The 55782-nt window shown below is 53.8% G+C and carries 60 protein-coding genes, 1 tRNA gene and 1 pseudogene (1 of these 62 only partly in view); 33 read left to right on the top strand and 29 right to left on the bottom strand.

Annotation, left to right across the window (positions count from 1 at the left end; genetic code table 11):
• Positions 1-150: the 3' end of a hypothetical protein gene (locus ACR0L3_RS15915; RefSeq protein ID WP_480746752.1), read on the top strand. Its footprint begins 621 nt before the window's first position; only the last 150 of its 771 coding nucleotides appear in the window; its start codon lies off the left edge, out of view; its stop codon occupies positions 148-150.
• Between the two features lie 414 nt (positions 151-564).
• Here ACR0L3_RS15915 and ACR0L3_RS15910 read toward each other — a convergent pair whose 3' ends face one another.
• From ACR0L3_RS15910 to ACR0L3_RS15900, 3 genes are all read right to left on the bottom strand, one after another.
• The gene (locus tag ACR0L3_RS15910; protein ID WP_480746751.1) at positions 565-978 is read right to left on the bottom strand and encodes a transposase; all 414 of its coding nucleotides are present in this window, start codon (positions 976-978) and stop codon (positions 565-567) included.
• Between the two features lie 201 nt (positions 979-1179).
• The gene (locus ACR0L3_RS15905; protein WP_480746750.1) at positions 1180-2919 is read right to left on the bottom strand and encodes an adenylate/guanylate cyclase domain-containing protein; all 1740 of its coding nucleotides are present in this window, start codon (positions 2917-2919) and stop codon (positions 1180-1182) included.
• A 173-nt stretch (positions 2920-3092) separates the two neighbouring features.
• A complete protein-coding gene (locus tag ACR0L3_RS15900; protein ID WP_480746749.1) occupies positions 3093-3452 on the bottom strand; it encodes a group I truncated hemoglobin in 360 nt (119 codons plus the stop codon).
• Positions 3453-3806: 354 nt separating this feature from the next.
• Between ACR0L3_RS15900 and ACR0L3_RS15895 the strand changes: the two genes are divergently transcribed.
• Both ACR0L3_RS15895 and ACR0L3_RS15890 read left to right on the top strand, forming a co-directional pair.
• Positions 3807-4787: a nuclear transport factor 2 family protein gene (locus tag ACR0L3_RS15895; protein ID WP_480746748.1), complete on the top strand. Its 981-nt coding sequence runs from the start codon at positions 3807-3809 to the stop codon at positions 4785-4787.
• 142 nt (positions 4788-4929) lie between these two features.
• Positions 4930-5883, top strand: coding sequence for an ornithine cyclodeaminase family protein (locus tag ACR0L3_RS15890; protein ID WP_480746747.1), 954 nt, complete (start codon positions 4930-4932; stop codon positions 5881-5883).
• A gap of 323 nt (positions 5884-6206) precedes the next feature.
• Here the strand turns inward: ACR0L3_RS15890 and ACR0L3_RS15885 are convergent, their stop codons facing one another.
• Positions 6207-6695 (bottom strand): RidA family protein, encoded by a 489-nt coding sequence (locus tag ACR0L3_RS15885; RefSeq protein ID WP_480746746.1) that lies wholly within the window; start codon positions 6693-6695, stop codon positions 6207-6209.
• 140 nt (positions 6696-6835) lie between these two features.
• Positions 6836-7252 carry a MerR family transcriptional regulator gene (locus ACR0L3_RS15880; protein ID WP_170520077.1) on the bottom strand — a complete coding sequence of 139 codons (417 nt, stop codon included), beginning with the start codon at positions 7250-7252 and terminating at the stop codon, positions 6836-6838.
• Positions 7253-7326: 74 nt separating this feature from the next.
• On the opposite strand from ACR0L3_RS15880, the gene ACR0L3_RS15875 reads away from it, so the two are divergent.
• Positions 7327-7971: a cation efflux transmembrane domain-containing protein gene (locus ACR0L3_RS15875; protein WP_170734126.1), complete on the top strand. Its 645-nt coding sequence runs from the start codon at positions 7327-7329 to the stop codon at positions 7969-7971.
• A gap of 237 nt (positions 7972-8208) precedes the next feature.
• Here ACR0L3_RS15875 and ACR0L3_RS15870 read toward each other — a convergent pair whose 3' ends face one another.
• Both ACR0L3_RS15870 and ACR0L3_RS15865 read right to left on the bottom strand, forming a co-directional pair.
• On the bottom strand, positions 8209-8868 hold the full coding sequence (locus ACR0L3_RS15870) for a 2-keto-4-pentenoate hydratase (protein ID WP_480746745.1): 660 nt from the start codon (positions 8866-8868) through the stop codon (positions 8209-8211).
• A 147-nt stretch (positions 8869-9015) separates the two neighbouring features.
• The gene (locus ACR0L3_RS15865) at positions 9016-9900 is read right to left on the bottom strand and encodes a LysR family transcriptional regulator (protein ID WP_480746744.1); all 885 of its coding nucleotides are present in this window, start codon (positions 9898-9900) and stop codon (positions 9016-9018) included.
• A 149-nt stretch (positions 9901-10049) separates the two neighbouring features.
• Between ACR0L3_RS15865 and ACR0L3_RS15860 the strand changes: the two genes are divergently transcribed.
• From ACR0L3_RS15860 to ACR0L3_RS15850, 3 genes are all read left to right on the top strand, one after another.
• Positions 10050-10619 carry a carboxymuconolactone decarboxylase family protein gene (locus ACR0L3_RS15860; RefSeq protein ID WP_480746743.1) on the top strand — a complete coding sequence of 190 codons (570 nt, stop codon included), beginning with the start codon at positions 10050-10052 and terminating at the stop codon, positions 10617-10619.
• 263 nt (positions 10620-10882) lie between these two features.
• Positions 10883-11545, top strand: a complete 663-nt coding sequence (locus tag ACR0L3_RS15855) for a peroxiredoxin-like family protein (RefSeq protein ID WP_480746742.1) — start codon at positions 10883-10885, stop codon at positions 11543-11545.
• 119 nt (positions 11546-11664) lie between these two features.
• Positions 11665-12543, top strand: coding sequence for a peroxiredoxin family protein (locus ACR0L3_RS15850; RefSeq protein ID WP_480746741.1), 879 nt, complete (start codon positions 11665-11667; stop codon positions 12541-12543).
• A gap of 404 nt (positions 12544-12947) precedes the next feature.
• Here the strand turns inward: ACR0L3_RS15850 and ACR0L3_RS15845 are convergent.
• A pseudogene (locus ACR0L3_RS15845) lies at positions 12948-13708 on the bottom strand (IS5 family transposase); the annotation flags it as partial.
• 285 nt (positions 13709-13993) lie between these two features.
• Between ACR0L3_RS15845 and ACR0L3_RS15840 the strand changes: the two are divergent.
• The gene (locus tag ACR0L3_RS15840; protein WP_480746740.1) at positions 13994-15883 is read left to right on the top strand and encodes an SLC13 family permease; all 1890 of its coding nucleotides are present in this window, start codon (positions 13994-13996) and stop codon (positions 15881-15883) included.
• Positions 15884-16136: 253 nt separating this feature from the next.
• Here ACR0L3_RS15840 and ACR0L3_RS15835 read toward each other — a convergent pair whose 3' ends face one another.
• Positions 16137-17024: a LysR family transcriptional regulator gene (locus ACR0L3_RS15835; RefSeq protein WP_480746739.1), complete on the bottom strand. Its 888-nt coding sequence runs from the start codon at positions 17022-17024 to the stop codon at positions 16137-16139.
• A 104-nt stretch (positions 17025-17128) separates the two neighbouring features.
• Here ACR0L3_RS15835 and ACR0L3_RS15830 point away from each other — a divergent pair, with 104 nt between their 5' ends.
• From ACR0L3_RS15830 to ACR0L3_RS15800, 7 genes are all read left to right on the top strand, one after another.
• Complete coding sequence (locus tag ACR0L3_RS15830; protein WP_480746738.1) at positions 17129-17419, top strand: putative quinol monooxygenase; 291 nt, start codon at positions 17129-17131, stop codon at positions 17417-17419.
• A gap of 26 nt (positions 17420-17445) precedes the next feature.
• Positions 17446-18459: a zinc-binding alcohol dehydrogenase family protein gene (locus ACR0L3_RS15825; protein WP_480746737.1), complete on the top strand. Its 1014-nt coding sequence runs from the start codon at positions 17446-17448 to the stop codon at positions 18457-18459.
• Positions 18460-18840 carry a VOC family protein gene (locus ACR0L3_RS15820; RefSeq protein WP_480746736.1) on the top strand — a complete coding sequence of 127 codons (381 nt, stop codon included), beginning with the start codon at positions 18460-18462 and terminating at the stop codon, positions 18838-18840. It abuts the gene before it with no gap.
• 144 nt (positions 18841-18984) lie between these two features.
• The gene (locus ACR0L3_RS15815) at positions 18985-19368 is read left to right on the top strand and encodes a nuclear transport factor 2 family protein (RefSeq protein ID WP_480746735.1); all 384 of its coding nucleotides are present in this window, start codon (positions 18985-18987) and stop codon (positions 19366-19368) included.
• A gap of 136 nt (positions 19369-19504) precedes the next feature.
• On the top strand, positions 19505-20008 hold the full coding sequence (locus tag ACR0L3_RS15810) for an aggregation factor core (protein ID WP_480746734.1): 504 nt from the start codon (positions 19505-19507) through the stop codon (positions 20006-20008).
• Between the two features lie 13 nt (positions 20009-20021).
• A complete protein-coding gene (locus ACR0L3_RS15805) occupies positions 20022-20474 on the top strand; it encodes a TspO/MBR family protein (protein WP_480746733.1) in 453 nt (150 codons plus the stop codon).
• Between the two features lie 11 nt (positions 20475-20485).
• On the top strand, positions 20486-21040 hold the full coding sequence (locus ACR0L3_RS15800) for a CIA30 family protein (RefSeq protein WP_480746732.1): 555 nt from the start codon (positions 20486-20488) through the stop codon (positions 21038-21040).
• 231 nt (positions 21041-21271) lie between these two features.
• Here ACR0L3_RS15800 and ACR0L3_RS15795 read toward each other — a convergent pair whose 3' ends face one another.
• The 4 genes from ACR0L3_RS15795 to ACR0L3_RS15780 form a co-directional block, all read right to left on the bottom strand.
• The gene (locus ACR0L3_RS15795; protein ID WP_480746731.1) at positions 21272-21739 is read right to left on the bottom strand and encodes a transglycosylase SLT domain-containing protein; all 468 of its coding nucleotides are present in this window, start codon (positions 21737-21739) and stop codon (positions 21272-21274) included.
• Positions 21740-21847: 108 nt separating this feature from the next.
• Positions 21848-22834: a DMT family transporter gene (locus ACR0L3_RS15790; RefSeq protein ID WP_480746730.1), complete on the bottom strand. Its 987-nt coding sequence runs from the start codon at positions 22832-22834 to the stop codon at positions 21848-21850.
• Between the two features lie 177 nt (positions 22835-23011).
• On the bottom strand, positions 23012-23572 hold the full coding sequence (locus ACR0L3_RS15785) for a CHAP domain-containing protein (protein ID WP_480746729.1): 561 nt from the start codon (positions 23570-23572) through the stop codon (positions 23012-23014).
• Between the two features lie 127 nt (positions 23573-23699).
• Positions 23700-24242, bottom strand: a complete 543-nt coding sequence (locus tag ACR0L3_RS15780) for a hypothetical protein (RefSeq protein WP_480746728.1) — start codon at positions 24240-24242, stop codon at positions 23700-23702.
• A 931-nt stretch (positions 24243-25173) separates the two neighbouring features.
• Between ACR0L3_RS15780 and ACR0L3_RS15775 the strand changes: the two genes are divergently transcribed.
• Entirely contained in the window at positions 25174-25863 is a 690-nt protein-coding gene (locus tag ACR0L3_RS15775) for a serine hydrolase domain-containing protein (protein ID WP_480746866.1), read from the top strand.
• Positions 25864-25903: 40 nt separating this feature from the next.
• On the opposite strand, the gene ACR0L3_RS15770 is transcribed toward ACR0L3_RS15775, so the two are convergent.
• Entirely contained in the window at positions 25904-26398 is a 495-nt protein-coding gene (locus ACR0L3_RS15770; protein WP_480746727.1) for a P-loop nucleotide/nucleoside kinase family protein, read from the bottom strand.
• Between the two features lie 121 nt (positions 26399-26519).
• Entirely contained in the window at positions 26520-26960 is a 441-nt protein-coding gene (locus ACR0L3_RS15765; protein ID WP_480746725.1) for a hypothetical protein, read from the bottom strand.
• Between the two features lie 263 nt (positions 26961-27223).
• Here ACR0L3_RS15765 and htpX point away from each other — a divergent pair, with 263 nt between their 5' ends.
• Positions 27224-28126, top strand: a complete 903-nt coding sequence (gene htpX, locus ACR0L3_RS15760; RefSeq protein WP_480746724.1) for a zinc metalloprotease HtpX — start codon at positions 27224-27226, stop codon at positions 28124-28126.
• Positions 28127-28188: 62 nt separating this feature from the next.
• Here htpX and ACR0L3_RS15755 read toward each other — a convergent pair whose 3' ends face one another.
• Both ACR0L3_RS15755 and ACR0L3_RS15750 read right to left on the bottom strand, forming a co-directional pair.
• Positions 28189-28554, bottom strand: a complete 366-nt coding sequence (locus ACR0L3_RS15755; RefSeq protein WP_480746723.1) for a cupin domain-containing protein — start codon at positions 28552-28554, stop codon at positions 28189-28191.
• Between the two features lie 21 nt (positions 28555-28575).
• Positions 28576-30108, bottom strand: a complete 1533-nt coding sequence (locus tag ACR0L3_RS15750) for a phospholipase D family protein (RefSeq protein ID WP_480746722.1) — start codon at positions 30106-30108, stop codon at positions 28576-28578.
• Positions 30109-30300: 192 nt separating this feature from the next.
• Between ACR0L3_RS15750 and ACR0L3_RS15745 the strand changes: the two genes are divergently transcribed.
• Both ACR0L3_RS15745 and ACR0L3_RS15740 read left to right on the top strand, forming a co-directional pair.
• Positions 30301-31482 (top strand): adenylate/guanylate cyclase domain-containing protein, encoded by a 1182-nt coding sequence (locus ACR0L3_RS15745; protein WP_480746721.1) that lies wholly within the window; start codon positions 30301-30303, stop codon positions 31480-31482.
• A 92-nt stretch (positions 31483-31574) separates the two neighbouring features.
• A complete protein-coding gene (locus tag ACR0L3_RS15740; RefSeq protein ID WP_480746720.1) occupies positions 31575-32342 on the top strand; it encodes an SdiA-regulated/phytase-like domain-containing protein in 768 nt (255 codons plus the stop codon).
• A 68-nt stretch (positions 32343-32410) separates the two neighbouring features.
• On the opposite strand, the gene ACR0L3_RS15735 is transcribed toward ACR0L3_RS15740, so the two are convergent.
• Positions 32411-33295, bottom strand: coding sequence for a LysR family transcriptional regulator (locus ACR0L3_RS15735; protein WP_480746719.1), 885 nt, complete (start codon positions 33293-33295; stop codon positions 32411-32413).
• Positions 33296-33403: 108 nt separating this feature from the next.
• Between ACR0L3_RS15735 and ACR0L3_RS15730 the strand changes: the two genes are divergently transcribed.
• The 7 genes from ACR0L3_RS15730 (at position 33404) to nadC (ending at position 40159) form a co-directional block, all read left to right on the top strand.
• Positions 33404-34408: a zinc-binding alcohol dehydrogenase family protein gene (locus ACR0L3_RS15730; protein ID WP_480746718.1), complete on the top strand. Its 1005-nt coding sequence runs from the start codon at positions 33404-33406 to the stop codon at positions 34406-34408.
• Positions 34409-34431: 23 nt separating this feature from the next.
• Positions 34432-34734 (top strand): DUF1330 domain-containing protein, encoded by a 303-nt coding sequence (locus ACR0L3_RS15725; RefSeq protein ID WP_480746717.1) that lies wholly within the window; start codon positions 34432-34434, stop codon positions 34732-34734.
• A gap of 49 nt (positions 34735-34783) precedes the next feature.
• Positions 34784-35746: an LLM class oxidoreductase gene (locus tag ACR0L3_RS15720; protein ID WP_480746716.1), complete on the top strand. Its 963-nt coding sequence runs from the start codon at positions 34784-34786 to the stop codon at positions 35744-35746.
• 10 nt (positions 35747-35756) lie between these two features.
• Positions 35757-36563 carry an SDR family NAD(P)-dependent oxidoreductase gene (locus tag ACR0L3_RS15715; protein WP_480746715.1) on the top strand — a complete coding sequence of 269 codons (807 nt, stop codon included), beginning with the start codon at positions 35757-35759 and terminating at the stop codon, positions 36561-36563.
• A 127-nt stretch (positions 36564-36690) separates the two neighbouring features.
• A complete protein-coding gene (gene nadA / locus ACR0L3_RS15710) occupies positions 36691-37743 on the top strand; it encodes a quinolinate synthase NadA (protein ID WP_480746714.1) in 1053 nt (350 codons plus the stop codon).
• An 8-nt stretch (positions 37744-37751) separates the two neighbouring features.
• Complete coding sequence (locus ACR0L3_RS15705) at positions 37752-39314, top strand: L-aspartate oxidase (RefSeq protein WP_480746713.1); 1563 nt, start codon at positions 37752-37754, stop codon at positions 39312-39314.
• Positions 39311-40159 (top strand): carboxylating nicotinate-nucleotide diphosphorylase, encoded by an 849-nt coding sequence (nadC, locus tag ACR0L3_RS15700; RefSeq protein ID WP_480746712.1) that lies wholly within the window; start codon positions 39311-39313, stop codon positions 40157-40159. Before ACR0L3_RS15705 ends, nadC begins: the two co-directional genes overlap by 4 nt.
• Positions 40160-40201: 42 nt before the next feature.
• Here the strand turns inward: nadC and ACR0L3_RS15695 are convergent, their stop codons facing one another.
• The 8 genes from ACR0L3_RS15695 to ACR0L3_RS15660 form a co-directional block, all read right to left on the bottom strand.
• The gene (locus ACR0L3_RS15695) at positions 40202-40708 is read right to left on the bottom strand and encodes an N-acetyltransferase family protein (RefSeq protein WP_480746711.1); all 507 of its coding nucleotides are present in this window, start codon (positions 40706-40708) and stop codon (positions 40202-40204) included.
• A gap of 8 nt (positions 40709-40716) precedes the next feature.
• Complete coding sequence (locus ACR0L3_RS15690) at positions 40717-41271, bottom strand: helix-turn-helix domain-containing protein (RefSeq protein ID WP_480746710.1); 555 nt, start codon at positions 41269-41271, stop codon at positions 40717-40719.
• Positions 41272-41389: 118 nt separating this feature from the next.
• Complete coding sequence (locus ACR0L3_RS15685) at positions 41390-42406, bottom strand: Fe(3+) ABC transporter substrate-binding protein (protein WP_480746708.1); 1017 nt, start codon at positions 42404-42406, stop codon at positions 41390-41392.
• Between the two features lie 164 nt (positions 42407-42570).
• Positions 42571-43128 (bottom strand): hypothetical protein, encoded by a 558-nt coding sequence (locus ACR0L3_RS15680; protein ID WP_480746707.1) that lies wholly within the window; start codon positions 43126-43128, stop codon positions 42571-42573.
• Positions 43129-43148: 20 nt separating this feature from the next.
• Entirely contained in the window at positions 43149-43670 is a 522-nt protein-coding gene (locus ACR0L3_RS15675; protein ID WP_480746706.1) for a hypothetical protein, read from the bottom strand.
• Positions 43651-44046 carry a hypothetical protein gene (locus tag ACR0L3_RS15670; protein ID WP_480746705.1) on the bottom strand — a complete coding sequence of 132 codons (396 nt, stop codon included), beginning with the start codon at positions 44044-44046 and terminating at the stop codon, positions 43651-43653. Before ACR0L3_RS15670 ends, ACR0L3_RS15675 begins: the two co-directional genes overlap by 20 nt.
• A 185-nt stretch (positions 44047-44231) precedes the next feature.
• On the bottom strand, positions 44232-44357 hold the full coding sequence (gene ykgO / locus ACR0L3_RS15665; protein WP_005648635.1) for a type B 50S ribosomal protein L36: 126 nt from the start codon (positions 44355-44357) through the stop codon (positions 44232-44234).
• Between the two features lie 90 nt (positions 44358-44447).
• Positions 44448-44522: transfer RNA gene (locus ACR0L3_RS15660), tRNA-Val, on the bottom strand.
• 149 nt (positions 44523-44671) lie between these two features.
• Between ACR0L3_RS15660 and ACR0L3_RS15655 the strand changes: the two genes are divergently transcribed.
• Positions 44672-45532 carry an N-formylglutamate amidohydrolase gene (locus ACR0L3_RS15655; RefSeq protein ID WP_480746704.1) on the top strand — a complete coding sequence of 287 codons (861 nt, stop codon included), beginning with the start codon at positions 44672-44674 and terminating at the stop codon, positions 45530-45532.
• Positions 45533-45534: 2 nt separating this feature from the next.
• Here ACR0L3_RS15655 and ACR0L3_RS15650 read toward each other — a convergent pair whose 3' ends face one another.
• Positions 45535-46788 carry a DNA polymerase IV gene (locus ACR0L3_RS15650; RefSeq protein WP_480746865.1) on the bottom strand — a complete coding sequence of 418 codons (1254 nt, stop codon included), beginning with the start codon at positions 46786-46788 and terminating at the stop codon, positions 45535-45537.
• 355 nt (positions 46789-47143) lie between these two features.
• On the bottom strand, positions 47144-47848 hold the full coding sequence (gene pyrF / locus ACR0L3_RS15645; RefSeq protein ID WP_480746703.1) for an orotidine-5'-phosphate decarboxylase: 705 nt from the start codon (positions 47846-47848) through the stop codon (positions 47144-47146).
• A 73-nt stretch (positions 47849-47921) separates the two neighbouring features.
• On the opposite strand from pyrF, the gene ACR0L3_RS15640 reads away from it, so the two are divergent.
• The 3 genes from ACR0L3_RS15640 (at position 47922) to dgt (ending at position 52512) form a co-directional block, all read left to right on the top strand.
• Positions 47922-48320: a hypothetical protein gene (locus ACR0L3_RS15640; protein WP_480746702.1), complete on the top strand. Its 399-nt coding sequence runs from the start codon at positions 47922-47924 to the stop codon at positions 48318-48320.
• A gap of 127 nt (positions 48321-48447) precedes the next feature.
• Positions 48448-51066, top strand: coding sequence for an ATP-dependent chaperone ClpB (clpB, locus tag ACR0L3_RS15635; protein ID WP_480746701.1), 2619 nt, complete (start codon positions 48448-48450; stop codon positions 51064-51066).
• 93 nt (positions 51067-51159) lie between these two features.
• Positions 51160-52512, top strand: a complete 1353-nt coding sequence (gene dgt, locus ACR0L3_RS15630) for a dGTP triphosphohydrolase (protein ID WP_480746700.1) — start codon at positions 51160-51162, stop codon at positions 52510-52512.
• A 232-nt stretch (positions 52513-52744) separates the two neighbouring features.
• On the opposite strand, the gene ACR0L3_RS15625 is transcribed toward dgt, so the two are convergent.
• Entirely contained in the window at positions 52745-53407 is a 663-nt protein-coding gene (locus ACR0L3_RS15625) for a hypothetical protein (protein WP_480746699.1), read from the bottom strand.
• A gap of 133 nt (positions 53408-53540) precedes the next feature.
• Between ACR0L3_RS15625 and ACR0L3_RS15620 the strand changes: the two genes are divergently transcribed.
• The 3 genes from ACR0L3_RS15620 to msrQ all read left to right on the top strand — a co-directional run bounded on the left by ACR0L3_RS15620 (position 53541) and on the right by msrQ (position 55502).
• Complete coding sequence (locus tag ACR0L3_RS15620; protein WP_480746698.1) at positions 53541-53702, top strand: hypothetical protein; 162 nt, start codon at positions 53541-53543, stop codon at positions 53700-53702.
• Positions 53703-53980: 278 nt separating this feature from the next.
• Positions 53981-54883: a protein-methionine-sulfoxide reductase catalytic subunit MsrP gene (gene msrP, locus ACR0L3_RS15615; protein ID WP_480746697.1), complete on the top strand. Its 903-nt coding sequence runs from the start codon at positions 53981-53983 to the stop codon at positions 54881-54883.
• A gap of 4 nt (positions 54884-54887) precedes the next feature.
• The gene (msrQ, locus tag ACR0L3_RS15610; RefSeq protein WP_480746696.1) at positions 54888-55502 is read left to right on the top strand and encodes a protein-methionine-sulfoxide reductase heme-binding subunit MsrQ; all 615 of its coding nucleotides are present in this window, start codon (positions 54888-54890) and stop codon (positions 55500-55502) included.
• Positions 55503-55782: the final 280 nt, after the last annotated feature.

The raw sequence follows: 55782 nt of genomic DNA, 5'->3' as shown, positions 1-55782 counted from the left end.
ACTGCCTACAGTTACTTCGGAAATTCTGAGCCGCCGACCGGATTTGTCGTAGCCCTACTTGGGGAAGACAGGTCCGAGTTTCTGATTTTTAACGAAGGCTCGGCAAACTGGCTGGAATACGGGGACTACAGGTATGATCAGTGCAATTGATACCGCCTTCCAACCGGCTTCCCAATTGGCAAGCTACTTGAAACGTTTGGTATCTGCGATCCTGCTTGGTTCGGGCCTGGTTTGGACCTCACCAGTTGTCGCGGCTGACGTTTCGCAACTTCCAACCGGTTTACGAGCAAAGGTTGATCTGGCGGCGCAGGCATGCGCGGAGTTCAACAACGGTCAGTTTGACATAGCCTGGGGCGCGGTTGAAAGGATCGATCTCGACGGAGATCTACAACGCGACTGGGTTTTGAATGAGTCTGGTTTTGCGTGTTCGAGCGCCGCATCTCTTTACTGCGGAACTGGCGGATGCATGTCACACTTCTTGATTGAAGAGGAGGTTCAATCCTTGCTCAACCAGGGCTGGACGGTTGTTGATTTTGGGCGTCAACGCGTTGTTGTTGCGGATATTCATGGATCCAATTGCGACGGAATAAACCCAACGCCTTGCGTCACCGCCAGTGTTTGGGATGCGGACGCTAAGACGTGGCGCTCGTCTGCTGGCGATTGGGAATAAGTTGCATTTGCGAATTGCAGATAAGCCCTCGGTTTTAGGTAGTTCAGACTTTCTTTGAGGATCAGCTTGTCCAGTTCCAGTTCGGCCACGATCTTCTTCAGCCGGGCATTTTCTTTCTCCAGGCTGCGCAAATCCGACAGTTGCGACTTGCCCATGCCACCGAACCGACGCCGCCAATTGTAGTAGGTCGCATCGCTGACACCGACACCACGACAGGCTGTTCGAACATCGTCGCCATCTGCCAGCTTAAGTTTAATCTCACGCAGCAGCTTCAGAATGTCTTCGTCTGAGTATCGCTTCCGAGCCATCCCTTGTTCCCCCTTCTCGGCCAAAGTAGTGGCCCAATTTTAGGGGGCAAAGACAGTTTCTACTATCAGCGGATGTTCGACATAATCGGGGCGACGACTTAGTTGCGGGCAAAGTGGTCGTTAGACTCCGGCGATCCATGGCCTTTTCTTGCAAAGAGAATTCGCATCAATCCTCAATTTTTACGTTAGCAAATTGTGTGCTCAACCAGCGAGGCGAAGTGAGGTTGTCGCCATAGCGCTCCTCAATTCGGCTTTCAATCTCTTAGATATCTCGCGATCTTTGAAGTATTCAGTTTGAATAAATGTAGAAGGTCTAAAGTTCGGATCGTGAAGCAACAAATCGCGAACTGCTCGTTCAAGCTTATGGTCATTATTCAGGTGAGTTGCGGCCGCAGTCCGATAAGCTGCCGCCCGCCGGGTGAGCCTCGCAAATTCATCCACGGTGTTAAAACAGGCCTCAAAATCATGCATGACGTAGTAGGCAATTGCCTCTAGTTCGCGGCAATATTCGGGCAAAAAGGGATCAAGCATCTTTGCACGCTTTTGATATTCAAGAGCAGCCTTCCCATCTCCGAGAAAGTTATGGAGTTCACCGGTTCGTCCAACAATGAACGCGTGATTTGGGTTTAACTCCAGTGCGCGATTGAAGTGGAACTTAGCCCGTTCAAAGTCACGAACATAGAGCGCCAAAGAACCGGCAATTCGATGGCTTTCAGCGTCCGTTTCATCCAGCTCGACAGCTAGGTTCCCTGCTTCGACCAACTCATCCCATACATCTTCACCGGTCCATTCTGCTACTGTAGCGACAGCGCACGCCCTCCACGCATGAACTCGACCATATCCTGGATCTCGTTTCAGCGCTTCGTCAAACCAATGAACCGCTTCCTCTGCATTCTCCTTTGTGACTCCACCAATCCGGTGATAATACAAACCGCGGATTAAACATTCATAGGCTTCCAGGTCACCCGGACGTTTTCGCTGTGCCGTGGCTTCCAATTGCCGTTCGATCTGGCCAGCCACACTCGCGACGATTTTGGCAACAAGGTCATCCTGAAAATCGAAAAGATCCTCTAGATTGCAATCCGCCCGCTCTGTCCAAAGCTGTTCGCCTGACACTGCATCCGTCAGATACGCGTTGATCCGAATGCGATTTCCCAGCTTGCGAACCCCGCCTTCAAGACAGAAACGCACGCCGAGTTTTTGTCCAAACTCACGAGCGTCCGCCGCAACCCCTTTTAACCCAAAACTAGTATTCCTGGAGATCGTGAGAATGTCAGGGAACCGGGACAGTTCTGTGATGATGTCTTCCGTCAGGCCATCGGAAAAATACTCCTGCTCGGGATCATTGCTCATGTTCTTGAAGGGAAGCACAACAATTGAGTTGGTGGACTTTTGCAGTTCCGCCACGTAGGGAAGGCTACTGTCCTCGATAAGCGCAGTTCCGCAGCTGTGCGTGCCAAGCTCGCCTGCAACAGCGTAGACCGTAACTGGTTCGGAAATGTTCTTGAGCTTTCGGGTGCCCTTGTTCTCAAACTTGAGCTGGGCCGACCGCTTGGCGTGATCAAACACAGCATCACTTACGAGGACCATACCCGGCTCAGCTTCAGACTCAATACGACTTGCTACATTCACCCCATCGCCAAGCAAATCGTCGCCATCTACTACGACATCGGCAAGATGGACCCCAATCCTGATTTCTAGTCCTATCTCTCGCTTGGTTACTGGAGCAGCGAGTTGAAGTTGTAAGTTATAAGCACAGCGAACTGCCGCCACCGGGCTAGAAAACTCCAAAAGAAAACCATCGCCCGCGCGGTTAAAGACCCGCCCATTGTGCGTGGACGCAACAGTTCCGATTAACTCGCTTAACAGACTAACACGATTTATCGTGTCGATTTCATCTTCACGCATCCGAGTGGAATAACCGACAACATCAGCGGCCAAGATCGTAGACAATCTCCTATTCATATTGGAGGTTCCTTTTGCGCATAAATTTTAAGCCCAAATGCACGATTGACCCATAGTAAGCCATTTGACTTCAAGAGTCTGCAAGTCGGACAAGCAAGCTTTGATTTAAAGATTTGAATATTGCCGACTCTACCCGGTTGTGGCGAAATTCAGATACCTACAACTTGGTCCTTGAGGCTATATAGAATGTACAAAACCTCTTCTTGTTCCCTTTGGTCGACGTCGTTGGCCTTTAGGGCATTCATGGCGTCGTCCAGAACTGCGACAAACTCATCTCCGCTGATGTTCATGTGCCGATGCGCAGCAACCATATCCTTGCCCGTATAGATCTCAGGCCCGCCAGAACCAGTTATGAAGAAGTCTCCTGCCATTTGTTTGAGGTGCTCCATCTCAGTTCCCGCAAATCGTGCAGCGACAACTGGGTTTTTAGAGTGATTGTCCACCAGAACGTCGACTATTCGCCGAATACCATCCGTTCCTCCCAGACGTTCATATAGCGTCTTTGACATGGTGCCCCCCGTGTCTGGCTCACCTCAAACCTAGATCTCTTGTGAATGCTAGCATGCCGCACTGATTGGCACCAAATCTATAGCATTCAGGCGATGTCTATGATCGTAAACCATCACAAAGTGTGATGTCTGCTTAGGGCTCGAGGCAGACGTTCGCAAAATCGCGATGCATGTCCGCTTTGCGGACAAAGCTGACTATGTCTTTATGGCCGCTCCGGCTTGGCCTACACTGACAGGACCTCAGAAATGGAGATCTCGGGAAAGGTTATGCCATGACACGCTTCAAAAGGAACGGGACGTGCGAAGGTCATATTTTTCGAAGCAGTTTTCTGGCCGTCGACGCGACGTTCTGACATGAGAGATACTATAAGCCCCTCACCAGAACTGGCCGCTATAGTGGCACGATGGATCAACGCCTACGGTCGGGGCGATGGTGAGACGGTGGCACATCTTTTTTCTGATGACACTGCCCTGTCATACTTTGGCTCAGCACAGGGCGAGGCTTGGAAAGGCGATGCGCTGCGTCGCGGTATGGAGCAATACATCGGGGAGGTTCCACGGTTCAAGTGGCACGTAGAGGAACTGAGAGGATTTGAATGCGGTTCGCTCGGTTGGGTCGAATGGGAAGCAACTATTGAGGGTATTGAGACAGGACAGTCCGCGCATCTGCGTTCCACAGTTATTCTGAAACTCGACAAAGGATCCTGGAAGATTGTGCATGTTCACAATTCCATACCGGTCAATAACGTAGAGGGATTTGGGTACGAGGCCAGAGGCTTTGAGGAACTGCTCGATGCCGCCCTCTCTACACCCCACGAACTCGGGCAAAGTGGTATAGCGACCATCATGTTCACCGATATCGCGGACAGCACAAAAATCGCTGAAGCTATAGGTGATACGCTTTGGAGCGACGCCCTCGGAAGACATCTGCGACTTGTCGAAACGCAGATCGTCGGGAGTGGTGGACGTACGGTGAAATCACTGGGAGACGGGGTGATGTCGTCTTTTGCTTCCGCGAGGGCAGCATTGCTGGCAGCCCAGAATATCCAGCAGGCGAACGCGGCGGAAACAAACGAGCCAAAGTTGCGGGTTCGCATCGGCTTGCATACCGGCGAAGTGATTACTTCTGATGCCGATCACTTCGGGACCGTTGTCAACAAGGCCGCACGAATAGCCGCTCTCGCTGCACCAAGTGATATCCGCGTCTCGGATGCCACACGGATCATGGTGGGCGGATCACAGGATTTTCAGTTTGCCGAGCAAATGACTGTTCCGCTTAAAGGTCTCGAAGGAGAGCATACAATTTTCAAACTCAACTGGCTTGAGACAACTTGAGACCGAAAGCGTCAAAACAGAAATCCCAATGCACGAATAATGTACTCGAGTGAAGTCCCAATCTGGACACCTAAAGATTTTGCTAACACGCCATTTGATAGCCTAATCGGGAAGCCGGGTTATAAAGCGGAGCGGCGCCAACATGACTTCTGAAAGCAAAATAACTTATCTTTCTGACGAAGACTTGGAAGGTTTAGGGATCCAACCTTCGGAAGTTGCCGACGCGATTGAATCTGCGCTGATAGCCAAGGCAAATAAGCAGCTTCATACGTCCCCTAAGACAGCCATTTTGCCCGGGGATGGACGGTACGCAATGTCGACCTTGGCAGTAGGAGATGATGGGTTCATCGTGACCAAACAGGTTACGGTGTGTCCAAATAATCCGAAGAAGGGGCTCCCTTCGATAAACGGTGCAATCATGGTTATGGACGGGCAAACCGGAGTTCTCCGAGCCGTCTTAGGGGCAAATTGGGTAACGGCTGTCAGAACAGCGGCGTTGTCAGTTGTTGCGGCGCGTCGACTTGCTGATCCTACTGCTGAGACAATGGCTTTTGTTGGGGCCGGCGTGCAAGCTCACTCCCATTTGGTTGCGTTTTCCGAGGTTTTCCCCCTGAAAAGCATTCGTGTGTTCGGACGTGGCAAAGTGAATGTCGACAAGCTTTGTCGCAGGGCTCGAGACATGGGCTTCGAGGCCCAAACAGCCGCCAATGCCAAGGATGCCTTGCGTGATGTCGATCTGGTAGTGACATCAATAACTTTGGACTATTCCACCGAACCTTTTCTGGATGCCCGATGGCTAAAGCCGACTGCCTTCGCCGCCATTACAGATGCCTGCATTCCGTGGCTTCCAGAGGGTATGACCGCTTTCAAAACTGTTATTGTTGACGACCGAAAACAGGAATCTGAAAGCGACAAACCAATGCTGCCATATCAGCGAGTAACAGGGGACTTGACGGAAATTGTCTCGGGAGCAGTCGATACCACTTTAAGCGAGAAACCGGCTGCATTCGCTTTCAGAGGGATTTCTTTGGGAGATTACGCAACAGCGGTACTCGCAGTTCGTCGGGCCGCCGAGGTACGAGCTCGACAAAAGTAGGAATCTTTCGGCTTTCGGCTCAGCGCTGCCATTTTCTGCGATGAGCATGATTGACCGCTCGCAGCCCAAAGCGGACATCGAAATTGCTCAAACTAACAGTCTCTCACCAGTGAACAGCCTGGTCCAATATAGATCACCGAATTCCACATCTCTTCTGTAACTTTGTAGTTGCCGGTTCCTCTTTCTTGGTCGTCTGTTGGGCTGAGTCCTGCTGAGGCGGATCTGGCTCACCCAAATGCCTTCCTCCATACAGTACTTCTGCCCGGCGCAACGACATTCCTGCTCCTCTTTGACCAGTACGTCGTTCCGGATTCACGTGTATTCTAGACCGTTGAGACAATAACCTCTGCTTCGATTTCAATTGGGAAGTTGATTGGTAGACCTGCCACCCCGACCGCCGTACGTGAATGGCGGCCAATCTCTTCTCCAAAGACGTCAATGATCAAATCCGTGAAACCGTTGAGAACCGCAGGCGTATCGCTGAAGCCAGATTTGCAATTTATCATCCCATGAACTCGGCACCACCCCGTTATTCGGTTTAGACTGCCAAGTTCGCGCTTTAGACTGCCGAGAATAGAAAGCCCGACTTTGCGTGCTGAGGCGTAGCCCTCTTCCACAGACACATTTTCTCCGACTGCTCCAAATGGCCCGGCCGGAGTGCCGTCTGTTTCTTGTGGTCCATGACCAGATACGAACGCCCGGTCGCCCCGAACGTTAATCCACGGAAATGGCAACACCATACCAACAGGCAATTTTAGCGGCGCAGGTAAAATGATGTTGTAGTCTATCAATCGCTGTTCAGCGTCGATCATGGTACTCCCCCTCGCAGGACATGCAAGGACCTTACCATAAACCATGCCCAAAGTCGGTCTCGACCACCAAACTTTGCAATGTCCGCTTCGTCCGCCAAGCGGCCGTTCAAAATCAGTGAAAAGATGTCTGCTTTTGTGGGTCAGTGATCTCGACCACAAAGGTCATGGTCTGCAAGCGAAGCCAGGACGTAACAGTCTTCTGCCACACCCCGTCCGTCACATCCCTGTGCGATACGCTTCAATTCATATTCGAGAGCTTTGAGGCGTTTGATCTTTGCGCGTACTTCGGACAACTGACCTTCTGCGATTTCGGTGGCCGCTTCGCACGACCGATCCGGATGGTTCTGTAACTCAATCAAAGAAGAAATTGCTTCGATGGAGAAGCCGAGATCACGCGCGTGCCGTATAAAGCTCAGGCGCTCCAAACCCTCATTTGTGTAGCGCCGCTGGTTGCCTGCCGTCCGTTCCGGTGCGGCCAGTAGACCCATTTCTTCGTAATAGCGGATGGTGGGCACTTTGACCTTCGTCCGCTTCGAAAGCTCGCCAATCGAGAACATGTGAAAAACCTCTTGAACCTCTAGTCACTAGAGACACTACATTGGATCTGACACGATTCTGAAGAGGTTTTGAGATGGCAGGGTGCTGCGGCAACGAGGTGAAATTCGACGGAATGTCGAACGAATACAAACGTCGGCTTTGGATCGTCATCGCGTTGAATGCGACGATGTTCGTGGTCGAGATGACCGCGGGACACTACGCGAAGTCTCAGGCACTTCAGGCCGACGCGCTCGACTTCCTTGGTGACGCACTGACCTACGGCATTTCCCTCGCTGTGATCGGCGCGTCTATCCGCGCTCGAACGAATGCCGCCTTGGCAAAGGGGATCAGCCTCTTTTTTATGGGTGCGTGGGTGTTTGGGTCTACCGTCTACCGTGTTTTTTACGTGGGCGTTCCAGAGGCCGAAATTATGGGCATCATCGGCGCGTTGGCTCTCGCAACAAACCTTGCGAGCGTATTCTTGCTTGTTAGCTACAAGGACGGAGACGCCAACGTGCGATCAGTCTGGCTATGCTCGCGGAACGACGCCATCGGTAACGTAGCTGTGATGATTGCCGCGTTGGGCGTCTGGGGCACGGCAACAGGTTGGCCTGACCTAATAGTTGCTGCGATCATGGCAAGCCTGTTCTTGTCATCTTCGTACCAGATCATTCGTCAGGCTCTTGAGGAACGGCACGAGGAAGCAGCACACGAGCATAGAACAGCTCGAACAAGCTGACATTCGCTGCGGAGGGCAAACTACACAGGTATGGACTCCACGCGGTCATTCGCTCAGTCGCGATGCATGTCCGCTTTCCGGACATTCGCCGCGACTGAGCGAACGACGACACCGAGCCTAAACCGGACCTGGTTAAATTGCATTCCAGAATTGATGAAACCAGTGAAAGACCATCATGGTCAGCTATTGAGAGCAACATTTCTTTGGTGCAGTCGGCGTCACCTATCTACCAAAGCCTCATGTAAATCGTACCGATAGCTCGGTGTCCATCACGCCACCAAAACCAGCTGACCATTCTTCACCCGGAGACACTGGCCATGCGTCTGTCAAAGTACCGGTTGTAACCAGCTCGCCTCCCTGAAGCTGGTCGGCTTCGGAGAGCAGAGACACAAGATGAGCCAGGACTTCAATTGGGCCTCCAAGCGCGTTTTCGCCTTTGCCGGACTCGATGGCCTCTGTGCCCTTGAACAATGCTAGTGGCACTTCGGCCAAGCCGATCAAAACATCATGCGTCGCCGCGATTTTGTCGCCAAGAACAAGGCAGCCGTGCAATCCTTGTGCTGCGATTGAATCTTCGACTGAGAATTTCCAGTCGGGAAAAATCGATTGAACAATTTCAAATCCCGGGGCAACCCAATCCACGCAACCTGCCAACTGTTCATTGTTCATTTCAGCCGTCGGGGCATAGCCAAGGCCTAGTACGATTTCTGGCTCGATTCTCGGTTCTGAATACCTTGCCAAACTTACCGGCTGATCAGTCGAAAACAGCCCATCTGCGTGGACCTCTCCCCAAGTGGGTTGATCTACACCATAAACAGGCCAAATCGTGCGGTTCGTGAAGCCGACCTTCCGGCCAACTCTCTTTTTGCCCTGAACGTTGGCCTTTCTTCTCGTCAAAGCAGCTCAGCTCGCCTCAGAGGATGGGCTAACGCCAAAAAACATGGGTGCAGTTGATTGGAAAAACCCCACCCAAAAGCCGCTCTAGCAAGGGTAAGTTTCGCCGGATTCTGAAGTTGTGCGATAGGCCGCTGTTCCCGTGCTAGCTCACCTAGCCAAGACCTCTTGCAAGTGTTTTGTGAATGCGCGGGCTGAAGGCTTCGTGTGGCGCCCCCTCGCCATTAACGCATTCACTTCGACGTTTCCGATTGTCCAATCTGGTAGCACTTGAACGAGCGTTCCTGCTTCCAACTCGTCCCTGCAACTCCAATATGACGTGCTGACGACGCCCAAACCAGCTACCGCGGCGGTGGTCGTGCTTTCGTTGACAGAAATCATCAATTGGCTTTCGACGCGAATAGACTGGACCTTTCCGCCCTTCTCAAAGCTCCAGCCCGCTTTTCCGATGCTCGATGGACCGAGGATAACTTGGTGATCCACCAAATCAGACGGCTGTTTCAAGGTGCCCGCTTTTTCCAGATAGGACGGTGCAGCAACAACGACCCTAGGTGTCGTGCCCAATTTACGGGCGACCATTGTTGAATCCTCCAACGGCCCAAATCGAATGGCGACGTCAATAGCCTCATCGATCAAGTCCTGCATCGAATCCGTCAGAACAAGGTCCACCTTCAATTTTGGGTGTTGTTCCAGAAACGGTGGTAGGGCGGGTATGATCTCACGTTGCGCAAAACTCGCCGCTGCCCCAACTCGTAAACGACCACGCAGCTCGCCAGTGCCCCTGACGAAGTGATTGGCCTCCTCAATGTCGGAGAGGATCGGCTCGATGCGAGTCAAATATTCTTCGCCAGCTTCCGTCAGTCGAACGGCATGGGTGGAGCGCACAAACAGCTGAACACCAAGGTCTTTCTCAAGATTGGAAATGATCCGGGAGACCGATGGCTGAGACTTGCCGGTTTCTTTGCCCGCAGCAGTAAAGCTGCCGGTACGTGCGACCCGCGAGAACAAACGTAGCGTGGAGAAGTTATCTGACATTCATTTTTCGAATAACAGTTAGGCTTTTGGGAAGCCTACCCCCCAAACACCTAATGAGCAACATTTGTATTCAACGGCAAGCGACCAACAGTTCGGGCCGGTCACAAAATGAAGACTCCAATTCAAACGCTTCCTGAAAGGAATATCAAATGGCAATGTACTCTCAGCACACAGTAGACACAGCTCCCGAAGGGTCCAAACCGATCCTATCGGCGGTCAAAGGCAAAATGGGCTGTGTGCCAATCCTGATGGCGACGATGGCTGAATCCCCTGTTCTGGTCGAAAGCTACATGACCATGATGAGTATTTTCGAGAAGACTGATCTGACACCAACCGAACGCGAGATCATCCTGATGACAAACAACCGTTTGAATGGCTGCACCTACTGCATGGCTGCGCACACAGCGGTGTCGAAAATGGTCGGCGTGGACGACAGTGTAATCGAGGCACTGCGCGCGGGCACGCCAATTGCGGACCCAAAGCTCGAAGCGCTGCGCAACTTCGCCGAGATCATCAACGAGACACGTGGATGGGCCAGCGATGCGCAGGTCAATGCACTGATCAAGGCTGGCTATTCAAAGCAGACCGTATTGGAAGTCATCGCCGGGACCGCCCTCAAGGTTTTGTCGAACTACACGACCCACATCGTTAACCCCCCGCTCGACAAAGCTTTCGAACCGATGGCGTGGGATCCTAAAGCAAACGTCGTGGCGGAGTAGTTCGGAGTAAAACCTGTATTTTGTAGTTTTTAACTACCTGCAATCAGGCGATCACGCAAACGCCGCGCTTTTAGCGCGGCGTTTTCTTGTGCCAACCGAATTTTCCAAAAAAGCAAGGCGCACTCCCATTCATTCATTTTGTGGATAACCGTTACGCGAACTGACCGGCTACCACCTCTTTCCCAACTGACCAACTATTGGAGCAGGCGGCAGGAAAACCCCTAAGCCAGCCAGAGAACGCAACTTACGAAGTGGAACACAACATGACCCTCCAGAACCAACTAGACGACTTCAAAGCGCAGTTCAAAACGATGGCCCCAGAAGGCGCCTTTGAAGCTTTTGCCCGTTCGACCCAAGAACTGATAGACAGCGGCCAGGCCGAGCGCGCACTAAAAGCGGGCGACACTGTGCCTGATTTCGTGCTGACGGATTCTGATCGCAACAACGTCGCGCTGAAAGATTTGCTGGCCAACGGGCCGGTCGTTCTGACCTTTTATCGCGGCGTTTGGTGCCCTTACTGCAACATCGAGTTGAAAGCCCTTGAGGACGTCGCCAAGGATATCCGCTCACGTGGCGCAACCTTGGTCGCGATCTCGATGCAAGGCGCCGCTGACAGCCGGAAGTCCCAGAAAGACAATGAGCTAAGCTTTCCGATCCTCACCGACAAAAACGGCGAGTTGGCTGAAAAGCTTGGCATCCGCTGGACGCTGCAAGATTACGTCATTCCGGTTCATGACGGTTTTGGCGTCCACCTGCCGCGCATTCATGGCGACGGCCAGTGGAATCTTTCAATGCCCGCGCGCTACGTCATCGATACCGACGGCACAATCGCCTACGCCGAAGTGAACCCCGACTATACCCGCCGCCCTGAACCAGCGGATCTATTCCCTGTTCTCGATAGTCTGTCGGCAACAGCCACTGCGTAACCCGGTTGCGCGCTTCGCAAGACGGGGCGCGGACCATCCAACCTCATCGTACCCCGCGCAAACACTGGCCAATGAGCCGTCGCAGGCAAATCGTTAAAGAACTCGAAAGGACCAACAAAATGAAGGGTAAACTTATTCTCCCGTATATCATGTCGAACATGCTGTCAGGCGTCGGTTCGGCCGTCATGTTCTACCTGTCAGGCTTCGATCCGATCTGGATCGGGACATTCTTTGCCACGTTCACCATGCCATTCTTTCTGATGGTGCTGGCCGGTGCTTTGGGTATTTCCCGCACGTCCAAGAACCTGCCAATCATCCAACTCATCAACCTGGCTGCGGTGGCGTGGGTGGTCTATCAAATCAGCGCGCGCGGTGGTTTCACAGCTGCCAGCGAATACGTTGCCATAGGCCTAGCCTTGTTTGGCGCAATCACTATGCAATGGTACATCCACATCTTCTCAAACTATGGCCGCAAGCCAAGCGCAGCCATCGTGAACGGCGAAGCGTTGCCTGAATTGCCGTTGCAACGTTTGGACGAAACCAACACGACTTCCGCGTCCTTCGCAGGCGAAAAAACACTGCTGGTATTTTTCCGCGCCAACTGGTGCCCCTTCTGCATGAACCAACTCAAAGAGGTGAAAGCAAAGGCGGATCAACTGGCGAAGGCAGGTGTAAAGGTGAAGTTCATTTCCAACCAAGGCATCAAGAACTCGGAGAAACTGGCCAAGGATTTGAAACTGCCCGCACATTTCGAAATCTTGCAGGACAACGATCTGGCCGCTGCCAAGACCGTAGGGATCGAAGATATCGGTGGCGCTCCGTCTGGTATGCCGGGCTACCCTGTCGATACCGTCAAAGCGACTGTCATTGCTCTGGATGAAGATGGGAAGGTAATCTTCGGCGATGAAACAGACAACTACCGTATTCGCCCGCATCCCGACACGTTCCTGGATGTTTTCGGATCGAAAGGTAGTGTCCGAGCATTCTCAGCGGCGTAAGAGTTACGACGACCCAAAATTAAGTGCCGCGTGTCACAACGCAGCACTTCGCCTTCTCTGCTCTTGGCAACCGTTCGCCTTCTTCGCTTCTAAGACCGTTCGCAGCCCAAACCGGACCTTCACCGTCGGGCTTTGCAAACCCCCAAATGCGGGATAAACCAGCCTTTTGACATTTGGCGCCCAATACCCGGTTCCTGCTTTTTCCGATGCAGCCAAAACTAATTCAGCACGAAATCAAAGCTCGTCTTCAACGAGAGAAAACAATTCGATTGGTCGAGCAAGGCCACGAACTTCGTGATACCCACAAGGCAAAAACAGATTATGTGATGCGCCCATAACTTTGCCTTTCGCCTAGGCTCAGGACTCATCGCCAATAGATGACCCAAGCGGCGAGAGCGATTACCGATTACTGAGAGGAAGACTTTGGGGCACCTGCCGTGCCGCTTTGCCACACGGCGCCAGCCCTTCAATCGGCCAAACATGATCTCGATCCGATTGCCGCGTTTGTAGCGGCGCTTGTCGTCTCGGACAGCTGTCTTGAGCTGTTTGCGGCCTGGGATGCACGCGCGTGTCCCTTAGTCCTTCAACGCTTCGCTGGTCCTATCGGCAACATAGCCGCGGTCACCCAGCAACTATTCGACATTTGGCAGACTGCTGATCAATACCCTCTCATCAATGTAGCCGCTGACCCGACCGGCAGTGACAACCAAATTTAAAGGGCGTCATTCGCAATTGTGCTTGAACCAACGGCGCACCATGGCTCATCTGTCACAAACCGACTGCAACTTTGTGTTCATACCACCATTGGTGCGTCCAATCTGACCTCGACGTCCCCTTTTTTCATCGCAAGACTGGACGCTGTGCGATGGGCTCTGAGGTACTTCGCATCGATCATGATCTTCTTTTCTTCGCCGCGGTTGGCTGTCAAGCTGACCAACATCTGGGCAAAGATACCTTTTTCACTCCATCGCTTCCAACGATTATAGAGCGTCTAGTGTGGTCCATATTCCTTAGGTGCATCGCGTCACCGTAACCCTTTGCGGTTGATGAAGATATGCCCACTCAAGACAAGCCAGTCATCGACGCGAGGTTTGCCGTGGGACTTTGGGAAGAATGGCGCCGGACGCGCCATTCGATCGTCGCTCAACCAGAGAAGAACAGATATGTTCACCGCTCGTTTTGAACACGATGAATCACGCAGCCAAACGGAAATCAAAAGGTCCTGAGCCTAGCAATAGTGAAAGTTCATTTCGCATTTCGATGTTTGAGAGAGGCTTATGAGTTTGTCATCAGTGCCTCTGTGGGTTGGCGAAGTCCAGGTTTCAGCAGATACCACGCCCGAGAAAACGAGCCGCGTTAGCAGGACTGATGGATTTTGGCCTTATCCGCTGCGCAGAGTTGGTCCTTCGTATTTTCTAACAATCAGGTAACGTTAGGTTGGGAGTGCGATATGGAATTACCAACACTGACTTACGAAATGATAGCCGTACTGAGTTTATTGTCCTTTACGGTCATACTTTTTGTTACCGAGATTATACGGATCGATGTTGCAGCAATTCTTGTAATGGTACTGCTTGGCGCACTGAGCTATCTACCGGGGTTAAGTAATCTAGCTGATACATCCAAGCTCTTTGAAGGTTTCTCCTCTAATGCAGTGATGTCCATCATCGCAGTCATGGTAATTGGGGCTGGGCTAGATAAGACTGGACTTATGTCAAAGGTCGCGGCTTTGATCCTCAAGAACGGTGGCACGACAGAGGCCCGGATCATCCCCATCATTTCAACAACCGTTGGTGTCATCAGCTCCTTCATGCAAAATGTCGGTGCAGCCGCGCTTTTTCTGCCTGTTGTTAGCCGCATATCAGCACGTACGGAAATTCCGATGAGCAGGTTGCTGATGCCCATGGGATTTTGCGCGATACTGGGTGGTACGATCACATTAGTCGGGTCTTCGCCCCTTATCCTGTTGAATGACCTGATTGTTTCAGCAAACTCATCCCTTCCGGCTGACCAACAAATGGAGACATTTGGGCTGTTTTCAGTCACGCCTATCGGTGTGATGCTGGTGCTGACAGGGGTACTTTATTTTGTGCTGTTTGGCCGTTGGGTCCTCCCAGCGCAGCGGGAGCGTGGCGAAGACGCAAGCTCAGCCCGGTCCATGCAGACCTATGTCGAAAACACCTATGGGCTTAGGGCCGATATGTTTGAGATACGTGTTCCTGAAGGTTCGATCATCATCGGGCAAACGCTCGCGGATCTAATGGTCGCCCATAACATGTACATTCTTGGCACGTCCTATCGTGGTCACAAGGTCATCGCGCCGATGGCTGATACCAGGATCGAAGCCCCGGCGCGGCTCGCAGTACTTGGCCTGCGTCGCGTGGTGCAGCAACAGTTCGCTGAGCCTTACGGCTTGGAGATTCTACCTCAACTGGATGTCTTTGCAGATGATTTTGCTACGACCCAATCAGGAGTGGCAGAGGTAGTTATTCCGCCCGGTTCCTCGGTTATCGGTCATACGCCAATCGATTTGCGTCTCCGTCAGACACACGGGCTGTCGTTGTTGGCCATTCAACGCGGCGAAGAAACACTGAGCCACGTCGAAACCGAGGATCATGCAGCCACGCATATCGGGCAAGTTCCTTTACAAGCCGGCGACACTTGTGTGGTACACGTGCAGTGGGATCGTCTGACACGACTGAAGTCAGACAGGGATTTCGTCGTTGTCACCTCGGACTTTCCCCAGGAAGAGTTACGGCCACATAAGGTCGGATGGGCGCTCGCCTTCTTCCTAATAGCGTTGAGCTTAATTCTATTTTCTGATCTGCGCTTGTCGTTGTGCCTATTAATTGGCGCTGTTGGCATGGTTTTGAGCCGTGTGTTGTCGATAGATGAAGCCTACGAGTCGATAAGTTGGAGCACAGTTTTTCTGCTCGCTTCACTGATCCCGTTGGGCCAGGCAGTTCAGAACACCGGCACTGCGGATTGGATTGCCGCGCATGTGTTGGCCCTTCTTAAGGGTTGGCCGATCTGGTCTTTGCAAGCAGGAATAGCCGTTTTGGCAACGGTATTCACGCTGGTCATGTCCAACGTAGGTGCAACTGTTTTGCTGGTGCCCTTAGCCGTTTCTATTGCCGTATCGGCGGGCGGTAATCCGGCTGTATTTGCTCTTACCGTGGCAATTTCAACGTCCAACTCATTTTTGATCCCAACACACCAGGTGAACGCGTTGATCATGGGCCCAGCAGGCTACCGGGTGGTCGATTTTGTTCGCTCGGGTGGAATTATGACGCTGCTTTTCTTGGTAGTCTCAATGACCGGGCTTGCGCTGTTCTTCTAAGTCGCCTCTCGGTGATCCGCGCAGATGAACTCTGCTTCAGTTCAGAAGAACTCATAAGACAAGGTTCTTATAATCAAACTTTATTGTTGGAGCAGCAGATCCAAGACGTTCGCAAAAAGGACGTTCTCTGCGAGCGGGCGAAGAGAAGCGTCGAGCTCATACAATCCTAAAGTCGAAAATCACAGGAATAGCCAAGGCAGTTTTGCACAGCGCAGCCTGTCGAATAAGCGATTTGGGTGCTTCCCTCGCAGCCTCAACTCACACCAAATTTGCGACGTAGATGCTCAGCCAAGGCCGTTATGCGACGTGGTTGGGCTCGGCTGGGCGGAAACATCATTTGCAAAGGCCTCGGCGGTGGGAGGAACTCGCGCAAGACAGAAACAAGCCTGCCAGATCGAACATCATCGCCGACATCCAGCTCTGACTTCAAGACAACCCCATGGCCTGCAATCGCCCAATCGCGGATGAGTGAACCATCGTTGACTATTCGATTTCCCTTTACCGATACGCGCTGAGCATTTGATCCTGATCCAAAATCCCAAACGTTGTCGATCATGTCTCCAAACCTCATGACCAAGCAGTTGTGGTTTAATAGATCTTCTGGTTTTTCAGGCGTTCCGAATAAGGCTAGGTAACTTGGGGACGCACATACGAAACGTTGGTAGCTTCCTAGATTTCGTAATCTGAGCGAGCTGTCGGTGATGTTGCCGAAGCGTACGGCAAGGTCAAAACCCTGGCCTACAAGGTCGACGTAGCCGTCTGAAAGGGACAGTTCGACTGAAACGGCAGGGTTCTCTTCGGTGAATTCGGCGATGACTTCGGAGACAAAGCTTCGTCCCAAGTCGATGGGCGCGCTAATGCGAATTGGACCAGACAGAGTTTGGGCGCCGTGCCGAACAAGTGTGTCCAAGTCCGCAACTTCGCTGAGTACGCTTCTTGCTCCGTCAGCTAGTGTCCGGCCTTCTTCGGTCAGACTAATAGAACGGGTGGTGCGGTTGAACAAAACCACACCGTAATGTGCCTCCAGAGCCGCGAGCCGCTCGGACACGGTCGTGCTCGACATCCCAGTCTCGCGCGCCGCAGCCACAAGACTGCCTTTCTCGGCTATGGTCAAAAACAAGCGAAGATTGTCTAGAAGCATTAAACGGATTTTCCGGATTATATGTTCGCTACAGACATGTTTATCCCGAAATAGCCAGGACGTAAATCAGAGGCATCGCTTATGAAAACAAGGAACCTAATCCAATGACCAAGCTGACAATCCTTGCCAACATCAAAGCCAACCCCGACAAGATTGATCTTGTAAAGGCTGAGCTGATCAAGCTTATCGACATAACCCGTGCCGAAGAGGGTTGCATTAACTATGACCTGCACCAGGACAACGACAATCCGGCTCATTTCGTGTTCTACGAAAACTGGGAAAGCCGAGAGCTCTGGCAGACCCACATGGGTGCTCAGCACCTTGCGGCGTATCTGGAAGCAACAGAGGGCGCAGTCGCGGAATTCACGTTGAATGAGATGACCGTCATCGGTTGATAAAGAACCGGACAAAGGAGCACGTTATGAAAGCTGTAGGATACCGTCAGACAGGATCGATTGATCGGTCGGACGCCTTAATCGACTTCGAGGCCGACAAACCAACACCGAAAGGCCACGACTTGTTAGTGAAGGTGCAGGCCGTGTCCGTGAATCCGGTCGACACAAAAATTCGGCAACGACGTGCTCCCGAAGGTTCAGCACCTGATATTCTAGGATGGGACGCCGTTGGGATCGTCGAAGCCGTTGGCGAAATGGTCACGACTTTCAGTCCGGGAGATACAGTTTGGTATGCCGGGGCAATAAACCGGTCGGGAACCAATGCTGAGTTTCATCTGGTGGATGAACGCATTGTCGGAGCCGCGCCAAAATCCATACAGGCGAAAGCGGCTGCGGCGATGCCGCTAACGACGCTTACTGCTTTTGAGATGCTGTTCGACCGCTTGCGAGTCGAAGAGGCAGTTCCCGGCGGGAGCAATACGTTGCTGGTTATCGGTGGCGCAGGCGGTGTCGGGTCCATCACCATTCAATTGGCGCGGGCTCTCACTGACTTGACGGTGATTGCCACTGCGTCCCGGCCCGAGACACAAGACTGGGTTCGAGAGCTGGGCGCACACCATGTCATCAATCATGCTGAACCTCTGGGACCACAACTCGAGGCTCTCGGTATTGAAAGCGTGGATTTCATCTATTCAACGAACCATTCCCAGCTTTATGCGTCTCAAGCTGGAGAGGTGATGACACCCCAAGGCCGCTTTGGATTGATTGATGATCCTGAAACCTTCGACATCGCGCCGTTCAAACCAAAATCGATCTCCTTGCATTGGGAGTTCATGTACACTCGGTCGCTTTTTGGGACTGGAGATATGAACCGTCAAAGCGAAATCCTGAATCAGGTCGCCGGGTTGATAGATGGCGGAAAGATCAGATCCACAGCGACCGATATACTTGGTAGGATCAATGCTACAAACTTAATGAAAGCGCATGCTATCCTTGAAAGCGGCAAGGCCAAAGGAAAGCTCGTGCTTGAGGGTTTTTAGATGAGAATTGAACGGCTGGATCATGTGAATATCGTGACGACCAGGTTGCCTGAGATGGTTGCTTGGTATGAAGAGGTCCTGGGTTTGAAACTCGGGGCCCGCCCCGATTTCCCATTTCCCGGAGCTTGGTTGTACGCGGGTGATCAAGCTGTGGTCCACCTTGTGGGCCATGAAGGAACGCCAAACGTCGGCTCTGAAGTGAAGCTCAAGCTCGAGCATTTTGCACTCTCAGCCACGGGGCTGAGCGCATTCGAAAAAAATTTGGCATCGCGTGAAATTCAGTACGATCGAACCCAAGTCCCAGGAACCAGCATGACCCAGATCCACGTGGCTGACCCTGATGGAAACCATATTCATATCGACTTTGATGAAGCTGAGTAATTAGCCAAAACTCGAAATAATCGGAACGCAAAATCAGGCTCGTAACTTCTTGTCGATTAGTGATTGAGATCCTTGCTGGGTTGCTTCCAAGAATTACGCGGACCAACATTTTTGGGCGGTATAAACGTCGATTTGGAGAACAGCATGCCGGACCTCGAAACAAACAAGAAAAACGTCATCGCATTCTACGAAATGATGTTCAACGCGTGTCGACCAGCCGAGGCGATCGCAACCTTTGTTGGGGAAACCTATACGCAGCACAACCCGCATGTTGGCGACGGCAAGCAAGCTTTCGTCGAGTACTTTGAGCGCATGGCCGCCGAGTACCCGGGAAAGCGTGTGGACATCAAACGTGCGTTTGCCGAAGACGACCACGTTATTCTGCATTGCCACCAAATTTGGCCCGATGGTCTCGAGTACGCAGGGATCGATATTTTTCGCCTGGATGTCGATGGGAAGGTCGTCGAACACTGGGACGTTCTTCAGGAAGTTCCAGCAAACAGTGAGAATGAAAACGGCATGTTTTGATGTAACCGATCTAAATGCGGTGCCTGAAACTTCGAAAGTATCGGTCGCCTGAACAACGATAGTCAAAAGGCATAAGTCTGATCCAAGAAACCCGCCGAAGCGTATTTATCAAGAACCTTTTAACAAGGAGATAAATATGCTTCCGAAGAGTATTCTTGCAGCGACCCTCGGACTTTTAACAGCCACCGCGCTTCAAGCTGGTGTTCAAATTCGCTTCATAGAAGGCGCTCCCAAGGACCGTTTTGTTCTGACAAATGTCGGAACGTGCGAAGTTGAAGCTTCGACCCTCAAAATTGACTTGTCGCAATCTGCCGGACGTCTGATTTTCGACGTTACCGAAAAAGGCGCGGGCGTGGAGGTCTTCCAACCTCTCGAATTCGTTGAGGGTGCGGATGCTCTGCGGCAAACTCCAGTCGTCGTGGACGGGCAAAATACAATTGAACTTGAGATCGCTTCCCTCGCAGCCGGGGACAAACTAGCCTTTACGATCGATGTTGATGACACCATCGGGCAACGCGAAATCACCGTAACAGGGTCCGAGATCGAAGGCGCCACGGTGTCATATATCGATGCGGATGAGACCAGGACTGCGATCTTCTCTTCCGAAGCACGTGTTAACGTGACGACCAAGGACTGCTGAGAGCTTTCCCACAATGTCGAATTGGTTGGTCCGCATAGCATTCCTTGCGCTCATGTTGGGAGGCGGCATTCTGATTGGCACACTGATCGCACCTGGCGAATGGTATGCGCAGCTTTCTAAACCGGCTTTCAATCCACCAAATTGGATTTTTGGGCCGGTTTGGACGGTGCTTTATGTCTTGATCGCCATGGCGGGCTGGCGTCAGTTCGAAACAGACCGAAACTCGACCGCTATGAAGCTGTGGTGGGCACAGATGGGTCTGAACTTTTTGTGGTCCCCAACCTTTTTCGTACTGCAACTGCCGTGGTTTGCCCTTGTGGTCATTGTCGCGTTGTTGGCCGTCATCGTCATGTTCATCACTCAGGTTAGGACTTCTGATCGGGTCTCCGCACTGTCTTTCCTGCTGTACTTTGCATGGGTTGCATTTGCCACGGCGCTGAACCTTTCCATTGCGATACTGAACTGAGAAGGAACAATATGCGTGCCAACTTCATTGGACTTGTTTCAGGTTTTGTTATCATCGGATGCACAATAGCTCAGGCTGATGAAAAATTGACTGAGGACTTCTCCAAGTCTCCGGGGACGCGTTGGGACTACGTTGCGGACACCGTGATGGGAGGAGTTTCCTCGGGGCAGGTGCAGTTTCGTTCGGAAGGTAATACTGCATTCGCGCGGTTGACCGGAACCGTCAGTACAGAAAACAACGGCGGCTTCATCCAGTTCCGACGCAAGTTGCCTGATAGACCAGATGAGGGTGTATCAGGCGTCAGGCTATTGGTACGGGGGAACGGCGAGCAATACTTCGTTCACCTCAGAACTCGTGGCACGGTGCTTCCGTGGCAATACTATCAGGCCGAGTTCGCAACATCTGACGAATGGGCCGAAGTCTATTTGCCTCTGTCAGGCTTCAAAGCTTCAGGTGCCATGTTGCGCGCTGTTCCCGTTGCGGACGCAATCACCTCAGTTGGAGTTGTAGCCTTCGGGCACGATCACGAGGTCCGCGTAGATGTCAGCGAGATTGGTTTCTATTGAAGGCCGCCCACGCGAGGGGTCGCACTCTTCAAATAGGTCCGCATGACACCAGCTTGGATCGAAATGTGCCCATCCGACACAAAATGGTGAGTGTGCAAACTTTTGGGAAAATCGGGTAAAGATATGCGCAGATACCGCACAGCATTACGGTCGACGATCCAAGGCCTTTTTCAATGAAACAAACTTACGAAACGCAGCTTTGTACGTGCACGTAAAATCGGTTGTGGAGATTCAGCCGCAGTACTTTCGTACCTCGGTATCCCTAAGTCCGGTTTCAACCAGCATGCAGCGATTGCGTGCTTCGTAATAGTACCCACGGGCATACCACATGACCGCTTCAGGTTCGCTTCCATCGGATACCATCCATGCCCCGCGCAAGTATTTGACCGCGTAGGTCAAGTTGGTCTGCGCATCCAAAAGGTCGGAAGCGTCTCCGCGAAATCCCATCTGACGCGCTGTCGCCGGGAGGATTTGCATCAGCCCGTAGTAGGGACCATTGCGGGCGTTGGGACGGTAGTCGCTTTCTCGCTGGATTACTCGGTGAACAAGGCTCCGTGGTACTCCATGTGCATCTGCCGTTTCATTGATCATCACGCGAAGCTCAGGAGTCTCACCTGGGTAGAGACGGGAGACTGGCTCTGCAGGTTCGCGGCCGCAAGCGGTCAGCATCAATGCAGAAATCAGGATTACGTATCGCATTGGAAGTATCATTTCTCTGAGTACAACTTTCATCTCTGCCCAAAAGGTATTGCTATTCAATATCCATGAGTCGTCATAAGCGGCCTGTAGCCCGATCAGCATTAGCATCTAGTAGCGACGGTGCACTCTCTTTTTAGCGATTACGTTCCGGTTCTTTTGACGCTCACGTAAAAAGACAAATAGGCCTGACCCTAAGATCAGCGTAATACCAATTGCGACAGGCAGGTTCGGGAGCTCGCCCCAGACCACCCATCCCCAGAAAATAGCCATTGGAAGGCCAACATATTCAAACGGCGCCACCGTTGCGGCATCCGCCAGACGGTAAGCTTGACCGAGGCAGTACCCAATGATTGCAGAATTGAACCCGAGGCCAACAAAAAACCAACGGTCAGCCCCTTCGGGCCAAACCCAGGCACGCAGCAAGAAGATCAAGCTTTCGTTTTCAAACTCGTCTGCAAACCGTCCGTCCCCAGCCACGGACCAAAACAACAGGCTTACGATGACAAAGCACGCCTGAATGTACACAGCCATCGCTGAGGCCTTGGATTTTGCGCCAAGGAAGCGGGTGAGCACGTTGTTGAGGGCATAGGTAAATGCCGCAAGAACTGGAAGGGTGTACATCAACAGACCAACTTCACGCTCGCCTCCCGCCTCCCATGGGCGGGTCATGATCACCACGCCCAAAAATCCCACAAGCACGGCACCAATCCGCATTGGTCCGACTTTTTCGCCAAGCAGTGGGATACTCAGCAAAGTGATCATCAAGGGGGCTACGAAGAAAACAGCAGTAGCTTCCGCCAGGGGCATAACCGCCAGGGCTGTAAAGAACGTCAGATTGGCAACGACAATCAGCAGGCCGCGCAATAGGTGCAATCCCGGCTGATCGGTTTTAAGGATGCGCCAACCACCTTCCATTTGCACAAGGGCAAAGCTGAACCCGACCCCGATCAACGATCTTGTAAATACCATCTGGTGCAAGGGGTAACCGCCAGACAGGAATTTGATCAGCATGTCATTGATTGAAATTGCCAATATTCCGATCAGTACGAATGCAATACCAGCTGTCGGATTTTGTAGCTTTTGTTCCGCTGTCATGAAGTGCCCTTTCAAACGGCCACTAACACGGACATTTGAGTGGGTCACGTCCCTTTGCGACGTCTTTTAGACACGGCGACTTTCGAGAGTTGCAGAGTGTCGAAGTTAAATCATTGTCTGGTTCCGCGAAACGACGTCATCATTTTTCTTGTTTGCGCAGATGCGAAGACAAATTGGTTATTCTTCAACTTTTGGATAAATGAACCCGTTGACCGGGTAGAAACTGCCATACTGACCCGGCCGGCTTTCTACTCGGACCAGTGTCCAATCATTGCTTTTGGACACATCCTTGACGCGCATTTTCAATGATACTTTGTTGCGGTGCCAGTTGGCGTGATTCACGACAACTTCCCGGTCGGTGACAACATCGGACACAACAGCCACATGGCCCAGGGGCATCCCCCGGGTTGCCCGAAATGACATGACCGAACCCACAACCGGTTCACTGCCCCGCCCAAACGTATTGCGCGCTTTGCCCCACCAATCCTTGGCATTGCCGCGAATTTCGATGCCGCTGAGGTCACGTGCGTAGGGTACGCACCACACCCTTTGCCCCCGTGCATGCTTTTGTGAGACCTCGCGCAGCGCCATTGCCTGACGTTCCGGATTAAGATCCGCATCGTTTGGGCCTTGGGTGCAGGCAGAGAAAAGGCTGAACAACCCCAATGCAACCGCAATTCGGGTGGTGTCGATTAAACGCGGCCAATTTGTTTGCGTTTTGCGGGCGCTGTACTGCACGAAGCTTCACTGCCGTTTCGAAATCTTCAGCGGCACTATGGTGATCTGGCCAGAAATTAAAAGCGGCCCGTAAATGACCCGGCAGAATTTTGCCAGTTCCGTTTGCTACAGCATTTCGCGCTGCCCATTATTTGCAGATCGGTAACTCTAGTGGGGGCTGCTTGGGTAACCCTGCTCTCCATTGATTGATAATTGGTTGGAGGCTGCTTTTGGGCCAGAATTTTGGTGCGCCGATTGCTTGCAGACAAGCTGCGTTCCAATAAACACCTGCTTTCGCCAGTGACCTACCCTTTGCCACGGCCTTTGCGACCGCATTAATGTCTTTGGATTCAGGGTAAATATAGAGCGTCGTCGGATTACCTTCTACAATCGCCAATATCTCTTTAGAGGCAGATTGGGACCAAGTTGTGCATCCATTGCTTCGACCGCCGGTATAGTTCACAAGCTTTCCGTAGGGAACGTAACCTTCGTCGTCCGCATGAGAGCTTTGCGGATTCTTGAACCGGCATTGCCACTTTAAGAAAACAGCGGGATGACCCCCGATAGCGCGTTCCCTGGCGTTGCTTGTCTCTCCTTCGCCGTCAAACAAAAGGAAGGTTCGGTAGAACGGTTTTGTCTGTCCAGAATGACGATAGTAACCCTTGAAAGACGTTCGGGTTTCGGCCGTCACGTAAGACCCTCCAGCGGTCAGTTTGGACCCTTCGGCGTTACTGAAATTCTTCGCGCATTGCCGACCATTTGAGAAGTTTGCTCGTTGCAGCTTTCGGCCGTTGCCATACCCGGACGAGACAGCCCTAAAGGATTTCTGGGACTCGCAGATAACATAAAACCGGCGATTAGGTTTGCCGTTGCGAGCCGTACTGGGGCGCGTCGCGTCCTTCGCAAGGTAGCAAGGGTTTCTAACTTCGCCTCGTCGAACTTTCTCGCGATAAAGCGCCCGCGCTCTTTGCAAGACTATCGGAGCTATTTGACCATCCCCGGTCCCGACATGTTTTTGCAGCCAAGCTGGGACATCTGATGATAGCGCGTCCGCGCGACCGGGTATCGATCCCACTGAGACAGAAATTGCAATGACAAGGGTTGCGAGACGGAGTGAATTCGGTAGCAACGGGATATCTCCTGCCAGAATGTCCTCAAAACCAGCCTACCACAGTTCTTGGGGGCAAAGGTGCCGTTAACTTGCGGGAACGTATTTGCCTGTTGCCTCAATGCCCACGTTGCGTGTGAGAAAGGTGTTCCAGTCTTTTTGATAAAAATCTCGTATTATTGCTTGGGCGTCTGGACATCCTAAAATACGCATCCAAATGAAAGCTATGATCACGCGCCGCACATTTCTTTTGGCCTCCGCAAGCTCGGTTGCTGCTCCGCATATTTTGCGGGGACAAACGGTTGCCCTGAATGATGCAATGAACAGCTTGCCTCAAATGCATTCGCTTCAGGTTCAACGCGGAGGCGAAGTCATATTTGCCGGAGTCCAACACGGTCCGGGGCTCGACAAGCCAGCTAACATAAAGTCCTGTTCGAAAAGCATAGTTGCATTGTTGCTTGGTACTGTGATCGACCGGCAATAAATCTCGTCGGTCGACGCCACTTTGCAAGAGGTGGCGCCGCAACTTTTGCCTGCTGATGCGACCCCCGGGTCTGAGAAAATCACGATGGAAGATCTGGTGACCCTACGCGCAGGCTTGGAAAGAACTTCTGGCGGCAACTACGGAGAATGGATCAGCTCTCAAAACTGGATAGCCAATGCGCTGACCCGACCGATGGTTGCCGAGCCGGGAGAGCGGATGCTTTATTCCACCGGGTCGACACATGTGCTTGGTGCAGCTTTGGCCGAGGCATCTGGAAAAAATTTGTTGAGCCTGACACGTGAAAGACTGGGCGCGCCACTTGGTATCGATATTCCAGCCTGGACCAGAGATCCGCAAGGTTACTATCTTGGTGGCAACGAGATGGCCATTACGCCGAGGTCGATGCTAAAGATTGCAGTTCTGCTTCGGGATCGCGGTGTATTTGCCGACACGCAAGTCATTCCTGAGAGCTGGATTTTGGCGTCAATTAAGCCTCGTGGCCGTTCGGTGTTCTCGGGCTTGGATTACGGCTATGGTTGGTTTCTTTTACCCTCTGGCTATGCAGTGGCACGAGGGTATGGAGGGCAAATCATAGCGGCCCATCCTGAGCGAGATCTTGCAGTGGCGATCACGTCCGATCCGACGCGACCCGCACGTTCCGCTGGCTATTTTGGAGAGGTGGTCCGATTGCTGGACGGACCGGTTTTGAACGTGACGTAACTTCACACGGTCAAGGGCCTGAAGGGATTGCAATCACAGCTCAGTCTGGGCGGTGTGTTACTATCAAAAAACCTTCCTCGTTGTTGGGGGCGACAAAGTGACTGGAAAGTTGATCAAACTGCTCTTCTGAAACATGAAATGGATGCTGAAGGGATTGGTTACGATCCCGAAGCCTCGCTTTGCATATCTCGTCTGGGAAATCGAAGTAATGCAATTCTCCAATCGTGTTTGCGGCTTTCGCGATACCACTCATCCAAGCGCGCGCGCTTGGTGTATTCGCAGGGAAATCCAAAACAACTGACAGTCCAGACCGTAGCAAAGAAACAATGTGTGGACCCATGATATCGCGTAGTTTTTTGGAAGATCGCACGTAGTCTGAGATTTCCGTCATCTCATCTCCGAACAGTGCGGCCAGCCATTCGTCCTCTGCGATCACAACAGTGCCTTCTGCCTGACCTAGCTTTTCAGCGAGCGTTGATTTGCCAGACGCGGGCTTGCCGCAAAACAGGATAAGCTTGGGGGTGGCTGGGCTCATGACGGTGCTCTACTAAACAGCATACGCGGACATGATGATGACCGGGCGCACAGCAACGTTCAATATCCGGAACCGAGTAAAGACGGACTCAGACCTTCGACCAGTCTTTTTGAGCACTCACCTAGTTTAAGACTTTTGTCCGAGCTTTACTTGCCACGTCAATTACGCGGTCATCGCCTGATTGAATGCCATCTGCTGGATTGCACCCGTCAAGATCTGCACTTGGTGAGGTCATCCAAAGTGCACGTTGCCATGGAGTCATTTCGGCAGGAAGGGCTTTCAAGACCTCCGCCATCAGCGGAAACGGGGTTCCGTCCTCAGCGAACTGAAACGCTGGGTACAGCTCATAACCTTCGTGTGGGATCGAAAGAACCTTTCCGGTTCTTTTCCAGATGTCTCCTATCCGGGTAATTTGCCAAGACCCCTTTTTCCATTGCGCGTGGACCGCACCATTGTCCAGCAGCGGATATTCCCTGGCAAACTTATCCTTTCGGATATCATTGACCGAGCAAAATGGCTTTTCGAAACTGGCTAAGTACATCTGCTTACCCACAACACTCATCAAACACACACGGAACTATATTGCCAGAAACCTTACCTCGGGGAAGTAAAATACTTCACACAACTGGGTTGGCGCGGTGGCGCGAAAATACGGACATTTGTAAGGTGCTGAAAATATTAATTTAATCATCGTTTCAGCGTGTTGCCGCACTTCATGAAAACGAGCTAAGTTCTTGGCTTTGTCACAGAACAGGCCAATAATCCTTGGAACAGACGTGTATTGATCACACATCCACGCGGATACTGCGCTGAGGTTTAAGTCTGATGGGTTATACGAAAACCGCGATTTTGATGGCCGCAATGACGGCTTTGTTCATGGGGTTGGGATACCTTCTTGCAGGTACAGGCGGGATGTTGTTCGCTTTGGTGATTGCTGCTGGCATGAACATGTTTACTTGGTGGAACTCGGACAAAATGGTCCTTCGCATGCATAATGCGCGACCTGTACCATCTGGCGACCATTTGGGGTTGTCTCGAATGGTCGAGGATCTTGCCAAAAGTGCCGGTATGCCGACGCCTGCTGTCTACTTGATTGAAACACCCCAACCAAATGCGTTCGCTACAGGCCGCAGCCCTCAAAACGCCGCAGTCGCCGTCACGTCGGGATTACTTCAATCCCTATCGCGAGAGGAATTGGCAGGCGTCGTCGCGCATGAACTTGCACATATCAAAAACCACGACACCGCGATTATGACCGTAACCGCAACTTTTGCGGGTGCGATTACCATGTTAGCAAACTTCGCGCTGTTCTTCGGGGGAAGACGGGACAGTGCGATTGGTTTGATTGGGACCATCGCGCTGATGATTCTGGCACCCTTGGCCGCCGGACTGGTACAGATGGCGATCAGCCGAACAAGAGAGTATGAAGCAGATCGTGTTGGCGCTCAGATTTGTGGACAGCCTCTGGCGTTGGCGTCCGCTTTGGAGCGCATTCAGCAGGGCGCTGCACGCATCGACAACGATGCTGCCGAGCGCAATCCGGCGACTGCTCATATGTTTATCATCAACCCCTTGCACGCACATACGCGGGACAAGTTGTTCTCAACCCACCCGTCGACTGCAAATAGAATAGCGGCATTAAGAGAACTTGCCCGACAATCTGGCGCATCGCACCAAGGTATGACCAACGATGATCACAGTTCTCCGGGTAATGGCCCTTGGGGATAACTTTGTCGCCATGTCTAGTTTAATGCTGCGACGTTCCAGCAAGGTTTTGGATCGCTTACCAGTCACTCGTATTGAATGATAACGGCCTCAAAGTCGTCTTCGCTTGTGACCTTGGTGTGATGACCCTTCCCGGATGTATCTTGCATATGCCAAACATCGCCCGGTCCTATGTCGCGTTGTTCCCCATCGCTCGCGGTGACGCGAACCGCACCTGAAAGACAAATCAGTCTTTGGGCCACTGGCGTTGGATGGGTTGGTTCGTTCCACCCAGACTTCAACCTCAAGAACATGGTTCGTTTGACGTGCTCCGGTTCTGAAACTTCGATTGCCTGAGCGGGCGGAGCAAAACTCCGTTCTTCGACTTTTACGTCGATATCGTCCCAATGACTTTCACCTGCAGCATCAGCGTAGAGTTTGTAGTACTTCACAGACAAATCCCTTTCTGCTGCTTAAAGCTGAGAGCCAATTGGGAGGATGCTTAGAAAACCGGCGACAATATGATCCCAGGCTGAGCCGGTCGGCTCAGCGTCATATTCAAGGACCGTACCATCCTCGCCGCGAGTCCTCCATTTGAGCTGGCCTTGTTCTTCGAGTGTGACGTTGTAGGTATATGCAGGTAATGCTTCGTCCAATGCGCCCATGGTTCGAACGGTCAAAGCAGTCGAGTCAATCAGTACGCCCATTTCCGTATTGATATTGACCGAGCGCGGATCCCAGTTGAACGACCCGACAAACAGGTACCGGTCATCAACGGCGAATGCTTTGGAGTGCAAGCCAGACCGAGACTGTGCCCAGTTGATACCACGGCGTTGAACTTGATAGGCGTCAGGCCGTAATTCGTAGAGCTCAACTCCACTTCGCAGCAGTGCTCGGCGTTTCTTGGCATAATGGGCATAGACAGGTGCGACGTCATTTGATGCCAGCGAGTTGGTTACGACTTTCACGTCGACGCCGCGGTTTTCCAGTTCAGTCATCCATTTCACACCATTGTTGCGTGGCACGAAATAGGCCGACACGATATTCACCTCGCTGTTAGCATTCTCGAAGTATGGAAGCAGTTGAGATGCCAGAATGGGACCTGAATTCTCTAGCCCGGCAGCTTTGGAAGGTGGATCAGCGTAAAGTTTCGCAGGCACCCAATCTAGTGAAAGTGCGCCATCTGCGAAGTTCTCTTTTGCAGACCTTCGCAAAGCCGCTCCGTATTGGGTTTGCTTTGCATCCTCTACCAGTTCATTCAGCCTGTTCCGCGCATCACCAAGGCTAAAGTCCTCGGGTTCTCCAACGACTACCTGCGCCGGGACGGCGAAATCACTATTCCAATATGCGTCAAAGCTCTGCGATACTTCTTCGACAACAGGGCCAGCGGCCAGTACATCCAGATCCGCGTAATTCATTTCTTTCCGCGCCAGAAAATACTCGGCCCCGATGTTTCGCCCACCTACAATCGTGAACACGTTGTCTGCTGTCATGGACTTGTTGTGCATTCTCCGATTGATGCGTTTAAAATCTGTCAACCCCGCGAAAAGCAGGCTTTGATTACGCCAGAAGGGGTTAAACAGGCGAATTTCAATGTTTTCGTGATTGTCTAATGCAGCCGTCATCGCATCATAACTGGACGTGTCCATGTCATCCAACAACAGCCGGACGCGAACACCTCGGTCCGCCGCCTGCAACAGACTGGCTGCGAAAAGGTGACCTGTTGGGTCGTTGTGCAGAAGGTAGTATTGTGCGTCGATCGTTCGTTCCGCTCCGGCAGCCATCAAAAGCCTTGAGACAAGCGCTTCTTCACCATCGCTGATCAGCTTGATGCCAGACCGGCCGTCTTTTGGGTCTCCTAACCGGTTGGCCGCCTGACCAAGAGTACTGTTCGAAGGCGCAGGCAGCGACGTTGTTACAGTCTTTTCGTATCTGCGCACCTTAGGAGTGCAAGCGACAAGAACCAGAGCGCAACAAACACTAACCGCGATAGCCCAGGGTCTCATCAATTTCCTCCAGTCGTCACGTTCTAGGTGACTACGCAAAGGGGTTCGTTTGCAAGTTTGTTGTAAAAGGCTTCGTAGAGTTTCGTCCGCCGGTGTTGTTTCTGAGAAGCTGCAGCAGTGGCCTGGGCACGTTGTTTTGACGCAATTACATTTCAAACGTACTCTGATGTCAGCCAATAGCAGACGGAACCAATGTCTGACCAAGAGGACACGAAAAGCCCCGTTCCGAAACATAGTCCGCGCGCGCTGGCTGACGATCTTGGGGCGGCAACGGAAGAGTTCAGAATCTCGATGCCCATTGGGATCGGGGCCGTTGTAGCTGCGCTTGCCTCTTTAGCGACATGTTACTCTGGAATTTTGGCGACTTACGTTTTCGGCTATCAGGCCTTTTCCATAAACCCGCATGCGCAAGCGGTACTCATGTGGGCGCTTGCGCTGTTGGCAGTTACCTTTCTATGGAGAGACAGAAAGCGCCATTCTAAAGAACTTCCGCTTGTCCTTGGTGGTATCGCCGCTCTGATCCTGATCGTCACGCTTTATCTGGGATATGACGAACGGGTTGAAGCACTGGCTTATGTGCTGCTGGTTATTGCAGCTTTGCTAAACCAGAACTTTATTCTCGATACTTTGAACCACACGGTGCGCAGCCAGACACAAGAAATAGAGGCCTTAAACAACAGACTTACCGAGAAAGTGAAGTTACAGGAAGGCGAGATCGATCGGCTTGGGCGCCTCAAGCAATTCCTTGCGCCTCAAGTGGCAGAGCTTGTCGTAGACAAGGACAGCGACGAGCTTCTCAAGACACATCGTCAATACATTGCCTGTCTGTTTTGTGACATTCGCAATTTCACTGCAGTTTCTGAAGCTATTGAACCCGAAGATGTCATCACCCTGCTGCAACAGTTCCACGATGAGGTCGGCAGTCTTGTGGCGCGGTACAAAGGTACGATCGGTTACCGTGCAGGGGACGGGTTGATGGTTTTCTTCAACGACCCCGTTCCCTGTGATCACCCGGTCTTGGAAGCGGTACGACTGGGTCAGGCCATCAGCGCGGCGTTCGAAGAAATACGAGCCCCCTGGCAAAAGCTTGGACATACAATGGGATTGGGAATAGGGATCAGCAGCGGATACGCAACGCTTGGTCTTATTGGGTTTCACGGTCGTGCCGACTACACTGCAATCGGTGGTGTCGTGAACACAGCATCCAGACTTTGCGATTTTGCTAGCGACGGGCAGATATTGATAAACCAAAGGGCACTTTTGGACATCGACAACATCGCTGAGACAGAAGAGCTAGGAGAAATGGAACTGAAAGGGATAAGCAGCCCAGTGCAGGTTTACCGAGTATTGAGCCTTTCCGACCGGCTTGCTTAGTGGGCTCAGCTTCGAGCAACGCGGGCGTCTTTTGTGTTGACCCAACACGATCCCGGTCCAGTTTCCTAGATCAGTGGCTGGGAGTATCCGGAATGATTGTGAGGGCACTTGTTGTTTCGATCTGCACTGTGTCTGGTCCGGCTATGGCATTGGAGCTTCGCGAAACCGGGCGGTATGAGCTGAACCAACCAGCAAGCCTTGAATACGATCCCACATTTTGCGGCTTGTGGATCGCAAACGAAGGCCCCGAGGCGGTGCTCGTCACGCTTCAAGGGGAAGAATTGCGCCGCATCTCCAGCGATCTGTACCGGATCAAAGCGATTGCCATCGAGGGGGATCACCTGTTGCTAGGTGATGGTCTTGGCAGCCTTCAGCGTGTGACCAAGGATGGAACGCCGATAGGGGCACCCTTTACACTAGAAGGCGGCTTTTCGGATACGGAAGGCATTGCGATCAACGCCAAAGGTGAGATCGTCACGGTTGAGGACGACCCCGAACGGCTGTCTTGGTTCGATGTAGATGGTAACCTGAAGGCCCGCTTGGACACCATGCAACTTTCTCCGCCGCTAAGCGAAGCACAGGGTATCGCAATTGATCCGCGTACCGGGCACATGTTGATTGTTGATGACTGGGAAGGCTCCAACAGCCTGTATGAGTTCACGGCTGAGGGTCAATTGCTGGCCCAGCAAAGCTTGTTGGAGTTCGGAACGGACCCCGAAGGCATCGCAATTCGGCCAGGCTCTAACCAGCTGTTCGTGGCATTCGACGGGGGTGCGAAGATAGTGACTTTTGATTATACGCCCACATTGCCCGAAGGAGTTCCGCCGCTGCCGCCCGGGGCTGATTGTATGATGTTCTAAGTTTTGTGGTGTTAGGCAGGATCGTATTGCCGCGTTGATTGTCGGTTCGCCTTTCTATCAATGCTTTACTAGCTCAAGTGTTCTATCAGGAAATCCATGAAGCAGCGTACTTTAGGGGTCAGTACGTTTGAACGCGGATAAATCAGCCATAGAACAGACTGATCGTTCAGCCTCCAATCTGGTAGCACATGGACCAACCGACCGGCGGTAAACTCATGCTCCACGCTCCAAAGAGAATTGATCGAAATCCCGGCGCCGGCGAGTGTTGCAGCCCTTTGGGAGGCACCGTCATCCACAATCGCACGGCAGCGCATCTGTTTCGGGTTCAATGAGAACACAGTTCCAGCCGGGTCTATAAGCTCTCTCGGCCCGAGGTCTATCCAGGAAAGAAACTCCTGAGTGATCAAGTCTTCCGGAGTCTGTGGTGTACCATTCTTTTCAAGGTAAGCCGGCGAGGCGCAAAGGACACGTGTGTCATCTGCCAGTTTGCGTCCCTTCAAACTGCTGTCCTGCAATGGCGCGCTACGCAGGGCGAGATCAAAGCTGCCCTCGATCAGATCAAAGCGGGTGTCGGACAGGCGCAAGTCCAGAGTGATCTCTGGATAAATCGCATGAAACTTTGGTAGCAGCGGCATGATATGCAGCTGAGCAAAACTGCTCGGCGCCGCAAAGCGCAAGGTACCAGTCGGAGTTGACGCATCCAGACCCAGAGTCGCACGCCCAGCATCAACTTGGGCAAGGATTTCTCGGGCGTATGGAAGAAACGCTTCACCTTCCTGGCTGACCGACACCTTGCGAGTGGTTCGGTGCAACAGCTCGGCGCCCAACTCATGTTCAAGTTTGGCAAGCCTTGCACTGGCGATTGCCGGGGCCAGCCCAAGGCTGCGGCCAGCCGCAGAAATATTGAGCTGTTCCGCCGCACGTACAAAAAGGCGAAGGGCATTCGTGTCCATTTAATTATCCTGTAAATCGGAATTCTGAACTCTAAAATTCGCCGTTTCTATCAAGATAGCAATGGATATTTTGCACCTCAAGAAAACCGCCAAGGAGCGAAATACACGATGAAAGCGATCGGATACGACAAGGCAGGAGCCGTGGACGGAGCAGGCAAACTGCGCTTGTTTGAGACAGACAGACCGCAAATCGGTCCGCGCGACTTGTTGGTGGGTGTCAAAGGAATATCCCTAAACCCGGTGGACGTGAAACTGCGCGCAGCCCGTACGCCGGAAGACGGTCCGGATATTCTCGGATTCGACGCCGCTGGTGTGGTTTTGGAAACCGGTTCCGAGGTTTCTGGCTATCAGGTTGGAGACGAGGTCTTCTATGCAGGGGACGTCACCCGCGCTGGAACGAATGCTGAATTGCAAGCCGTGGACGAACGCATTGTCGGGCGCAAGCCTGCGTCGATGGACTTTGTGGAAGCCGCCGGATTGCCGCTGACTTCGATCACCGCTTGGGAAATGCTGTTTGACAGCTTCCGCCTAACCGAAGGCGGAGGATCCGGGCAAAGCCTGTTGGTCATCGGTGGCGCGGGTGGGGTCGGCTCGATCCTGATCCAGCTGGCGAAGAAGCTGACCAACCTGACAGTCATCGCAACGGCCTCACGCCCGGAAACGCAGGATTGGGTGCGTCGGATGGGGGCTGATCATGTCGTTGACCATCGCGGCGATTTGGTATCGCAAATGCGTGCGCTTGCTTTGGCGCCGGACTACGTGGCCGCCCTCACGGCCACCGATCAGCATTGGCCCGCGATCATTGAGATGATCAAACCGCGCGGGCATGTCGCCCTGATCGACGACCCGGAAGGATTCGACATTGCGCCCGCCAAGCCCAAGGCACTGACGATTTCGTGGGAGTTCATGTTCACGCGATCAATGTTTGGTACGGCGGATATCGAAATGCAGCGTGATCTGCTGAACCGGGTTTCGGCGATGTTGGATGCGGGTGAGCTAATCTCGACCGTGACGGAAACCGCTGCCGAACTGACAGCGGACTCCCTAACCGCTGCCCATCTGCGGCAGGAAAGCGGCCGTGTCATCGGTAAGCAGGTTCTGCCCGGATTTTGAAACCCTAGTGTGAGGAACAACGAATGGCTTTTTATTCCGTTTTGGACGTCACCCCAACGAGCGAAGACTGGATTCCGGGGTATCTGCCCTCGGCCAACGCGCGCGTGGCTGAATATGGCGGGCGCTATATCGCTCGTACGTCAAACCATGAACAGCTAGAGGGCGATACGCAGACTGCCGCGCTGCGGATCATCATTGAATGGCCCACAAAAGAAGCAGCAAAGGCTTTCATGGAAGATGAGGCCTATGCCCCGCATCTTGCGGCCAGAACAGCCGGGTCGGTCAGCCATCACTACCTGATCGAAGGCAAGGACGATCTGGCCTGAAGCAACGTGGCACCGTCTAAGCGGCGGTGTCCAATCTAGTGAGGATGCCATGCGAGATGATATTCACAAGCCATTCGCCCGGATCAACCGAGGCTTCGACACAACTTTTCAGGCTGGGCGGCTGACACTTGGCCTGGTGGTGCCGATTGCGTGCTATGCCGACAGCGCCGTACCGGATATGACCGGGCACCTTGATCGGATTAGGTTGGCTGAAGCATTGGGCTTTAAAGCGGTATGGCTGCGAGACGTGCCGTTCAACGTTCCATCGTTTGGTGACGCAGGGCAGTTATTCGATCCATTCACCTATCTTGGCTACCTCGCTGGTCAGACCTCCGAGATTGCGCTGGGCGTGGCCAGCATCGTGCTGCCCCTGCGCCACCCCGCCCATGTCGCCAAGGCCGCGGCCAGTGCCGATGTCTTGTCCACCGGTCGGGTGATACTGGGTGTGGCCTCGGGCGACCGGCCCGAAGAATACCCGGCGATGAACCTTTCGTATGATGCGAGGGCCGAGGCGTTTCGAGAAAGTTTTGACTATATACGGGCTATGGCTACTTCGAATCCGGTCGTTTCCAACGCATACGGGTCGGTCGATGGGAGGCTGGATTTGCTGCCAAAGCCCGCGAATTCTCGACTACCGCTATTGGTGACTGGTTCCAGCCGTCAATCGCCGGAATGGATCGCCCAAAACGCTGATGGTTGGATGACCTATCCGCGTTTGGATGTTTCGCAAGCCCAAGTGCTAGCCGATTGGCAAGCCCGAGTCGCAAGCGCTGGACAGGCGCCCAAGCCGGTTCTGCAACCGCTTTATGTTGATCTGTCCGACAATCCGGACGAGCCTCCACAACCGATCCACCTAGGCGTTCGAACCGGCCATCGCTGGCTGACCCAGTATCTGCGCCAGCTTGAAACGGCAGGGGTGAACCATGTTGCGCTGAACCTTCGGTTCAATTCTACGCCCATAGATGAAACACTTGACCGGTTGGCGCAGGACGTCTTGCCTGAGTTCAGCTAAGGAGGCCGCGATGCCGAAGTCTATTCTTATTACCGGGGCCACCGACGGCATTGGTCGCGCGACCGCCCTGTCACTGGCTGATCAGGGACACCATTTGCTGATCCACGGTCGCAACCCGGAAAAACTGGCAGCGATACGTGACGAATTGATCGCTCGCGGTGCTCGGGTAGACACGTTTCGTGCAGATCTCTCTGACTTGTCCGAAGTCAAGCGGCTGGCGCTTGAAGTACGAGAAGCGCATGACCGGCTTGATGTATTGATCAACAACGCGGGCGTGTTTCGGATGGCTTCGCCGATTACCAAAGAAGGTCTGGATGCACGTTTCGTCGTCAACACATTCGCCCCGGCGTTGCTAAGCCGTATGCTGTTGCCAATCTTACCTGATGACGGTCGCATCATTCATCTGTCATCCGCCGCGCAAGCCCCGATTGATCTGACGGCGATGACAGGCCAACGACAGCCCGAAGCAATGGAGGCCTATGCGCAAAGCAAGCTGGCCGTAACGATGTGGAGCCAGGCGTTTGCGGAACAAAATCCCAGCGGGCCCGCGTCGATTGCAGTTAACCCCGGTTCGCTGCTTGCCACCAATATGGTGCAGCAAGGCTTTGGCGTGGCGGGCAACGATATCAGTATCGGCGCTGATATCCTGATACAGGCGGCCCTGTCGCCGGAGTTCGCAGACGCATCGGGACGATACTTCGACAATGACAGCGGTCAGTTTGCAGCGCCGCATCATGATGCGGCGGACCCGTTACGTGTAGAAAAGGTGGTTGCGTCGATACTAGCCAGCATATCCGCGTATGAAAGCGACGCATAAGGTTAGAAAAGATAGTTCCGCATTAGGTTCAAACATTGGAATATTCTTCTGGTTTGGGTGGTGGTAAATCCGCAATAAACCCCATATTAAGGGCGTCACGTGTCCATCAGGCAGAAAAAACAGTCCCGTGTTTGACCTACCCGCGCAGCGCGCGCATCTCTCCGAAAAATATGATTTGACCCCATCGCCCGAGCTTGCCGCAAGCATGAGCGACATATATGACCGCATGTCCCGTGTCGTCTCGCCCGTCGACTGGGCCATCTATGCGCCCTATGTGAAGGCGATCAACGACCTGAAGGCCGAGCGCAATGCGGTCATTCTGGGCCACAACTATATGACGCCCGAGATCTACCACGGCATTTCCGACTTCGGCGGCGACAGCCTGCAACTGGCGATCAAGGCGACCGAGGTCGAAGCGGATGTAATCGTGCAATGCGGTGTGCACTTCATGGCCGAAACGTCCAAGATCCTTAGTCCGGAAAAGACGGTGTTGATGCCGGATATGGAAGCGGGTTGTTCTCTGGCGGAGTCGATCACTGCTGAAGGTATCGAGGAAATGCGCCGCCGCTATCCCGGCGCGCCGGTGGTGTCTTACGTAAACACCACGGCCGAGGTCAAAGCGGCCTCGGACATCTGTTGTACATCGTCCAATGCCGCTCAGATTGTGGCAGCGCAGGAGAGTGAAACAGTCATCATGACGCCGGACCAATATCTGGCGCAGAATGTGGCCCGCGACGTGCCGCAAAAGAACGTGGTCTGGTGGGAAGGTTCGTGCATCGTCCACGAACAATACAGCGCCAAGGACCTGCGCGATTTCCGTGAATGGAACCCGGGTACAAGGCTGATCGCGCACCCCGAATGCCCGCCCGACGTTGTGGCCGAGGCTGATTTCTCGGGTTCGACCAGTGGGATCATCAAATACGTCACCGATGAAAAACCGGAAAAGGCGTTGCTGATTACGGAATGTTCGATGGCGTCGAATATTGCGGATGAGCTGCCCGAGGTCGATTTCGTCGGCCCCTGCAACATGTGCCCCTACATGAAAAAGATCACGCTTGAGAAGGTGCTTTTCGCGCTGGATACCATGACCGGGCAGGTCGAAGTGGAAGCCGAAGTGGCGGACAAGGCGCGTCTGTCGGTACAGCGTATGATCGACCTGTCACGCCAATTGGGTATTTGATCCGCGACATGCAGATCATCGAAACGCCGCGTGTGGTCATTATCGGGGCAGGGCTGGCTGCGGTTTATGCCGCCCTGAAGCTAGCGCCGATTCCGGTGGTGATGATCTCGCCTGAACCGCTGGGGTCGGGTGCAAGTTCGGCTTGGGCGCAGGGCGGTGTTGCAGCTGCTATGGCGCGGACGGACAGCCCCGCGGCACATGCAGATGACACGATGCGTGCAGGTGCCGGCTCTGTCCTGCGCGAGGTCGCCGAGTTTGTGACCAAAGCTGCACCGGAACACATCCTGGACCTTTCTGATCTTGGCACTGGGTTTGATCGTACCGCTGACGGTGGGTTTGTGCAGTCACGCGAAGCCGCGCATTCCGCCGCTCGGGTGGTGCGGGTCAAGGGTGATCAGGCCGGTGCTGAAATTATGCGGGCGCTGATCTTGGCCCTGCGTGGATCACCTTCGATACAAGTGATTGAGGGTGCGCAGGCAGTTGGTTTGGAAAGCGACGGCGCAAGCGTGACCGGTGTGTTCATGACTAAAGCGGATGCCGTAAGTGCGCCCAAAGTGCTGCTGCGTGGGTCGGCGCATGTGCTGGCAACGGGCGGGTCTTCGGGTCTCTATGCTCAAACCACCAACCCTGCGCGCATCCGGGGACAGGGTATTGGCATGGCAGCTCGTGCTGGTGCGCGGATTGCAGATGCAGAATTCGTCCAGTTCCACCCCACGGCTATCGACGTCGGAGAAGACCCAACCCCGCTGGCGACCGAGGCATTGCGCGGTGAAGGAGCCATTCTGATCGACAAGAACGGTCATCGGTTTATGCAGGACATCCATGCAGATGCAGAACTGGCCCCGCGCGACACCGTGGCGCGTGCCGTTTATATGCAGGCGAAGGCGGGCAAACGCCCCGCGTTGGACACTCGTGCAGCAATTGGGTCCGAGATAGCCACACTTTTCCCCGCAGCAACCGACGCCTGCCTTCGCCATGGTGTCGACCCAAAGCACGATCCGATACCTGTAACTGCTTCGGCGCACTACCACATGGGAGGGGTCGAGACAGATCTGGCTGGCCGCAGTTCTTTGACCGGGCTGTGGACCTGCGGCGAGGCGGCTTCGACCGGGTTACATGGCGCCAACCGATTGGCCTCGAACGGTTTGCTTGAAGCTTTGGTTTTTGCCCGCTCTTGTGCCCGCGATATTGCAGGTCAAGTGACGGTGCAGGACGCGCCCGAGGTTGTTGTCCGTTTTGCCCCGGGCGACGACACCGAGGAACACGACGTAATGGCGCTGCGTCAAACCATGTCTCAGCATGTTGGCGTAGCGCGCGATGAGACCGGATTACGCCGCGCATTGACAGAGATTGCCGCGCTTGAAACCCGGCACATGGACTCTGACCTGTTCCTCAACATGACCTCCACGGCAACCCTGATCGCTGCCGCCGCACTGTTGCGCGAAGAAAGCCGCGGTGCGCATTTTCGATCCGACTTCCCTGACCTTCACCCCGGACCGGGCAAACGCTCGGCGCTGACGCTGACCGAAGCGCTGGCCCTGCGGGACCGCATTGTAAAGGATGCAGCATGAACTACCCGGCCTTGCCCGACATGATCCTTGAACCACTGGTGCGTTCCGCGTTGATGGAGGATTTGGGCGCCAACGGCGACATTACGACTCAGACCGTGATCCCGGCAGAAGCCACCTATGCGGCCCAGTTGAATGCGCGTGAAGATGCAGTCGTTTCCGGTATGCAAGTCGCGGCGCTGGCCTTCCGTCTTGTTGATCCGTCATTGCAAATCATCCGGCATACCGCAGACGGACAACGCTGTTCCAAGGGCGAAACGCTGATGGAAATCAAGGGCAGTGCGGCCTCAATCTTGTCGGGTGAGCGTGTGGCGTTGAACTTTGCCGGACGCATGAGTGGGGTGGCCACGGCGACAGCAGCACTGGTGGCCGAGACCAAGGGAACCCGTGCGCGCATCACCTGCACACGTAAGACAACACCCGGCCTGCGCATCGTAGAGAAACAAGCGGTATTGCATGGCGGCGGGTTCAACCACCGTTTCTCTCTGTCGGATGCGATCCTGATCAAAGACAATCACATCGCCGCAGCCGGTGGGGTACGTGCGGTACTTGAGGCGACCAAAACTCGTGCGTCGCACATGATGAAGGTCGAGATTGAAGTAGACACATTGGACCAGCTGGCCGAGGTACTTGAGGTCGGCGGTGCCGATGTTGTGTTGTTGGACAACATGGCACCCGAAGTTTTGAGGCAAGCGGTTGAATTTGTAGACGGGCGCATTGTCACCGAGGCTTCTGGTAATATCAGCCGTGAAACACTGGGTGCTGTTGCTGCGACCGGTGTAGACTATATCTCGTCCGGGGCGCTGACCCATTCCTACCGCACCATAGATTTCGGATTAGACTTTTAAGGCTGGGTGTCCCGTTGCCTCAGACGTGCGCAGGACTTCTGGTCAGCTGAGGTTTTTGAACATATAGGTTGTCGGCTCCAGCCGGTCCTCAAACGGGTTGCGGCAATAGTCGGGTATCTCTCCGGCGATCTGAAACCCGAGACTTTGATATAAAAGGCGCGATGGGTCAGTGCTGCGTGTGTCCAGCACCAGCAGAGTTCGGCCTATTGTGGTGGCACGGTTCTCAACGGCTTCCATCAAACTTCGTCCCAGTCCGCGGCGCCTTGCATCAGGGTGGACCAACAGTTTGGCAACGTCAGCACGATGGGGCTGGTTGGGCATCGCCGCTGGGATTAATTGCACTGTGCCCAATACGCGCTGTTGGTCCTGTATCACGAAAAGGTCTAGCGCGCCGACCTGCAAATCGGGACGCACCCGGTCTTGCCAATAGGCACGCGCTTGTTCGGGCGAAAAAGGAAGAATGAACCCAATGCTTGCCCCGTCGTGCACACACGCGTGTAAAATATCGGCCAAGTCGCCGACTGCGGCGTCGAAGCTGTATGTGTCCATACGTGAGATCATATAAGTACCAACAAATATCGAGCTCCGCGTGTCACTGGCGTTTTAAAGCGGGTCGGGCCAGAAAGGTGATAGCGCAGGCAGTCACCGCCGCTCAGGGTGTGAGCGACACCGTCAACAGTCAGTGTGAGTGCGCCGTCCAGCATAATCAGGTGATGCTCTTGACCCGGCTTTGGTGGTGTCTCGTAAGCAATCACCGTGTCAGGGGGTAGATGCCCTTCCATCACCTCACCTGAAAGACCGGCTGCAGGCGGAGAAACAGACCGCCTTGTAAATCCGGTCTCCGGGTCGCGCCATTCGGGTTGCCGTTCAAACGGCACGCGGGGATCGAAACTGTCTTCGACCATCATCAGCAAACGAGACATTGGAAGGCCGTAAGCAGCACAAAGGCGCCCCAATGTTTCTGCGGTGGGGCTGACATCACCCTTCTCCATGCGCGAGAGAGTGGCGCGACTAATGCCGCTGTGTTCGGCCAGTTGGTCCAGCGACCATTCCTGGCTTCGGCGCAGCTCGCCTAAGCGCGAAGCGAGGCGATCTGAGAGATTATCAAGCATGTTCAAATATGAGAATCAGGATCATATATGGGATTATCTATTAAAAATAAGCTTCATACAACAAGAAAGGGCGCAGTATTTTCTGCGCCCTTCCAGATAATCGGGTTTTTGTTACGGATTACTTCCAACCGACTTCATTGAAGATTTTTTGCGCCTCGGGAATGTTCTTGGCAACTTCGGACAGGTCCACATCATCCGCCTTGAATTCGCCCAGAGCCTTAACGGATTCCGCAAGCGCTACGCCTTCGACCGCCGGGTATTCGTCATTGCCGGCCGAGAAATATTGTTGTGCCGAGTCACTCGCGAGATATTCAAGGAAAAGGATGGCGTTTTCCTTGTTGGGCGCGTTGGCCGCAACCCCCGCGCCGGACAGATTCATATGCGCGCCGGTGCTGTCCTGGTTCGGGAAGACCCATCCGATCCAGTCGATATTGGCGGACACGCCTTGAACGTCTTTGCGGATGGCGCGGCCAAAATAATATGTGTTCGACACGGCGATGTCGCATTCACCCGAAACGATTCCGCGGAGCTGATCAGTATCGCCGCCCTGTGGTTCGCGCGCCATGTTTGCGACAACACCTTCGGCCCAAGCTTTGGCGGCTTCGGGGCCTTCATGAGTGATGATCGAGGCAAGCAGGGTTTGGTTGTATGTGTTGCTGGACGACCGGATGCAGACAAGGCCCTTATAGTCAGGCTTTGCAAGATCAGCATAAGTGGCGGGTGGGTTGGTTACATTTTCTTTGTCAAAAAAGATGATGCGGCCACGTTGCGAGAAACCGAACCATTCATTGTCGCTATCCTGCAGGTTTGCCGGGATGCTTTCTTCCAAGGTCGCGCTTTCGATGGATTGCAAAATGCCTGCGTTCTTGGCCCGGGCCAGACGCGAGGTGTCGACGGTCAGCAAAACATCAGCAGGCGAGTTCGCGCCTTCGGCTTCCATCCGTGCAATCAGTTCGTCGGCTTTGCCTTCGATACGGTTGATGGTGATGCCTGTTGCCTCTTCGAAATCGGAGTAAAGGCGCTCGTCCGTGTCATAGTGGCGCGAGGAGTAGAGGTTCAGCTCGCCTTCTGCCGCGGCAGAGGTTGCGATAAGGGCCGTCAGGGCGGCGGCGATACAGGTAGAGGATTTCAGCATCATGTGTCCCAAGATTGAAAATCGTGACGGGTCATTACCCGACTGATTTGATCAATTAAACGATTCTGGGCGTGATGCAAGGAAATCTGACTAAATTAGTTGGTCAAATCACTTCTGGATGTTTTGCGAGCTTTTACCGAATGGCTAATACACTATTAAATGGTCTAGCGTGGCTTTCGTTGCTGTTGTTTAGACGCATTCGTTTCTTGTTCAGACTCAGGCTCAGGCTCCGGGTCGTCGGGTAAAGGCTGTTCTTTGGTCAGCATGGTCTGCGTTACGGCTTCCATGTATTTCTGCAGCATGACCGGCGGATCGGCCGGTGCGAGTTTAATGGTCAGCCTGCTGGCACCTTCCTGACTATAGGCATAGCGCGAAGAATAGCTGGCGTTGACCTGCGCCGCCACCGGCCCCCAGCCGCCTTTCACCGAAGCGCTGCCTGATTTTTCGGTCTGTTTGGTCATAGAGATCGCCATTTTGACCTCTATCTCGGCCTCCTGAACCGCATAGAATGCAGGGAGGAATCCCATCGACACCAGGCTGAATTCTTTGGCAGGGCCGTCGGGGTTGGAGAGATCTGGAAGCAGTATTTTCTGATCGGCCATGTATTTGGCCATATCCGTCGAGTGACGATCCAATTCGCTTTGTGATTCAGCGACGGAAAGGGCCAGTTTCTGAACCATTTCCGCAAAAGGGACGTTTAACAATTCCTGCCCGATACTCATTTCCATTCTCCTGTGTAAATTCAGTCTCTTTCAACAATTTTAGTAGGGGATCGTCTTTTGACCGAAAACGAGACCTTGGCTGCGTTCTGGCTGACCGCCTGCTTCTTTGCGTTTGTGGCGAACTGAGTCTTGTCGCCATCCCGACCAAGCCCAACAAAGGCTTCGACCTGGACGTTGTCGATGGTGAAATCATCGCTACCATCGGATCCGGCGAGGATCTGTTCGCCCAGGGCTTGCGTAAAGACCTGCGCATCCACGATCTGGGTATCCTTATCTTCGGCCTCCATTCCGGCCTGGCCTCCGGCTATTGGGTTCACCACTGGAGAGCCCGTACCCATCAGCATGTCGCCGCCGCCTTCCTCCAGATCGTCGATCTGGTCTTGCAGGTCCCGGATCGTCTCCATCAACGCGACCTCACGCGCCTCCATCGCGGTCAGGCGGTTTTCCAGTGATTGAAGCAGCGTGATGAAAGCCTCAGGCAGTTCGGTGACGCGTACGTCAATAGGTCGTCTCTTGGGGGCCTTAACCGTCTTGCGTGCCATCAGTACCCCCCAGTGACCTGCTGTCATCTACTGGGCCCGGCGCGAACCGCATACGCATGGTCGATGCGCTTTTGGAATCGAGTGTGTCCGTCTGTGTCACCTTCGGCCCCATGAAAAAGGCACCAATGATACCGCGTTCGCCTTCCTGGGTGGAACTGGTCATCTCCATGACGACCTTCAGTTCCACATCGACATCCTGCATGTGGTAAAAGACCGGTGGAACGCCCATCTCGCGCAGTTCCTGCGGATAGTTCTTCAATGCCTTCAATTGATCCAGGCTAAGTTGTTCCGCAGCTTGAGCCACGCTTCGGCCTATATCGGCCACCATCTCGGTCAGGGTTGTTCCTAGTAGCGTATCCAGATCATCGTTGGCCAATCCGACCTCCCGTCATGCAAAATCTGGGAAAGCGTAGCACGACATCGTTTCATAACAACGCGAAATCTCAGAACTGGACTTTCTGAGCGATTTTCAGCACTTCCGCGGACGTTATGGCACCAAAAGCTAGGCACAAAAAAACCGCACCCGAAGGCGCGGCTCTTTGAATTCGGTTCGTGCAGTTCTTAGCCCTGGCGAGCTTTGAACTTGCGCTGCGTCTTGTTGATCACGTAGACGCGGCCTTTGCGACGCACAACCCGGCAATCACGGTGCCGGTTCTTGAGCGAGCGGAGCGAGTTCTTGACCTTCATGGGTCTGTCTCCAATCTGCGGCGCCTTCATCAAGGACGTGGCCAGCGCCTGGGTTAGCGGGTGCCCCGGAAACCCGGAACAGTGAAACGATGGTGGGCGGTACAAGGATCGAACTTGTGACCCCTTCGATGTCAACGAAGTGCTCTACCGCTGAGCTAACCGCCCACATAAACCTTTGCGTACCTTGCCCCATAACGAAATGGGGCGCGGAACTCCGCGCCGGTAGCGGGGTCTATAAAAGGAGTCGCAAAGGGGTTCAAGGGGTTTGGTTGAACTATTTTCCGGTCTATGTTGAACGCGAACAAGGAGTGACCATGCGCAATACGCCCTATGTACTAGATATGCCCGCCAGCCGCACGTCTTGCGTGGTATTTTCTTCACCGCATAGTGGCCGCAATTACCCTGAAACGATGATGAACCAAACGGTTCTGAGTGAGCACGTGATTCGATCCTCGGAAGATGCTTTTGTGGAACAACTGTTTTCCGCGGCCGTGGATTACGGTGCTCCGATGATCTCTGCGGTGATGCCGCGCGCTTACCTGGACCTGAACCGCAGTGCTGATGAGTTGGATCCTGCTTTGATTCAGGGCGTGCGTCGGTCAGGGCACAATCCTCGCGTGGCCTCGGGATTGGGAGTGATTCCGCGCGTGGTGGCAAACGGGCGTGCGATATATCGTGGTAAGCTGACGATGGATGAGGCGCGCCTGCGCATCGATACCTGTTGGCGACCCTATCATGCGCGCATCAAATCGTTGCTGAAGGAATCGCATGAAACCTTTGGGCAAGCGATCTTAATTGATTGCCATTCCATGCCGCATGAAGCCGTCGCAATGGCCGGGAATTCAAGCTCCAATCGACCCGATGTTGTATTGGGCGACAGATTTGGCGCATCCGCCTCGACCGAGGTTGTTGATCTGATTGAGGCAGCCTTCGTAGCTGCCGGACTGAACGTGGCGCGGAATGCACCTTTTGCCGGGGCCTATGTTACCCAGACTTATGGTCGCCCTGCGCGCCATCAACACGCCGTTCAGATTGAGATCGATCGTTCACTATATATGGATGAAACCCGAATCGAGCCGAACGAGAATTTTGACGCGTTTCAAGAAATTCTGCGCGATGTGATCCAAGACATCGCTCGGCTCGGAGAGGAGCCGCTGCGTTTAGCAGCCGAATGAATTCAGCGTAAGGCACGGCCTTTCACGATTGCATCACTGCCGAAGCGGCGTCGAATCTCGTCGGTGGCGCGTTCGGCTTGTGATCTCTGGGCAGCGCCGGGGTCCAGAAGGTCGCCCGAGATATCGGCCTGCGATTCCGAACATAGATCAGATAGACCGACGCCTAGCAGGCGATAGGGGCCTTCATCTCCGACTTGATCGAACAGCCCGCGCGCGGTGCGGTAAAGCCGATCAGCGATTTGGGTGGCATCTCGCAAGGAAACGCGTCGGGTTATTGTCTTGTGGTTGGATTTTTTCAGTTTCAGTGTCACGACTCGTCCTGCCAACGCTTTTGCCTTGGCACGGTCAGCTACCTTTTCCGACATACGCCACAGGTGGCCATCCAGAATATCCAGGCTGGCGGTGTCTTCGAAAAAAGTGGTTTCGTTACTGATGGACTTCATCGGTTCATGCGCCGAGACGCGTCGTTTGTCTTGCCCGCGCGCCAAATGCCATAAGCGATAGCCCATGGATCCGAAACGTGCGGTCAACGCCTCTTGATCCCAGCGCAGCAGGTCGGAAAAACTGCGGATACCCGCCCGTTCCAGCGATTCCTGTGCAGCTGGGCCTATGCCCCAAATCAGCCGGACTGGCTTGTCGTGTAGAAACTCCGAGGTCTCTGCCTTGCCGATCACCGAAAATCCGCGTGGTTTGTCTAGGTCTGATGCCACCTTGGCCAGAAACTTGTTGTGCGACAGACCGATTGAACCAGTTACGCCAAGCTCGTCCTTCATCCGTTTCACAAGCCGCGCCAGCATAACGGCGGGTGGTGCGCCATGCAGACGTTGTGTGCCGGAAAGATCCATGAAGGCTTCGTCCAATGACAGCGGCTCGACCACTGGGGTCAGCTCATCCATCATTTTGCGAATCTGGCGCGATACTTCTGCATAGGCGGACATGCGCGGTTTAATCACCACCGCATCTGGACAAAGTTGGAGGGCTTTGAACATCGGCATTGCTGACCGCACCCCGCGAATGCGCGCAACATAGCAGGCTGTAGACACCACCCCGCGTTTGCCGCCGCCTATGATTACCGGTTTGTCGGCCAGCTCGGGATTGTCGCGCTTTTCAACCGAGGCATAAAACGCATCGCAATCCATATGTGCGATGGACAAACTGAACAGCTCGGGATGTGTTTTGACCCGGGGGCTGCCGCAGGTCGGGCAGCGCCGTTCGTCGGTTAACGTGGTCAGGCAATCTCGGCAGAGACCGGGCATGTATGTCTTCCCGCCTTCCGTGCGATCCATTCAGGGAGTTTCTTATATCACCCAGGCAGCCAAGCAAAGAAAGAGCGGAAGTAAAATTGGCCCGCTATCAAAGAAGACCCCCCGCGAAGTGGCGGGGGGAGGTGACGAACCACAGGAAGAAATGGTTCGCGGGGAGTATCACAAACCCAGAATCCTCCAAAAACGCGGCTTTCGATAGGGCCTAGATCACACACGCAAAACTCGTGTTTTTCATGTGTGTTTTGGGGCACAGGGACGATTTGGCACGGCAAAACTAGAAAGTGACGTTAGGTCAACCGCTTGCGGTCAAAACTTGCGCGCAAATTCGCCGAAATCGCAGGGTAAATTAGTGCCGTGTCAAGGAATTTAACTCAGCAAGAACTGACTCGGCAGCGGCTTTCGGATCCTTTGCCTGATAAATTGGGCGGCCAACAACGATGTGATCGGCCCCATCGCTTATGGCGCTGGCCGGGGTGGAGACACGTTTCTGGTCGCCCAGGGCTGCGCCTGACGGGCGGACACCGGGGGTAACGATCAAGCGACCATCGGCCTGGGGCAGCGCACGGATCAGGGCAGCCTCTTGAGGACTGGCAATTACACCGTCTGCGCCGGCCTCCAGTGCTTTCGCTGCTCGTTCAACGACCAGATCCTGCAAATCGCCTTGTTTCAGCAGGCTGGCATCCAGATCATCGCGGTTCAGTGAGGTGAGGATGGTCACGGCGAGAATTTTCAAGTCCTTGCCCGAGGCACCCTCTTTTGCGGCGCGTACCACATGCGGGTCGCCATGTACGGTTAGGAAATCAAGATCGAACTGCGCCAGCCCGCGCACAGCGTTCTCAACCGTGTTACCGATATCGAAAAGTTTCATGTCCAGAAAGATGCGTTTACCGTGGTCCTGCTTGAGCTCATTGGCCAAGGCCAGCCCGCCACCGGTCAGCATACCCAGTCCGATCTTGTAAAAGGATACCGCATCGCCAAGCCGCTCGGCCATGGCAAGGCCCTGCAGGGCGTTCGGAACATCAAGGGCAACGATCAAGCGGTCATCGGACATGGGGCAAGCTCCTTTTTGGCAAACGTCTGCGTCGTAACGAGTTCTGTGCCTTCTGTCCATGCAGGACAGATGTATGGTCGAAATCAAGCGAACAAGAGTAGCCTGTGCTATGGTGTTACCCATTCAACTGAACACTATTGATGGAGCGACTATGAAGCTGCTGGTTTGTATTGGTGGAGTACTGGTTTTGGTGGGGTGTCAAGATTTGCCGCTGGAAACTGAGGCCGCAGATACGGTTATCAGATCTCCGACCAACCAAGACCTAAGATTGGTGCGTGGTTACCGGTCTACTGATGACGATTGCCAACTGACAGGAGAATCCGCCTTTACCAGCGATTTTCTGGACGATGCAGCTGACCTTGTATCTTGCCCGTCGGGCAGTGATGCGGCGCAGTCTCTGGTCGAGATGTACGGTGCGCGGCAAGTTGCAGAAACCAGCGGCTACACGGTTTATTCCGTGCCCCGACGATAGCGGTCGATTCTGCGGTTTAGCCTCTTGAACAAACAAAGATATTTCCCAAATGGAATGTGAGGCCCAGACCGACGCGTGCCACTAAGCGGGCGCATCATATTCAGGGTGCTTAGAAAAGGAGAATAATATGGACTTAAACAAGTTCACCGAGCGGGCACGGGGATTCGTGCAGGCGGCGCAAACGATTGCGCTGCGCGAGGGGCACCAGAGGCTGGAGCCCACACATATATTGAAAGCATTAATGGATGACGATCAGGGGCTGGCCAGCAACCTGATCACCCGCGCGGGCGGTGCGCCGATCCGCGTGGTCGAGGCGTTGGACGCCGCGATGGGGAAAATCCCGAAGGTCAGCGGTGATTCAGGCCAGATTTACATGGACGGCCAGACAGCCAAGGTTCTGGACGAGGCCGAAAAGATCGCCACCAAAGCTGGTGATAGCTTTGTGCCCGTCGAGCGGGTTCTGATGGCGCTGTGTATGGTGAAATCCAAGGCCAAAGAGGCGTTGGAAGCCGGTGCTGTATCCGCGCAGAAACTGAACGAAGCGATCAACGACATCCGCAAGGGTCGTACTGCTGACACCGCATCGGCGGAAGAGGGCTATGACGCCCTCAAAAAATACGCGCGTGACCTGACCGAGGCTGCGGCTGAGGGCAAGATCGACCCGATTATCGGACGGGATGAAGAAATCCGCCGCTCGATGCAAGTTCTGTCGCGCCGAACCAAGAACAATCCGGTTCTGATCGGTGAACCCGGCGTCGGTAAAACCGCGATCGCCGAGGGCATGGCCCTGCGTATCGTCAACGGCGACGTGCCGGAATCGCTGAAAGATAAAAAGCTGCTGGCGCTCGATATGGGCGCGCTGATCGCCGGTGCGAAATACCGAGGTGAGTTCGAAGAACGCCTTAAGGCCGTTCTGACCGAAGTCACCGAAGCCGCCGGTGAGATCATCTTGTTCATCGACGAGATGCACACTCTGGTAGGTGCCGGTAAATCTGACGGCGCGATGGACGCGGCGAACCTGATCAAGCCTGCGCTTGCGAGGGGTGAGTTGCATTGTATCGGTGCGACCACGCTGGACGAGTACCGCAAATACGTCGAAAAAGACGCGGCCCTTGCGCGCCGGTTCCAGCCTGTGATGGTCACAGAACCGACGGTCGAGGACACGATCAGCATCCTGCGCGGCATCAAGGAAAAGTACGAGCTGCACCACGGCGTGCGCATCTCGGACTCGGCGCTGGTATCGGCGGCAACCCTGTCGCATCGCTATATCACCGACCGCTTCCTGCCCGACAAAGCCATCGACCTTGTCGATGAGGCGGCGTCGCGCCTGCGGATGGAAGTGGACAGCAAGCCCGAAGAACTGGACCAGCTGGACCGTCAGATCCTGCAAATGCAGATCGAGGAAGAGGCGCTGAAGCTTGAGGACGACGCGGCATCAAAAGATCGTCTGGAAACCTTGCAGAAGGATCTGGCCGACCTGCAGGAAAAATCCGCCGAGATGACCGCCCAGTGGCAGGCCGAACGCGACAAGCTGGCTGGCGCCCGCGATCTGAAGGAACAGCTCGACAAGGCGCGCGCTGATCTGGAGATCGCCAAGCGCGAAGGGAACCTCGCCAAAGCGGGGGAGCTGTCCTACGGCGTCATCCCAGAGCTTGAGAAAAAGCTGACCGAGGCCGAGAACGCCGAAAGCAACGCCATGATGGCTGAAGAAACGGTGCGTCCCGAACAGATTGCTTCGGTGGTTGAACGCTGGACGGGTATCCCGACCTCAAAAATGCTGGAAGGTGAGCGCGAGAAGCTGCTGCGGATGGAAGACGATCTGCATTCCCGCGTGATCGGTCAGGATGCGGCAGTCACTGCCGTCGCCAACGCCGTACGCCGTGCGCGCGCAGGCCTGAATGATGAGAACCGCCCGCTGGGCTCGTTCCTGTTCCTCGGGCCGACCGGCGTGGGTAAGACTGAGCTGACCAAAGCCGTGGCGAACTTCCTGTTCGACGACGACAACGCGATGGTGCGCATCGATATGTCCGAGTTCATGGAGAAACACGCGGTTGCCCGCCTGATCGGTGCCCCTCCGGGCTATGTAGGTTACGACGAAGGTGGTGTGCTGACCGAAGCCGTGCGGCGCCGGCCTTATCAGGTCGTGCTGTTCGATGAGGTCGAAAAGGCCCACCCCGATGTGTTCAATGTGCTGTTGCAGGTTCTGGACGACGGTGTTCTGACCGATGGTCAGGGCCGCACCGTGGACTTCAAGCAAACGCTGATCATTCTGACGTCGAACCTCGGCTCTCAGGCGCTCAGCCAGTTGCCCGAAGGCGCGGACAGCGCGCAGGCGCGGCGCGACGTGATGGATGCGGTCCGGGCGCATTTCCGGCCGGAATTCCTGAACCGCCTGGACGAGACGATCATCTTTGACCGGCTCAAGCGGGCCGATATGGATGGCATCGTCGATATCCAGATGGCGCGTCTGCAGAAACGTCTGGCTGCCCGCAAGATCGAGCTGGCATTGGACGATGGCGCCAAGGAATGGCTGGCGAACGAAGGCTATGACCCGGTCTTCGGTGCCCGTCCGCTCAAGCGCGTGATCCAACGCGCCTTGCAGAACCCGCTGGCGGAAGCGCTTCTGGCTGGTGAGATCAAGGATGGTGAGACCGTTCCCGTGACCGCCGGTACCGATGGTCTGATCATCGGCGATCGGTTGGGCACGTCAGAGCGGCCAAGGCCTGATGATGCTGTGGTGCATTAAGCCAAACAAATAAAGATTTGAAGCCCGCCCTTTAAAAAGGCGGGCATTTCTGTAAATAAGTCATTGAATTTTATAATGAAAGGATCCCTCTTTATGCCGAAAATGCAATGGGGGCAACTGCTGAATACAGCAGGGTATGACAATAGACCTGAGACATCAGAGCGACCAGCCTACGTTATTGCCGCAGATAGGATTACGTTTTCGGCCCCGTTTCGCCGCCTTGCGAATAAGACACAGGTTCATCCGCTTTATGAAAACGACCACCTGCGCCACCGTCTGATTCACTCAGAGGAAGTGGCAAGTGTTGGGCGTTCGATTGGTATGCAGGTTGGGGTTTGGCTTGCGAACGAGGGATTCATCGACACTGAAGATGCTCATAAAGTGGCAGGTGTCGTGCAGGCGGCTTGTCTGGCGCATGACTTGGGCAACCCTCCGTTCGGACATTCGGGGGAAGAAGCGATTGGCAAGTGGTGCGCGGAGCAATTGAGCGGCGGCTCGGCAACCTTTCAGGGTATTGCGGGTGAGTATTGGCACGAGTTTGAGAAATTCGAAGGCAATGCACAGGGGTTCCGCATTTTAACCCGGCTCGAGATGTATCGGAACAAAGGTGGCATGTGCATGCCGAACGCCGTTCTGGGCGCATTTATGAAGTATCCCATGGGTGCAGACACGTCCAAGCGTCTAAAGCAGATCACATCCAAGAAAGAGTTGTATGTAGGCGCGAAGAAATTTGGTTTCTTTGAAACTGAAAGGGAATATTTCGACGTTGCTGCCGCTGCGATGGGCTTGATCAAGGCGCAAGGCCCCGATGATAAAATCTGGTGGCGGCGACATCCGCTGGTTTACCTGGTCGAGGCAGCGGATGACATCTGTTACAATATTGTAGATTTGGAAGACGGGTATTCTGCAGGTGATTTGTCATTTGGTATTGTCCAGGATCGATTGTCTGCTTTCGCAAACAGTCCAAGCAGCAATCAAGGTGGATATACTGAATTTGAAAAGATAGGCTATCTGCGCGCTCGTGCCATAGGTGGGGCCATAACCGCTTGCGTTGACGCATTCAAAGAAAACCACGAGGCAATTTTGGCCGGCGATTTCTCCAATTCGCTGATTGGCGCGTCCAGCCGATCCAAAGATTTTGCCGCTATTGAGAGCTTGGCGCGTGAGCAACTCTTTATTGCCCCGCGCAAGACACGCCTTGAGGTTAAAGGGCGCAACGTAATCCGCAAGGTGCTTGATGGCCTTAGCCCAGTGTATGAGGAACTAGCCAAGCGGGATTGGACGTTCGAAGCTTTGCCTGATTACGAAAAGCAAGTCGTCAATGCTGTTAGTCTCGATTTACGAGATGTAACTGACGCATATTCCGCACTGCATTCTTTGACTGACTTTGTGTCGGGTATGACCGACAGATATGCAGTACAGGTTTCGGATATGCTGTCAGGCTGACATCCAGGATTATTTCAACGCTTAAATCCGTGCGGGACCACCACTGACACCTTTGTGTTTTGGAATCCCAACAACTTACATTGCCGCGGCTTCAGGCGTCCAATCCATTTCTGGCAATTAATCGATAGCGAACCCGCCTAAGAGCTTCCATTCTTGCGTACCAATTGCCGCAAACCAGCATGTACGTGCAGTACAAATCAAAAAGGTGGGGAAGATCGGCTTGGGCGCGCCACTACCGGTTCCCAATCTCTCGACTTTTGCGCAGAGCACGCAGATCTTCTGCACTCATTCGCGGCTCTTTTTCTGTGTCGGGCTGAGATGGTTTTTCTCCGCTGGAATTCAGCATCTCTGCCAATGTCGGCAACTGATCGCGCAGGCGCAGATATCCCAGAACTCCACCCGCGCATTGCAGGCTGAAAGACCAAGTGCCAATCAGTGAGTAAACGACGAACAAGATTATCAATGACCAGATCGGGCGGATGCGGGCAGTACCTTCTGTCATGTTACCGAACTCGATGAAGTCCACCTGCAGTGTCTCAGCGTAGCCCGTAACCACAAAAACGATGGTCAGGCCCGCGTACAGAATAATCATCCCGACAATACTGAAGATCGTCAGAGCGAAGAGGGGTCCGAACGAAGCGCGAAAATGTCGGAAAGGTGTGTAGGGCAAGCCGTCGGGATCCCGCCCGATCGAGGCAGATGAGATTGGAACAAGCAAGCTGGCGCGGATCGAGCATATCGAAAGAAATACTGCGATCAGAACCAATGGTGCCGCGAAGGCCAAGCCGGTGTCTGCGTATTGAAACACCAGATCAGCCGCCTCGTACTGCCGTAGAATTTCAGGGGAAATAAAGGCCACAGATACCAAGGCCACCAGTACAAAAATGAGAGTCACGCTGACGCCTTCAACCGCGCCGTAAATTACAGCGGGGACGAACAGTTTCCAGATTCCGATGCTGGGCCGGACTCTTTTTGCCTGAAACCCCATCCTTGTTCCAATCAACGTAGGCAAGACGCTGGACGACGCCATGATCAAAAAAAACAGTATGAAAGACAATGCGGGAAATATCAGCCCGATCAGAAAACCCACCAAAAGTCCAAGCAAGGCATATAGCGTCAAGCCAATCAGCAGGACTGGTGAAACAAAAACCATGCGCCAAAAAATTGAGAAAGAAAAAGGAAAGGCTTGAAGAAAGAGCAATGCGTTAATCTCTGGTTAATAATCCGTCATAAATCGACGTATCGAAGCGTACAGTGACGTGCCAGTATTTTTGAACGTTACCGTCAATAGCCTACTGCAATGTGTCTTTTGGGAATCGCAGTTTCAGCTTTCTGTCTTTGGTCGCGTGAGACAGCCTGAGCCGCCACGTTACAATCTCGTCTCTCAATCGTGACGCCTGTTTCCTTGGCACTGTGCTATCAGCGAATTACCTCACTATCTGAGGATATATGACGACTGGAGACATACATGGCGCATCGCTGGACCAATACACTGACACACGTGGACGTTACCCCACGGGCGGCGTTTCTGAACCGGAGGCAGGTCATGGCTGGTCTGGCAGGTGTCGGGCTGGCAGGGGTGGCGCGCGGGGTATCGGCGCAAGAGGCGTTGGAACCCAATACCTGGGAAGAGATCACCTCGTACAACAATTTCTACGAATTCGGGACAGGTAAGGGTGATCCGGCCAAATATGCCGGTGCGCTGACCACCAAACCGTGGAGCATCAAGATCGACGGTCTGGTCGACAATCCGGGTGATTACGACTTCAAGGACATTCTGTCAGAGATGACAGTCGAGGAACGCATCTACCGATTCCGCTGTGTTGAGGCCTGGTCGATGGTCATTCCATGGAATGGGTTCGAACTGGCCGACCTGCTGGATATGGCAGGCGTGCAGGAAGGCGCCAAATACGTGGCCTTCGAAACCGCATTGATACCCGAAGAAATGCCCGGCGTGCGTTACCCCATTCTGGATTGGCCCTATCGCGAAGGCCTGCGTCTGGATGAGGCGATGCACCCGTTGACCATAATGGCCACCGGTATCTATGGCCGCCCGATCCCGAACCAGAACGGCGCGCCTTTGCGTTTGGTGGTGCCGTGGAAATACGGGTTCAAGTCGATCAAGTCGATTGTGCGGATCACACTGACAGATGTTGAGCCGCCCACCAGCTGGAACATGTCCAACCCGCGCGAGTACGGCTTCTATAGCAATGTGAACCCGAACGTGGATCACCCGCGCTGGTCGCAGGCCTCGGAACGTCAGATCGGTGGGGGATTGTTTGCCAAGCGCATCCCGACTCTGATGTTCAATGGGTATGAGCAGGAGGTCGCGGGGCTTTACGAAGGCATGGATTTGGCGAAAAACTACTGAGACTATGCAGAGAGTAAACCAGATAATACGCTGTGTCCCTGTCTGGCTTGTCTACCTAGTAGGCGCGCTACCGGCACCCTGGCTCTTCTATCAGGGTTTGACGGGTGGCCTTGGTGTAGACCCGATCGAAGCGTTGGAGCATCGCTATGGTGAATTGGCGTTGCAGCTTTTGATCGTCGTGCTGGCAATTTCACCCTTGCGACGTTTCCTCGGGCTGAACCTGCTTAAGTTCCGTCGCGCTCTTGGTTTGCTGACCTTTACTTATGTCGCACTGCATCTTTTGGTGTGGCTGGTTCTGGATGTGCAGGTGCCCAGTCAAATTTGGGCGGATATTGTAAAACGCCCCTACATTACTGTCGGCATGGTTGCGTTTGTTCTGATGCTGCCCTTGGCACTGACATCCAACAACCTGTCGGTTCGCAAGTTGGGCCCGCGTTGGCGCACCCTACAACGGCTTGTCTTCCCGGCGGCCCTTTTGGGCGGTCTGCACTATGTCATGCTGGCCAAGGGCTTTCAGATCGAACCATTGATCTACCTGTCCGCAATTGTCGGGCTCCTCCTACTCCGCATTCCATTTCCCAGCATACTGACTCGGTTCCGTCAGGCCGATTCCGCCTGACTCGGCGCCGAGTCTGTGGGTAACTCTGTGCAAAAGCCAAAATTCTAAGTGTACCGTACCGCACCTTGCCGAGCTCCCTCAGGTTGATCGAGGTTAAGTGTTTGTTTTAAAATATAAAAAACTAAATTTCGGTTTTTTTCAGGTTTCTCGAATTTTCCACTTGCGGCTAGTGTCGGTTATACTTAGAACCCCCTTCACCGGCGCTGCTGAGGCGCTTGGGACGCTGCGGAAGCGGCGGTGACGCTCAGGATAGACTGGGGGCATCTGAGGTTAGGGTTTA

The sequence above is a fragment of the Ruegeria sp. CK1 genome (genome assembly GCF_056536545.1).
The sequence above is the reverse complement of the archived record's forward strand: the minus strand, read 5'-3'. Positions and strand labels throughout refer to the sequence as shown.

Excerpts from the sequence above, each read along its gene's own strand:
- ACR0L3_RS15730 (WP_480746718.1), top strand. The coding sequence starts at position 33,404 with ATGAAAGCGATCGGATACGACAAGGCAGGAGCCGTGGACGGAGCAGGC.
- ACR0L3_RS15820 (WP_480746736.1), top strand. The coding sequence starts at position 18,460 with ATGAGAATTGAACGGCTGGATCATGTGAATATCGTGACGACCAGGTTG.
- ACR0L3_RS15790 (WP_480746730.1), bottom strand. The coding sequence starts at position 22,834 with ATGACAGCGGAACAAAAGCTACAAAATCCGACAGCTGGTATTGCATTC.
- ACR0L3_RS15865 (WP_480746744.1), bottom strand. The coding sequence starts at position 9,900 with ATGTCAGATAACTTCTCCACGCTACGTTTGTTCTCGCGGGTCGCACGT.
- ACR0L3_RS15705 (WP_480746713.1), top strand. The coding sequence starts at position 37,752 with ATGCAGATCATCGAAACGCCGCGTGTGGTCATTATCGGGGCAGGGCTG.
- ACR0L3_RS15810 (WP_480746734.1), top strand. The coding sequence starts at position 19,505 with ATGCTTCCGAAGAGTATTCTTGCAGCGACCCTCGGACTTTTAACAGCC.
- ACR0L3_RS15880 (WP_170520077.1), bottom strand. The coding sequence starts at position 7,252 with ATGTTCTCGATTGGCGAGCTTTCGAAGCGGACGAAGGTCAAAGTGCCC.
- ACR0L3_RS15735 (WP_480746719.1), bottom strand. The coding sequence starts at position 33,295 with ATGGACACGAATGCCCTTCGCCTTTTTGTACGTGCGGCGGAACAGCTC.
- msrQ (WP_480746696.1), top strand. The coding sequence starts at position 54,888 with ATGCAGAGAGTAAACCAGATAATACGCTGTGTCCCTGTCTGGCTTGTC.
- ACR0L3_RS15840 (WP_480746740.1), top strand. The coding sequence starts at position 13,994 with ATGGAATTACCAACACTGACTTACGAAATGATAGCCGTACTGAGTTTA.
- ACR0L3_RS15770 (WP_480746727.1), bottom strand. The coding sequence starts at position 26,398 with ATGAGCCCAGCCACCCCCAAGCTTATCCTGTTTTGCGGCAAGCCCGCG.
- pyrF (WP_480746703.1), bottom strand. The coding sequence starts at position 47,848 with ATGTCCGATGACCGCTTGATCGTTGCCCTTGATGTTCCGAACGCCCTG.
- ACR0L3_RS15650 (WP_480746865.1), bottom strand. The coding sequence starts at position 46,788 with ATGCCCGGTCTCTGCCGAGATTGCCTGACCACGTTAACCGACGAACGG.
- ACR0L3_RS15830 (WP_480746738.1), top strand. The coding sequence starts at position 17,129 with ATGACCAAGCTGACAATCCTTGCCAACATCAAAGCCAACCCCGACAAG.
- ACR0L3_RS15815 (WP_480746735.1), top strand. The coding sequence starts at position 18,985 with ATGCCGGACCTCGAAACAAACAAGAAAAACGTCATCGCATTCTACGAA.
- ACR0L3_RS15885 (WP_480746746.1), bottom strand. The coding sequence starts at position 6,695 with ATGATCGACGCTGAACAGCGATTGATAGACTACAACATCATTTTACCT.
- ACR0L3_RS15860 (WP_480746743.1), top strand. The coding sequence starts at position 10,050 with ATGGCAATGTACTCTCAGCACACAGTAGACACAGCTCCCGAAGGGTCC.
- htpX (WP_480746724.1), top strand. The coding sequence starts at position 27,224 with ATGGGTTATACGAAAACCGCGATTTTGATGGCCGCAATGACGGCTTTG.
- ACR0L3_RS15680 (WP_480746707.1), bottom strand. The coding sequence starts at position 43,128 with ATGAGTATCGGGCAGGAATTGTTAAACGTCCCTTTTGCGGAAATGGTT.
- ACR0L3_RS15655 (WP_480746704.1), top strand. The coding sequence starts at position 44,672 with ATGCGCAATACGCCCTATGTACTAGATATGCCCGCCAGCCGCACGTCT.
- ACR0L3_RS15805 (WP_480746733.1), top strand. The coding sequence starts at position 20,022 with ATGTCGAATTGGTTGGTCCGCATAGCATTCCTTGCGCTCATGTTGGGA.
- ACR0L3_RS15640 (WP_480746702.1), top strand. The coding sequence starts at position 47,922 with ATGGTCGAAATCAAGCGAACAAGAGTAGCCTGTGCTATGGTGTTACCC.
- ykgO (WP_005648635.1), bottom strand. The coding sequence starts at position 44,357 with ATGAAGGTCAAGAACTCGCTCCGCTCGCTCAAGAACCGGCACCGTGAT.
- ACR0L3_RS15675 (WP_480746706.1), bottom strand. The coding sequence starts at position 43,670 with ATGGCACGCAAGACGGTTAAGGCCCCCAAGAGACGACCTATTGACGTA.
- ACR0L3_RS15685 (WP_480746708.1), bottom strand. The coding sequence starts at position 42,406 with ATGCTGAAATCCTCTACCTGTATCGCCGCCGCCCTGACGGCCCTTATC.
- ACR0L3_RS15740 (WP_480746720.1), top strand. The coding sequence starts at position 31,575 with ATGATTGTGAGGGCACTTGTTGTTTCGATCTGCACTGTGTCTGGTCCG.
- ACR0L3_RS15690 (WP_480746710.1), bottom strand. The coding sequence starts at position 41,271 with ATGCTTGATAATCTCTCAGATCGCCTCGCTTCGCGCTTAGGCGAGCTG.
- ACR0L3_RS15800 (WP_480746732.1), top strand. The coding sequence starts at position 20,486 with ATGCGTGCCAACTTCATTGGACTTGTTTCAGGTTTTGTTATCATCGGA.
- ACR0L3_RS15855 (WP_480746742.1), top strand. The coding sequence starts at position 10,883 with ATGACCCTCCAGAACCAACTAGACGACTTCAAAGCGCAGTTCAAAACG.
- ACR0L3_RS15795 (WP_480746731.1), bottom strand. The coding sequence starts at position 21,739 with ATGCGATACGTAATCCTGATTTCTGCATTGATGCTGACCGCTTGCGGC.
- ACR0L3_RS15850 (WP_480746741.1), top strand. The coding sequence starts at position 11,665 with ATGAAGGGTAAACTTATTCTCCCGTATATCATGTCGAACATGCTGTCA.
- ACR0L3_RS15900 (WP_480746749.1), bottom strand. The coding sequence starts at position 3,452 with ATGTCAAAGACGCTATATGAACGTCTGGGAGGAACGGATGGTATTCGG.
- dgt (WP_480746700.1), top strand. The coding sequence starts at position 51,160 with ATGCCGAAAATGCAATGGGGGCAACTGCTGAATACAGCAGGGTATGAC.
- ACR0L3_RS15890 (WP_480746747.1), top strand. The coding sequence starts at position 4,930 with ATGACTTCTGAAAGCAAAATAACTTATCTTTCTGACGAAGACTTGGAA.
- msrP (WP_480746697.1), top strand. The coding sequence starts at position 53,981 with ATGGCGCATCGCTGGACCAATACACTGACACACGTGGACGTTACCCCA.
- ACR0L3_RS15835 (WP_480746739.1), bottom strand. The coding sequence starts at position 17,024 with ATGCTTCTAGACAATCTTCGCTTGTTTTTGACCATAGCCGAGAAAGGC.
- ACR0L3_RS15765 (WP_480746725.1), bottom strand. The coding sequence starts at position 26,960 with ATGAGTGTTGTGGGTAAGCAGATGTACTTAGCCAGTTTCGAAAAGCCA.
- ACR0L3_RS15745 (WP_480746721.1), top strand. The coding sequence starts at position 30,301 with ATGTCTGACCAAGAGGACACGAAAAGCCCCGTTCCGAAACATAGTCCG.
- nadC (WP_480746712.1), top strand. The coding sequence starts at position 39,311 with ATGAACTACCCGGCCTTGCCCGACATGATCCTTGAACCACTGGTGCGT.
- clpB (WP_480746701.1), top strand. The coding sequence starts at position 48,448 with ATGGACTTAAACAAGTTCACCGAGCGGGCACGGGGATTCGTGCAGGCG.
- ACR0L3_RS15725 (WP_480746717.1), top strand. The coding sequence starts at position 34,432 with ATGGCTTTTTATTCCGTTTTGGACGTCACCCCAACGAGCGAAGACTGG.
- ACR0L3_RS15895 (WP_480746748.1), top strand. The coding sequence starts at position 3,807 with ATGAGAGATACTATAAGCCCCTCACCAGAACTGGCCGCTATAGTGGCA.
- ACR0L3_RS15620 (WP_480746698.1), top strand. The coding sequence starts at position 53,541 with ATGATCAAAAAAAACAGTATGAAAGACAATGCGGGAAATATCAGCCCG.
- ACR0L3_RS15825 (WP_480746737.1), top strand. The coding sequence starts at position 17,446 with ATGAAAGCTGTAGGATACCGTCAGACAGGATCGATTGATCGGTCGGAC.
- ACR0L3_RS15715 (WP_480746715.1), top strand. The coding sequence starts at position 35,757 with ATGCCGAAGTCTATTCTTATTACCGGGGCCACCGACGGCATTGGTCGC.
- ACR0L3_RS15750 (WP_480746722.1), bottom strand. The coding sequence starts at position 30,108 with ATGAGACCCTGGGCTATCGCGGTTAGTGTTTGTTGCGCTCTGGTTCTT.
- ACR0L3_RS15875 (WP_170734126.1), top strand. The coding sequence starts at position 7,327 with ATGGCAGGGTGCTGCGGCAACGAGGTGAAATTCGACGGAATGTCGAAC.
- ACR0L3_RS15720 (WP_480746716.1), top strand. The coding sequence starts at position 34,784 with ATGCGAGATGATATTCACAAGCCATTCGCCCGGATCAACCGAGGCTTC.
- ACR0L3_RS15695 (WP_480746711.1), bottom strand. The coding sequence starts at position 40,708 with ATGGACACATACAGCTTCGACGCCGCAGTCGGCGACTTGGCCGATATT.
- ACR0L3_RS15910 (WP_480746751.1), bottom strand. The coding sequence starts at position 978 with ATGGCTCGGAAGCGATACTCAGACGAAGACATTCTGAAGCTGCTGCGT.